Source organism: Aureimonas frigidaquae (genome assembly GCF_001463905.1).
In the GTDB taxonomy this organism is placed as follows: domain Bacteria; phylum Pseudomonadota; class Alphaproteobacteria; order Rhizobiales; family Rhizobiaceae; genus Aureimonas; species Aureimonas frigidaquae.
The window spans coordinates 53418-110503 of sequence record NZ_BBWR01000008.1 but is presented as its reverse complement, the minus strand read 5'-3'; the positions used below and the strand labels follow the sequence as shown (position 1 = coordinate 110503).

Genomic DNA, 57086 nt, shown 5'->3' with positions numbered 1-57086 from the left:
TGCAGCGCGAAGATCGCCAGATCCACGGCGGGGCCGGGATGGCCCGTCGTCGACAGCGGCGGATAGAGCGTCCAGCCGGTGCCCGCGCCCGTCGAGCCCGGGGCGCCTTCGACGAAGAGCGACAGGAGCAGGAGCAGGAAGGACGGCACCAGGAGCCAGAAGGCGATGTTGTTGACGCGCGGGAAGGCAGTGTCCGGCGCACCGATCATGATCGGCACGAAGTAGTTGCCGAAGCCGCCGATCACCGCCGGCATGACCACGAAGAACACCATGATCAGCCCGTGGGCCGTGGTGAAGACGTTGAACAGGGCCGGATCGCCGAAGATCTGCAGGCCGGGCTGCTGCAGCTCGGCCCGGATGGCGATCGACAGCGAACCGCCGATGATGCCCGCAATGATCGAGAATACGAGATAGAGTATCCCGATATCCTTGTGATTGGTCGAGTTGACCCAGCGCACCCACCCTGTCGGGATCTTGTGCTCGTGGGCTTCGTGGGAGGAGGCGTTCGCCATGTCTGTCTCCGTTGAACGCTTTGTCACTTCAATCAACGCGCCGCGACGGACTGGCCGGCGGCGGCCTCGATCTCGGCGTTCAACTGTTGGTTTGCATCTTCAAGATTGGTCGCGGCTGCCGCGAGCCAGTTCTGGAACTGCTCCTGGCTGACCACGCGCACGGCGATCGGCATGAAGGCATGATCGCGGCCGCAAAGTTCGGAGCACTGGCCGTAGAGGATGCCCTCACGCGTGGCCTCGAACCAGTATTCGTTGATGCGGCCGGGGACCGAATCGACCTTCACGCCCAGCGACGGAACGGCGAAGGAGTGGATCACGTCGCCCGACGTGGTGAGCAGGCGGATGACCGTGTTGACCGGGACGACCATCTCGTTGTCGACGGCCAGGAGGCGCGGATAGACGTTCATGTCTTCCTTGCCGGAGCCTGCCCGGTCGTCTTCCCGCAGGAGGTAGGACAGGTAGGAGATCGGCTCGGGCGCCTCTTCCGCACCCGCCGCGGCGGCATCGCCGCCGGCCGCGGCCGGTTCGGTCTGCGCCGGCTGATATTCATAGCCCCAGTACCACTGATACCCGGTGGCCTTCACGGTGAGCTCGGGCTCACGCGGCGGGTTGTACTGCGCCGTCAGGAGCTGGAAGGACGGAATGGCCAGGCACAGGAGGATGAGCACCGGCGCCAGCGTCCAGATGACCTCGATCGTGGTGTTGTGGCTGGTGCGCGACGCGGTCGGATTGCGCGTGGCGCTGTAGCGCACGATCACCCAGGCGAGCAGGCCGGCCACGAGGATCACGACCGGGACAAGGAACCAGAGCGTATAGTTGCTGAACCAGTGGATCTGCGCCTCGATCGGCGAGAGCGCTTCCTGCAGCCCCATCTGCCAAGGATGCGGCTGGCCGGGAATCCTGGCTGCCTCCTGCGCGGTCGCGATCGCCGGCGTCGCGGCAGACATCGCAGCTGCAATGAGTGTCTTCTTCACGAATGCTCTCCCCGCGAGGAACGTCCCTGTGGCCGCCCGCCATACGACAGGGCCGGATCGCACGGGACGGCCTCGTAAATTTGAATGCCGCCAATGTGCAATTGGCCGGTCCGCTTAAAACCACGAAACCGCCCTCTTCGCAACATGATCCGCTCTGACCATGGGTCACGATAGACCATGCCGCTCGCCGGCATCCGCCACCGGCCCGTCTGGAGCCAGTCTAGACCTTCGGCGGTGACCTTGCGAGTGTTTCCTATCGACGCAGCATTTGCCGCGCCGGTGGCGGCTGCGATAACCAGAAGCCTGTCCGGATGGGCCGGACGCGTGATTCGGAACGAAGACGAACGATGCACCCTTTGAACGCCACCGCTGCCGCCGCGCTCGTTTCCCTGGCCCTGTCCGGCACCGCGCTCGCCCAGGAAACGCCAGCCGCCACGCCCACGGCCCCCGCCGCCGAGGCACAGGCCCCCGCCACCGACACACCGGCACCGCCGCCCGCCGCGGCGCCGGCATCCCCGGCCGTGCCCGCATCCGGCGCCACGGGGTCGGTCCGCTCGACGCATGGCGCATGGTCCGTGGTCTGCGAGAGCGCCCCGGGCGCCCCGCGTGAGCAATGCGCCCTCCTGCAGAATGTGGTGGCCGACGACCGGCCCGAGGTCGGGCTGACGGTGATCGCCCTCAAGACGGCGGATGGCCAGACCGAGATCCTGCGCGTGCTGGCGCCGCTCGGCGTGCTCCTTCCCAACGGGCTCGGCCTGTACGTGGACGGGCAGGATATCGGCAAGGCGCAGTTCATGCGCTGCTTCGAGGATGGCTGCTACGCCGAGGTCATCCTGGATCCCAACCTCCACAAGACGCTGGCGGACGGCACCTCGGCCACCTTCATCGTGTTCCAGACCCCCGAACAGGGCATCGGCATTCCGGTGGAGCTGGAAGGGTTCGGCGAAGGCTTTGCCGCCCTGCCCTGAGCATCGAGGGCTGACATCGCACTCAAGCGCGCCTATCTCCCGCAGCATGACACACCCAACCCAGCCCGAGTGAGCCATGTCGGATTTTCTGATCGACCGCTTCGACATTTCCCGCGAAAGCGTCGAGGCGCGGCTCGCCGCGGCGCTGCACGGCGCCGATGACGGGGAACTCTTCCTGGAGTATCGCGAACAGGAATCCCTCGTCTTCGACAATGGCCGCCTGAAGAGCGGCAACTTCTCGACCGACCAGGGCTTTGGAATGCGCAGCGTTGCCGGCGAGGCGGTGGGTTATGCCCATTCCGGCGAGTTCACGGCCGCCGCGCTGGATCGGGCGGCGGATGCGACGGGCACCGTCAAGGCCGGCCACACGCCCATCGTGGCCGCCGGGCCCTCAGGAACCAACCGCCGCCTCTACGGCGAGGGGAACCCCATCCCCGAACCGTCCTTCGAGGCCAAGATCCGCCTCCTGGCTGAGATCGACGCTTATTTGCGTGCGCGCGATCCGGCCGTGCGCCAGGTTTCGGTCACGCTCGGTGCGCAATGGCAGCGGGTAGAGATATTGCGGGCGGACGGGCAACTCCTGCGCGATACGCGGCCTCTGGTGCGGATCAATATCAGCGTCGTCGCCGAGCGCGGCGGCCGGCAGGAAAGCGGCTCCTTCGGCGGCGGCGGCCGGATCGGCTTCGATTCCTATGTCGAAGCCGCCAACTGGCAGGCCATGGCCGACACGGCGCTGCGCCAGGCCCTGACCAATCTGGAAGCCGCCCCGGCACCGGCCGGAACCTTCGACATCGTCCTCGGGGCGGGCTGGCCCGGGGTCATGCTGCACGAGGCCGTCGGCCACGGCCTGGAGGGCGATTTCAACCGCAAGAAGACATCCGCCTTTGCCGGGTTGATGGGGCAGCGGGTGGCCTCGCCCGGGGTAACCGTCGTCGACGACGGCTCCATTGCCGAGCGGCGCGGCTCGCTCACCATCGACGACGAGGGCACCCCCTCCGCCCGCAACGTCCTGATCGAGGATGGGGTGCTCGTCGGCTATATGCAGGATCGGCAGAATGCGCGCCTCATGGGCATGGCGCCGACCGGCAACGGGCGGCGGCAGTCCTATGCCTATGTCCCCATGCCGCGCATGACCAACACCATGATGCTGGCGGGCCAGCACAGCCCGGAAGAGATCATCGAATCGGTCGCAGACGGCATTTATGCCGTTTCCTTCGGCGGCGGGCAGGTCGACATCACCTCCGGCAAGTTCGTCTTTGCCTGCACCGAGGCCTACCGCATCCGCGCCGGCAGGGTGGCCGAGCCGATCAAGGGCGCCATGCTGATCGGCAACGGGCCGGATGCGATGCAGCGCGTGTCGATGATCGGCAACGACCTGGCGCTCGATACCGGGATCGGCATGTGCGGCAAGAGCGGCCAGGGAGTGCCGGTAGGCGTCGGCCAGCCGCACCTGCGCATGGACCGCATGACGGTGGGCGGGACGCAAACCGACTGACCCGGCCCATGCCGTTCCGGCGAAGGCCCGTTCAGGGGTAGAGCCGTTCCACGGTCCAGGCGTGTTCAAGCGCCGGGCGGCTGAACCGGAAGCGATCGTGCAGCCGGAAGGCGCCATCCTGCCAGAACTCGATGGCCAGCGGCCGGACGCGAAAGCCCGACCAGCGCTCCGGACGCGGCAGCGGGCCGCTCTCCGGATGCTGCGCTTCCAGGCTGGCGACGCGCTCTTCCAGGATGGCGCGGTCAGCCAGCGGACGTGACTGGTCCGAAGCCCAGGCGCCGATGCGGCTCCGATAGGGGCGGCTTTCGTAATAGAGGTCGGCCTCTGCCGCGGTGACGGCTTCCACCAGCCCGCGCACCCGCACCTGGCGGCGCTGGCTCTTCCAGTGGAAGCACAGCGCGGCGCGCGGCTGGCGCAGGAGCTGCTCCCCCTTGGCGCTTTCGAAATTCGTATAGAAGACGAAGCCGTCGCCATCGAGCCCCTTCAAAAGCACCATGCGCAGGTCGGGCATGCCGTCTTCGTCGACGCTCGCCAGCCCCATGGCGTTCGGATCGTTCACCTCCGTTTCCGTCGCCGCCTTTAACCATGTCGAAAAGGTCGCAAGCGGATCCTGGCCCACTTCATCCAATGTTAATGTCGCGCGATTCATGGTTTGCGTCAGTCTCCAGTAGCCATCCGGGTATCTGATAAAGAGGATCGTCGCATTGGGCAAAGACTTCAGCCCCCAACGGGTTCGGCGCGTATCCTTCGGCGTGGCTCCGTTGGCCGTGGCGGCTCTTTGCCTTGGCGGCTGCACCCTTTCGGGCGGCGGCCTCGAAGATATGGTGGACCGGTCGATCGTGACCAACTCTATCGCCCCGGGCGCCGTGCCCCCCACCCCGGCCGCAAGCCCCGTCGCCGATCCGGACCGGCTGAGCGACGGCCGCACGGTGCGCAACGCCGTCTCGGCCGCCAGCATCGCCAATGGCGTATCCCCCCTGCCCTGGGCCAACGCCGAGACGGGAGCCTCCGGCACCATCACGGCCATCAGCGAACGCCGCGACGGACCCATCGTGTGCCGCAGCTTCACCACATCGCGCCAGCGCTTCGACGGGGTGGCCATGTATGACGGCGAGGCCTGCAGCGCCGGCGCCGGCGAATGGATCCTGACGCGCTTTTCGCAGAACGGCTGAATTGTGGCGCATGGGCGCGGACGGGCCTTAACGGAACGTCGCGCCATTGCCATATAGGATACAAGGATCGGACGAACGCGCCGCCGGCGGGCATCTGCACGCCGGTGGCATCGCAATGCAGAAAAGGATCACAAGAGGATGCGGGACCCCTACACCGTACTCGGTGTCGCCAAGACGGCCACAGCCGGCGAGATCAAGTCGGCCTTCCGCAAATTGGCCAAGGCCTATCACCCCGATGCCAACCAGGGCGACGCTGCCGCCCCCGGTCGGTTCAACGAAGTGAACCAGGCCTATGAAATCCTGGGCGACACGGAAAAGCGCGGCCAGTTCGACCGCGGAGAGATCGACGCCGAAGGCAAGCCGCGCTTCCAGGGCTTCCCCGGTCAGGGTCCCTTCGGCGAGGGCGGCGGCTTCAACCCGCGTGGCGGAGATCCTTTCGGCGGCCAGGGCGGCGGCTTCGACTTCCGCGGCGGCGGCGGCGATGCGTCGGGCTTTGCCGACTTTTTCGAACATGCCTTTGGCGGGCGCGCGCAGCGCGGCGCCGGCGGTACCCGGCGCTCCGCCCCGATGAAGGGAGAGGATATCCGCGCCACGCTGAAAGTCGCGCTCGAAGACATCGTCTCGGGCGAGAAGGTCGAGGCCATCTTCCCGACCGGCAAGCGCCTGGCGATCCGCCTGCCCGAGGGCGTGGAGGACGGGCAGACGATTCGCCTGCGCGGACAGGGCCAGCCGGCGCCGACGGAAGGCGGTCGCGCGGGCGACGCGCTCATCACCATCGCCTTTGCCGAACATCCACGCTTCAAGGTCCGCGGCCGGGACCTCACCCTGCGCGAGGCGCTGCCGCTGGAAACCGCGATCCTGGGCGGTCGGCTCACCATCGATACGCTGGACGGGCGCGTGGCAGCCAAGATCGCGCCCTGGACGACATCCGGCCGTACGCTGCGCCTGCGCGGCAAGGGCCTGACCCAGAAAGGCGGCGAGCGCGGCGATCTTCTGGTCACGCTCGAAATCGCCCTGCCGGAGGCCAGGGACGAGGAACTCGTCCACTTCCTCGAGGCGCGGCGCGATGCCAAGGCGGCCGAATAAGACGGGGCGCGCGGCGCGGCGTAACTTGTCGAGCGTGACGGCCTATGCCATACCGCCCGCGCACCGGAACTGATCACGAAGAGTGGAGGAGCGCGTCCATGGCGCAAACTGGCGGCCTGATGTCAGGCAAGCGCGGCCTTATCATGGGCGTTGCGAACAACCGTTCGATCGCCTGGGGCATTGCCAAGGCGCTTTCGGAGCAGGGTGCGGAGATTGCGCTGACCTGGCAGGGCGATGCCCTGAAGAAGCGCGTCGAACCGCTGGCTGCCGAGCTCGGCGCCGTCCTGGCCGGCCATTGCGACGTGTCCGACGCCGCGAGCATTGATGCCGTCTTCCAGACGCTGGAGCAGACATGGGGCAAGCTCGACTTCGTCGTCCATGCCATCGGCTTCAGCGACAAGGATGAACTGACCGGCCGCTACGTCGACACGACGGAAGGCAATTTCACCAAGACCATGCTGATCTCGGTCTATTCGCTGACCGCCGTCGCCCAGCGCGCCGAAAAGCTGATGACCGAGGGCGGGTCCATCCTGACGCTGACCTATTACGGCGCCGAAAAGGTCATGCCGCACTACAATGTCATGGGTGTCGCTAAGGCCGCGCTGGAAGCCTCGGTGCGCTACCTGGCCGTCGATCTCGGCAAGAAGGCGATCCGCGTGAACGCCATTTCCGCCGGGCCGATCAAGACCCTCGCCGCCTCCGGCATCGGGGATTTCCGCTACATTCTGAAGTGGAACGAGTACAACTCCCCGCTCAAGCGCACCGTCACCATCGACGAGGTCGGCCAATCGGCGCTTTACCTCCTGTCGGACATGTCGACGGCCGTGACCGGCGAAGTGCACCATGTCGATTCCGGCTATCATACGGTCGGCATGAAGGCCGTGGACGCGCCCGACATTTCCGTCATCAAGGACTGAGCCCGCCGTGTCCGACAGCGCATCGGCGGTGCTGCCGCTCCTGTATCTGTGCCGCCACGGTCAGACCGACTTCAATGCCGAGGGCCGTATCCAGGGCCAGCTCGACACGCCGCTGAATGCGCTGGGCCGCGTCCAGGCCAAGCGCAACGGGCGCTATCTGCGCCTGATGCTGGGGGACCGGCTGGCTGAGTTCGACTTCATCGCCAGCCCCCTCGCCCGCACGCAGGAGACGATGCGCATCCTGCGGCGCGAATGCCGGCTTGCGCCGGACGACTATGCGACCGACGCGCGGCTGGTCGAGTTGAATTTCGGGGACTGGCAGGGGCACACCCTGGCCGAGATTTCCGCCTCCGACGCGACGGTCCTTGCGCGGCGCGATGCCGCCAAATGGACCTTCCGCCCGGAGGGCGCGGCGGCGGAATCCTACGCCATGCTGGCCGAACGCGCGGCTCCGGTCTTCCTGGAACTTGAGCGCCCGTCGATCATCGTCGCGCATGGCGGCATCACGCGCGCCTTCCTGAACCTCTTCGGCGGCATGGCGCCGGATGCGGCCGCCCATGCGCGCATTTTCCAGGATCGGATCCTGCGCGCCGACAAGGGCGCCACCGAATGGGTCTGAGCCGGTCGGCTCAGATCACCGTGCGGGTTCAGGCCACATAGAGAAGATGGATTTCCATGCCCGGCCGCAGCGGCGTTGCATCGAAGCTGGCCGGCAAGACGTAGCTGGTCCCATCCCGCAGCGTCAGCCGGCTCCTGGCGCCGTCGATGGCATCGACGACGCCGTCTGCCTCCTGCGCGCGGGCGGGGATGGTGGTCGAAACGGCCAGTACCGTGCTGGCGATGATGGCGATGGCTCGGCGGTCCATGATGTCCATAATATGCAGCCCTGCGATTCCCGACGGGGAGGCGATGTGCTTGAGGCTCACCCCTCTTTATGGTTTTTTCACGCTGCAGCGCACGCCCGCGTGTCGTCGCACACGAATAGAATTTGACCCTGTGCTTAAGCCTGTCTTAAACCCCGGGGCCCGGCAGAGGGCGTGAACAGGCCCCAGGAATCGTCATGTCGCATAACAGTTTCGGCCATCTCTTCCGCGTCACGACCTTCGGGGAAAGCCATGGCGTGGCCATCGGCTGCATCGTGGACGGCACGCCCCCCGGCCTGCGCTTCCGGCTTGAGGACATCCAGGCTGAGCTCGACCTGCGGCGCCCCGGCCAGTCCCGCTACACGACCCAGCGCCAGGAGCCCGACCAGGTCGAGGTTCTGTCCGGCGTGATGCAGGAGGCGGATGGCTCGCTCATTGCCACCGGCACGCCCATCGCCATGGAAATCCGCAACGTCGACCAGCGGTCCAAGGACTATTCCGATATTGCCCGGCGCTATCGGCCCGGCCATGCCGACTATGCCTACGACGTCAAATACGGCATCCGCGACTATCGGGGCGGCGGCCGCTCCTCGGCGCGGGAGACCGCCACGCGCGTGGCCGCCGGCGCGATTGCCCGGCGCATCGTGCCGGGGCTCGTGGTGCGTGGGGCGCTGGTTCAGATCGGCGCCCGCGCCGTGGACCGCAGCCGCTGGGACTGGGCCACCCTGCGCGACAACCCCTTCTTCTGTCCGGACCCGCAGACGGCCGCGCTCTGGGCGCAGGATCTCGACGCCGTGCGCAAGGCGGGCTCTTCCATCGGTGCGGTGATTGAAGTGGTGGCCGAAGGCGTGCCGGCAGGCCTCGGCGCCCCGCTCTACGGCAAGCTCGACCAGGACATCGCCTCCAACCTCATGTCCATCAACGCCGTGAAGGGTGTGGAAATCGGTGAAGGCTTCGCCGCAGCGACGCTGAGCGGCGAAGAGAACGCCGACGAGATGCGCATGGGGCCGGACGGCAAGCCCGTCTTCCTGAGCAACCATGCCGGCGGCATACTGGGTGGCATCTCCACCGGCCAGGCCATCATCGCCCGCTTCGCTGTCAAGCCGACATCCTCCATCCTGACGGAGCGCCGCTCGGTGGATGCCGATGGGCAGGAGGTGGACGTCATGACCAAGGGCCGGCACGATCCGTGCGTCGGCATACGCGCCGTTCCCATCGGCGAGGCGATGGTCGCCTGCGCCATTGCCGATCATTATCTGCGCCATCGCGGCCAGACGGGCCGCGGATGAGAACGCGCCTTTACCACCATCCCATCTTCGCCGAGCACCTGACGGGGCCCGGCCATCCCGAGCGGCCCGACCGCATCCGCGCCGTGGAAGCGGCCCTGGAGGCCGAGACGTTCCAACTCCTGCAACGCTGCGAAGCGCCCGAAGGACGGTTGCAGGACGTCTATCTCTGCCATCCGGAAGACTATGTGCGCCGCGTCGCGCAGGCGACGCCGGCCGAGGGGCTGGTGCGCATCGATGGCGATACGGTCGTCAGCCCCCGCAGTTTCACCGCGGCGCTGCACGGCGTGGGCGGCGCCTGCCTGGCGGTGGACGATGTCGTGTCCGGCGCCATCTCCAACGCCTTCGTAGCCGCCCGTCCGCCCGGGCACCATGCCGAACGGGCCACGGCCATGGGCTTCTGCCTGTTCAACCAGGCCGCCATCGCCGCCCGCCATGCGCAGGAGGCGCACGGTCTGTCGCGCATCGCCATCATCGACTGGGACGTGCATCACGGCAACGGCACGCAGGATATCTTCTGGAGCGATCCGACGGTGCTCTACGCGTCCCTGCACCAGATGCCGCTCTATCCCGGCACCGGCAGCGTGACGGAGACCGGCGCCGGCAACATCGTCAACGCGCCACTCAAGGCGGGCGATGGCGGCAACGCGTTCCGGGAGGCGTTCCTGGCGCGGGTCACACCGGCAGTCACCGAGTTCCGTCCCGACCTCATCATCCTGTCCGCCGGCTTCGACATGCATTACCGCGACCCGCTCGCGGAGATCGAGCTGACCGAGGAGGATTTCGACTGGGCGACCGGCCAGGTGATGACTTTGGCCGACCGCTTCTGTAACGGTCGGCTGGTTTCCGTGCTGGAGGGTGGCTACGACCTGACCGGCCTCGGTCGTTCCGTCGCCACCCATGTCCAGCGGCTGATGACCGGTTGATCCGCAAGGAGTGACGATGCCCGCAACGCCCCCAGCCGTCGAAGACGACGACATCGCAGCCCTCAGCTTCGAAGCGGCCCTGCAGGCCCTGGAGCGAATCGTCTCCGATCTGGAGCGTGGCGACGTGCCGCTCGAAGCGGCGATCCGGACCTATGAGCGTGGCGAGAGACTGAAGGCCCATTGCGAGCGCCTGCTGACCGCTGCCGAAGACAAGGTCGAGCGGATCAAGAGCCAACGCGGGCGGGCCACGGGAACGGAGCCGCTCGACCCGGCCTGAACCGCACACGGATTGTGTCCGGTCCGCGCAAAGCGTGAAACCACGGCCATAACTTTCCCGCGGCAAGGCGCCATCTGATAGATATCGTCTTGAAATGGTTCCAGGGAAGCGCAACTTCCCGTGCGACTGCATTGAAGTTTCGTGAACATAGGGTAACGCCGAACGTGTCGGACAATCTGAAGTTTCCGCTGCTCGACAAGATCGGTTCGCCCGCCGACCTGCGCGCATTGCCCGAATCCAGCCTTCGCCAGGTCGCGGACGAGGTGCGCAGCGACCTGATCGACGCCGTGTCGCGGACGGGCGGGCACCTGGGCGCCGGGCTCGGCGTCGTGGAGCTGACCGTCGCCCTGCACTATGTCTTCGATACGCCGCAGGACCGGCTGATTTGGGATGTCGGCCACCAGGCCTATCCGCACAAGATCCTGACCGGTCGGCGCGAAGGCATGCGCACGATCCGGCAGGAAAACGGCCTGTCGGGCTTCGCCAAGCGCTCTGAAAGCGTCTACGACCCCTTCGGGGCGGGCCATTCCTCCACCTCGATCTCGGCCGGCCTTGGCATGGCGATGGCGAGCGAACTGGCCGGCAAACGCAACAATGTGATCGCCGTCATCGGCGATGGGGCCATGTCGGCGGGCATGGCCTACGAGGCCATGAACAATGCCGGCGCGCTCGATGCGCGGCTCATCGTCATCCTGAACGATAACGACATGTCCATCGCGCCGCCCACCGGCGCCATGAGCGCCTATCTGGCAAGGCTCGTCTCCGGCAAGACGTACCGCACGCTGCGCAACCGCGCCAAGCAGATCACCGACCACCTGCCCGAATTCGTGCGCGAAGGCGCGCGCCGGACGGAAGAGTTCACGCGGGGCTTCTTCACCGGCGGCACCATGTTCGAGGAGCTCGGCTTCTATTATGTCGGCCCGATCGACGGGCACGATCTGGACCACCTCCTGCCCGTTTTGAAAAACGTGCGCGATGCCGGCGAAGGCCCGATCCTCGTTCATGTCGTCACGCAGAAGGGCAAGGGTTACGGCCCGGCCGAAAGCTCGGCCGACAAGTATCACGGCGTCTCCAAGTTCGACGTGGTGACGGGCAAGCAAGCCAAGGCTAAGGCGAATGCGCCGAGCTATACCCGCGTCTTTGCGGAAAGCCTGATCCAGGAAGCGCAGGACGACGAGCGTATCGTGGCGATCAACGCCGCCATGCCGAACGGAACCGGGCTCGATCTCTTCGGCGAGGCCTTCCCCAAGCGCACCTTCGATGTCGGCATTGCCGAGCAGCACGCCGTCACCTTCGCGGCGGGACTGGCGAGCGAAGGCTACAAGCCCTTCTGCGCCATCTACTCCACCTTCCTGCAGCGGGCTTATGACCAGATCGTCCATGATGTGGCGATCCAGCACCTGCCCGTGCGCTTCGCCATCGATCGGGCCGGCTTCGTCGGCGCCGACGGGCCGACCCACGCCGGCAGCTTCGACACGGGTTTCCTGGCGCCCCTGCCCGGCATGGTCGTCATGGCCGCGGCCGACGAGGCGGAGCTGCGCCATATGGTCCGCACGGCCGCGCTCTACGACGATGGGCCGATCTCCTTCCGCTATCCGCGTGGCAACGGTGTCGGCGTCGAGATGCCGGCACGCGGACAGGAGCTGACCATCGGCAAGGGCCGGATCCTGCGCGAGGGGACGAAGGTCGCCATCCTGTCCTTCGGCTCGCGCCTGGCCGATGCTCTGGCTGCCGCCGACGAGCTCGAAACCTTCGGCCTGTCGTCCACCGTGGCCGACGCCCGCTTCGCCAAGCCGCTCGATGCCGAGCTGATCCGCCGCCTGGCGCAGAACCACGAGGTGCTCATCCTCCTGGAAGAAGGCGCGAGTGGTGGCTTCGCGGCCCAGGTGCTGGAGCACATGGCGCGCAACGGCCTGCTGGAGCATGGGCTCAAGGTCCGGCCGCTGACAATGCCCGACCGCTTCGTGGACCATGCATCGCCCGAGGCCATGATCGAACAGTCCGGGCTCGGTCGGGCCGGCATCGTGGATGCCGTCTTCCGCGCGCTCGGCAATTCGGCGCACCGCGTCCTTCAGGCGTGAGCGACAGGACACGGCTGGATCAGGCGCTTGCCGATCGCGGCCTGTGCGAGAGCCGCGCACGGGCCCGCGATGCAATTCTGCGCGGGCATGTGACGATCGACGGCCAGCTCTGCCTGAAGCCCGGCCAGCGCATAGCGGACACTGCCGTGCTGGCCCTGAACGACCCGGCGGCGGCCTATGTATCGCGTGCGGCGCTCAAGCTGGAGGCCGCGCTGGATGGCTTCGCGCTCGACATTGCCGGGCGCGTGGCGTTGGACGTGGGGGCCTCTACGGGCGGCTTCACGCAAGTGGCCCTGGCGCGCGGCGCACGCCATGTCGTCGCCCTGGATGTCGGTCACGACCAGTTGCACAAGCGCCTGGCGAAGGATCCGCGCGTCACGCGGATCGACGGGCTGAATGCCCGGGCCCTCGAGGAACGGCATCTGGCCGGCCATGCGATCGATCTGGTCCTGTCCGATGTCAGCTTTATCTCGCTGACGCTCGCTTTGCCGCCGGCCTTGGCCCTGGCGGAGCCCGGGGCGCTCGGGATCTTCCTGGTCAAGCCGCAGTTCGAGGCGGGCCGGGAGGCGATCGGCAAGGGGGGCATCGTGCGGGATGCGGCGGTCGGCCCGCGCATCGCGCAGGGGCTTGCGGAATGGCTCGACGGCCAACCCGGCTGGCGATCCATCGGCATTCTCCCCTCGCCCATCGCGGGCGGTGACGGCAATCAGGAATTCCTGCTGGCAGGACGAAAGACGTGAACGACACGATCCAGATCGACCATCTTGGCATCAAGGCCGACGGCATCGGGCGCGACAGCATCGGCACGACGGTCTATGTGCCCTTTACGCTGCCGGGCGAGCGTGTCCGCGTGGCGCGGGACGGGGCACGCGGCCAGCTTCAGGAGGTGCTGCAGGCATCCGCCGAGCGGCGCGAGGCACCCTGCCCGCATTATGGCGCCTGCGGGGGCTGCGACCTGCAGCACGTCTCCGACACATTCTACCGGGATTTCAAGCGCGACACGGTTGTGGAAGCGTTCCGGCGCGTGGGCCTCGAACCGAACGTCGAGCCGCTGGTCGGCTGCGCTCCGGCCACCCGGCGGCGTGCCGTCTTCAGCGCCACGCGCGCGGGGCCGCGCGTCCTTCTGGGGTTCCATGCGGCGCTGAGCCAGCGCATCGTCGCCTTGCAGCGCTGCCTCGTCGTGCTGCCGGAGATCGAGGCGGCGCTGCCCATGCTGCGGCGGATTGCCGAACGGGTGGTGCCGCGCAAGGGAGAGGCGCGGCTGACCGTGACGAGCAGCGGAACGGGGCTCGACATCGCCATCGAGGGCGGTGCGCCGGCCAATGAACGCCTGCGCCGCGACCTCGTGACCGAGGCGCTCGGCTCCGGCCTGGCACGGCTGAGCCTTGGCGGGGAAATCCTGGTCGAGGCCGGCAAGCCGATGATCCTGGCGGGCGATATACCCATCGCCCTGCCGCCGGGCGCCTTCGTGCAGGCGGTCGCCAGCGCGGAGGCCGAGATGGCGCGCCACGCGCTGGACCATTTCGGCGGGTTGAAGGCGGTGGCGGACCTGTTCTGCGGGGTGGGCACGTTCAGCTTCCGCCTGGCGCGGCGGCATGCCACCCACGCGGTGGAAAGCGATGCGGCCGCCCTGTCCGTGCTGCAGGCCGCGACGCGGAGCGCATCCGGGCTGAAGCCTCTGACCGTCGAGCGCCGGGACCTGTTCCGCCGCCCCGTGACCGCCAAGGAGCTCGGACGCTTCGACGGCGTCCTGTTCGATCCGCCACGGGCGGGCGCGGAAGCGCAGTGCCGCCAGCTTGCAGAATCGACCGTGCGCCGGGTCGCCGCCGTGTCCTGCAATCCGCTCACCCTTGCGCGTGATGCGCGCATCCTGGTGGATGGCGGCTACGAACTCCTGAGCGTCACACCCATCGACCAGTTCCTATGGTCGCATCATGTCGAGGCGGTGGCCCTGTTCGCGCGGCGCGGCTGACCCTATTGTGGGCGCGAACCCGCGGGAAGGATGCGAGCGCCGATGCATGAGGTCATGGAATTCCTGCATGCCTATGGCGCTGGGGTCATCCTCGTCGTCATCTTCCTGGAATCCACGGGACTGCCCTTGCCGGGCGAAAGCCTGCTCATCGCCTCAGGCCTTCTGGCGGGCCGGGGCGAACTCGATATCACGACGGTCTTCCTGGCCGCCTGGGTGGGCGGCGTCATGGGGGACAATCTCGGCTACATCATCGGCAAGACGGTCGGCCGGCCCATCATCACGCGCTATGGCGCGCATGTGGGCCTGACCGAGCCGCGCTTTGCGGCCGTCGAGGCGCAGTTCCTGAAGCACGGGGCCTGGGTGGTCGTCTTTGCCCGCTTCTTCGTTCTGCTGCGCCAGTTGAACGGATTGGTGGCCGGCATCACCGGCATGCACTGGCTGACATTCTTCATCGCCAATGCGGTCGGCGCCGCGCTCTGGGCCGGCGCCTGGACGCTGGCCGCCTATTATTTCGGGACGGCGCTGGAGCATTACCTGCATTTCGGCCGCCGGTTCTTCGTGATCGGCGGCATCGTCGGGGCGATCGCAGCGGTCTATATCGTCACGCGCATCATCCGGCGGGCTAAGACGAGCGCGCCATGAAGGCGGCGAAGGCCTCCCGCGCCTCGCGAGAGCGCAGCCTTTCCTCGAACAGTGCCAGCTCCTGCGTAATGCGGGCCTGCAGCGCGGCCGGATCGCCGCGCAGGAGCCGGCGGGCGATGGCAAGGGCTTCCGGGGGCTTGGCCGCCAGCCGCTCGGCGGCCTGACGTGCCGTGGCTTCCAGCGCGTCCTCGCCCACCACGCGGGAGATGAGGCCCGTCCGCTCCGCTGCCGCCGCGTCGAAAGCCGCTCCGGCCACCAGGAGGTCAAAGGCGTTCCGCTGGCCCATATGGAGCGGCGCCAGGAGGCTCGACCCGGCCTCCGGCACGACGCCGAGGTCCAGGAAGGGCGTGCGGAATACCGAGCGCGGCGTGGCGAAGGCCAAGTCACAATGGAACATGAGCGTCGCCCCGATGCCGATGGCAAGCCCGTCCACCGCCGCCACGATCGGCGTGTCGAGAGCGCCAAGCGCCGTCATGAAGGCGAATGTATCCTCCAGCCCTTCGCCGGTCTGCGCGTAGCGCAGGAAATCGCCGATGTCGTTGCCGGCACAGAAGGCCCCCGGCGCGCCGCTCAGGAGGATCACCCGGATGGACGGCGCCGCAGCCTCCGTCAGCGCCTGCGTGAGCGCGCGGTACATGGGCTGGTCGAGGGCGTTCTTCTTGTCGGGACGATCCAGCCGCACGGACAGGATCGCACCGTCGAGATGGGTGTGGACATGGCCCGTGGTCGCGCCGCCGCTCATGTGAGCGCGGCTCCGGAGCCGGCCAGGGCATTCCCCGCCGCGCGCACCCGGGCCGACAGGGCGGCCGCCTCCGGCAGGATGGCGATGTGCAGGAAGCGCGCCGTTGCGACCCGCCCCTCCGCTGCTGGATCGGCCAGGGCGCCCCGCGCCATCAGGGATGCGCCGAGCACCAGCGCGAAGAGGCGCTGATAGGCCGTCGCGCCGGCCAGGGCATCGGCCGGTGCGGCGCCCTGCAAATGCTGCGTTGCCGCCGTGAGTGCATCCAGGCCCTGCCGCAGCGCAGGTGCCATCCCGTCAAAGGCGGCATGATCGGTGGCGGCGAGCGCGTCGACCACGCCGCCGATCTCCTCGAACAGGCGGCGCACGGCATCCCCTTGCGCCAAGGGGAGCTTACGGGTGACGAGGTCGATGGCCTGAATGCCGTTCGTGCCTTCGTAGATGGGGGCGATCCGCGCGTCGCGCAGCAGCCGCGCCGCCCCCGTTTCCTCGATATAGCCCATGCCGCCATGAACCTGGATGCCGAGCGAGGCGACCTCGACCCCGATATCGGTGGCAAAGGACTTGGCCAGCGGCGTCAGCAGGCTCGCGCGGTCCTGCCAGGCGGCGGCGTCCGCATCCGTGCCGTGCGCCATATCGATGGCAAAGGCGCAGGCATAGCAGATGCTGCGCGCCGCCGCCGTCAGCGCCTTCATGGTCATCAGCATCTGGCGGATATCGGGATGCTCCAGGATCGGCACCATGTCGGCCCCGCCGCCCGGGCTGCGGCCCTGCCGGCGCTCCCGCGCATAGGCGAGCGCCCGCTGGGTTGCCGCCTCTGCCACGCCCAGGCCCTGAATCCCGACATAGAGGCGCGCCGCGTTCATCATGGTGAACATGCAGGCGAGCCCGCGATTTTCTTCGCCCACCAGCCAGGCGACGGCACCCGGCTCGCCCGTGTCTCCAACATTGTCGCCATAGACCATGGTACAGGTGGGCGAGGCATGGATGCCCATCTTGTGCTCCATGCCGGCGGCATGCACATCGTTGCGCACGCCCGGCCGCCCCTCTGCATCCGGGATGAACTTGGGCGCCAGGAACAGGGATATGCCCTTGACCCCGGGCGGCGCGTCCGGCAGGCGCGCCAGGATCAGGTGGACGATATTGTCCGTCATGTCATGCTCACCGAAGGTGATGTAGATCTTCTGGCCGAAGATCCGGTAGGTGCCGTCCGCCCGGCGCTCCGCGCGTGTGCGCAGGGCCGACAGGTCCGAGCCGCATTGCGGTTCGGTCAGCTGCATCGTCCCCGTCCAGCGCCCATCGGTCAGCTTTTCCAGATAGGTCGCCTTCAGCGCTTCGCTGCCATGGCGGTGCAGCGCCTCGACCGCACCGATGGTCAGCGTCGGCCCGATGCCGAAGGCCATGGAGGCGCTGTTCCACATTTCCGTCACCGCGGCCGACAGGACCGTGGGCAGCCCCTGGCCGCCTGCCTCCACAGGGCCGCTCAGCCCGTTCCACCCGGCGGCGCACCATTCGCGGTAAAGATCCGCCCAGCCCGGCGGCATGGTCACGCGGCCGTCCTGATACTGCGCGCCGACCCTGTCACCGATCGCGGCCAGCGGTTCGGCTCGGGTGGAGGCGAAACGCCCGGCTTCGTCCAGAATGGCGTCGATCAGGTCTTCCGACAGATCGCCGAAGCGCCCCGCCTGCAACGCGTCCGAAACACCGACGATCTGCTTCAAGGTAAAGCCGATCTCGTCGAGTGGCGCTTGATACATGGGTCTGCCCTCCCCGGCACACGAACCATCCGACCCAGCGCTACGCGCGATTGACGCTTACGTCAATCGACACGCTGCGACAGTTCGGCCCAACCCGGATCGGGCGCGAAACGCGGTCCGAGGCGGGCTTCCAATGCGCGCAGGCGTTCGACGATCTCGTCGATCCCGCGCGCGCGCGCATAGTGCATCGGGCCGCCGCGGAAGGGCGGGAACCCCGTCCCGAAGATCATCGCCCCATTGGCGATATCCTCGTTTTCGACCACGCCTTCGCGCAGGCAGGCCACGACGGCGTTCAGCATGGGCAGGATCAGCCGGTCTTCGAGGTCCGGATCGTCCTTGGCGCCGTCGGGAATGGCGTCGACATGGATCTTCCTGGGCTTGCCGTCGACGTAATCGTACAGGCCGCCGCCCGTCTTGATGCCGAGCCGTCCCTCGCGCACCATCTGGGCGAGCCAGGGGGGCGTCTGCGGAAACTGCGTGCCGAGCCGCTCGGCGAGCGAGGCCGACACGTCGAGCGCAATATCGAGCCCGACGCGGTCGGCCAGTTCGACGGGCCCCATGGGCATGCCGAAGCCTTGAGCCCGCGCGTCGATCCGCTCCTTGGGAATGCCCTCCCCGACCATCAGCAGCGCTTCGGCTATATACGGGGTCAAGGCGCGGTTGACGAGGAAGCCCGGCGCCGAACGCACGGGCGCCGGCAGCCGCGAGAGCTCGACCGCGAAGGCGGTGGCGCGGCGGGCCGTTTCCGAGCCGACGACCGGATGCGAGACGATTTCCACCAGCTGCATGCGGGAGACCGGGTTGAAGAAATGCAGCCCGACGAAGCGGCTCTTATCCGCCAGCCCTTCCGCCAGTTGCTCCAATGGCAAAGCGGAGGTGTTGGACGACAGGAGCGCACCCGGCTTCAGCCTTGGCTCCACCTGCGCATAGATGCTCCTCTTGAGCTCCAGCTTTTCCGGCGCCGCCTCGATGACGAGGTCCGCATGGGCAATGCCGATCCCGTCCGGGTCCGGGATGAGCCGGTCGGCCGCGTCACGGACTTTCAACGGATCCTTCAAGGTGGCCGCGAACATGGCGTTGGCGGCTTTGACGGCGCGGCCGATGGGCTTCAGGTCGATATCCTGCAGCGTCACGACAAAGCCCTGGCGCGCGGCCCAGGCGGCGATGTCTCCGCCCATGGCTCCGGCCCCGATCACGTGGACGCGGCGGATGTCGGACCGGCCGGACTTTGCCCCGCGCATCGCTTCTCGCAGGAAGAAGGTCCGCACCAGATTACGTGAGGTGGGCGTTTCGACCAGTTCGGCGAAACTGTCGAGTTCCGCCCGGCGCATGGCGGACGCGCTGCCGCCATGCTGCTCCCACATGTCGATCAGCCGGAAGGGCGCCGGGTAGTGGGCTGGGCTTGCCTGCTCGGCCGCCTTCTTGCGCATCTGGCGTGCGGCAAGGCTGCGCGCCGGGCGCAGGCCGAAGGCGCGCTGACGCAAGCCCGCCTCACGCGCCGGCATTTCGCCGGTGCGGATGGCCGTAACCGCATTGCCGACATGGCGCTCTTCCAGCACCGTATCGACAAGGCCCATGCGGCGCGCCTTGCGCGCATCGGCCGGCTTGCCGGTCAGCATCATGGTCATGGCTTCGATCGGATCGGCGATTTCGAGCGAACGGAACGTGCCGCCGAGGCCGGGATGCAGGCCCAGCATAACCTCCGGGAAGCCGAGCGATGCACCCGCGACAGCGAGCCGGAAACGGCATGCAAGTGCAAGTTCCAGGCCCGCGCCCAGGCAGTGGCCGTGGATCACCGCGATGGTCGGCATGGCCAGATGCTCCAGCCGGTCGAGCACGATATGACCCTGTCCGAGCATGGCGCGGATATCGTCGGTCGACGCGCCGACGAACTGGTTGATGTCGGCGCCGGCGGCAAAGCCGGCGGGCTTGGCCGACCGCAGGACGACGGCCGCCGGCCGTTCCGCCTCGATCCGGTCGATCAGCGCGTTCAACTCTTCCAAGACCTGGCGATCGATCACATTGACCGACTTGCCCGGCCTGTCGAGAACCAGCCACATGACCCGGTCGGCATCGGTTGCGGCGCGCCAGTTGCCGCCGGCCGTCATGTCGGCGGCGGGACCAAGTTCCATGGCGCGGGGTCGCAGCGTTTCGAGCATGGTGTCCATCATTGTGTCTCCGCTCAGGCCGCTTCCAGGAGCATGGCGCCACCCTGGCCGCCGCCAATGCATTCGGTGGCGATGCCGTTGGCGGCACCGCGTTGGCGCATAGCATTGGCCAGATGCAGGGTGATGCGCGTGCCGCTCGTACCCACCGGATGGCCGAGCGAAATGGCGCCGCCATCGACATTCAGCCTCTCGCGGGGGATCGTTCCGGCCGCACCTGGCAAGCCGAGCACCTGGCGGCAGACCTCCTCGTCCTCGAAGGCGGCAAGGCAGGCCAGGACCTGCGTCGCGAAGGCTTCGTTCAGCTCCACCAGCCCGACATCGGACAAAGACAGTCGGTTGCGCTGCAGGATCGGCCCCGTGGCCATGACTGGACCGAGCCCCATGATGGAGGGGTCGAGGGCGCCCCAATGCGAATCCACGATACGGGCGAGCGGCTCGAGCCCGTGCCGGCGCACGGCGTCCTCGCTGGCCAGGATGGTCCAGGCCGCGCCATCGGTAATCTGCGAGGAGTTGCCGGCCGTCACGTTGCCGAAGGGCTTCTCGAAGACCGGCTTCAGCCCGGCCAGGCTTTTGACGGTCGAATCCGGGCGCACGCCGTCATCGTGGTCGTAGACGTTGCCGTCCCGGTCGATGGCGGGGATGAGTTCTCCCTTCAGCCGCCCTTCCGCCTGCGCGGCGGCCAGGCGCTGGTGGCTCTGCGCGGCATAGGCATCCGCATCACGGCGGCCGATCTTGAACAGATGGCCGATCTTTTCCGCCGTCTGCCCCATGCCGAGATCGGTGATCGGGTCGGTCAGGCCCCGCTCCAGCCCGATTTCCGGCTTCAGGAAGCCAGGCTTCAACCCGGACAGGGCCTTGAGGCGGTCCGTCGTGGAGCGGGCGGCGTTCAACCGCGCGAACCAGTCGACGGCCTCGCGCCGCAGCACCAGCGGTGAATGGCTGAGCGCCTCCGTGCCGCCGGCGAGCACGATGTCCGCATGCCCGCCCTCGATGGTGCGGAAGGCGGTGTCCATGGACTGCATGCCCGATCCGCAATTGATCTGTACGGTGAAGGCCGGGACGGATTCGGGAAGGCCGAGCCGCAGGCCGGCCACGCGGGCCGGGTTCATCTCGTCGGCGATCACGTTCACGCAGCCCAGGATGACGAGGTCGATGTCGGCGGGCGAAAAGCCCTGCCGCATCAGGAGCGGCCGTCCGCATTGCACCGCCAGATCGACCGGCGTGAACGGGCCGGGCTTGCCGCGCGCCTTCAGGAAGGGCGTGCGCGCCCCGTCGACCAGATAGACGGCCCTCGTCATTCGGCGGCCTCCGCATTCAGGCTCGGGCGGTCGGCCGCCCGGGGTGCGATCATGTCGGCCGGGAAGGCATCCACGGCGATCACGCCGCGCGTGGCGGCCTGCGCCTCTGCCAGAAGCGCATGTTCCTGCGCGTCGATCACCCCGTCGGCGAGCGCCTTGTCCATATCTCTCACCCTGGCCTCCTTCATCTTGCGATAGGCGGGTTCCGCCCGGGTGACGAGGTCGAGCGCGACGTCGAGTTCGGCGATGGCGTAGTCGTCCCTGCCGCCGCCGAGATAGAGCCCGGCCGTCAACCTGTCGCGCTGGGATGTGGGGCGCATCAGCATTTCGGCCACCTCGGTCACCAATTCGTCACGCAGCGGCGCGTACGGCACGCCGGCCGGGAAGGCGATGATGCGGATGGCCAGCGCGGCGGGGCGTGAGGGCAGATTGGCAAGGATGCCGTCGAAGGGAGCGCCGATGCGGTTGAGGCCACGCCGCATGATGTAGTCGATCAGCGGCTTGTCGGCCTCGGGCCGGCCCTCCGTCTCGAAGCGCTTCAGGACGGCGGCGAGCATGTAGAGCTCGCTCAATATATCGCCCAGGCGGCCCGACAGCATCTCCTTGCGCTTGAGCGCGCCGCCGAGCGTCAGAAGCGCCATGTCGGCCGTCAGCGCAAAGGCCGAGGACAGGCGCGAAAGCTGGCGCCAATGGCCGGTCAGGTCGGCCCGGTCGGGCGCCGGCGCCACGATGCCGCCCGTCCAGCCCCGCAGGAAGGCGCGTGCGGCATTGCGCGCCGAATGGCCGACATGGGCCCAGAAATGCGTGTCGAATTCGTCCAGCCCGGCCTCCCGGTCCGGGTTGGACAGGGCCTTCATCTCCTTCAGCATGTAGGGGTGGGCGCGGATTGCCCCCTGGCCGAAGATCATCAGGCTGCGCGTCAGGATGTTGGCGCCTTCCACCGTGATGCCGATGGGGACGGAGCGGTATTGCGGCGCCATGTAATTTCGCGGCCCCTCCACGATGGCCTTGCCACCGTGAATGTCCATGGCATGGGAAACGGATTGGCGCATACGCTCCGTCGCATTGGCCTTCATGATGGCCGACAGGACCGAAGGCCGGTGCCCCTGGTCGAGCGCGGCGAGCGTCAGGCGCCGTGCCGCATCGACCTGATAGGCATTGGCGGCGATCTCCGCGAGCGGCTCCTGGATGCCTTCGAAGCGGCCAATGGGCAGGTTGAACTGGTGGCGCACCCGCGCATAGGCGCCGGAAACACGCGCCGCCATGGCGCAGGCCGCTGCCGACTGGGAGGGCAGCGAAATGCTGCGCCCGGCGGCCAGGGCCGTCATCAGCATGGTCCAGCCCTCGCCGATCTGCGCCGGCCCGCCGAGGATCCAGTCCAGCGGAATGAAGACGTCCTTGCCGTGCAGCGGACCGTTCTGGAAATAGGTCGACAGCGGCACATGGCGCTCGCCATAGGAAACGCCCGGCGTGGCCGTCGGCAGCAGCGCCACGGTGATGCCGAGTTCGGTGCCGCGGCCGAGAAGGTTGTCCGGATCCCGCATCTTGAAAGCCAGGCCCATGACGGTCGCGACGGGCCCGAGCGTAATGTAGCGCTTGTCGAAGTTCAGCCGGATGCCGAGCACCCGCTCGCCCTTATGCTCGCCATATTCGACGATGCCGGTATCCTGCATGGCGGCGGCATCGGAACCTGCATCGGGTGAGGTCAGGCCGAAGCAGGGAATCTCGCGTCCGTCGGCCAGGCGCGGCAGCCAGTGGTTCTTCTGCTCTTCCGTGCCGAAATGCAGCATCAATTCGCCCGGCCCGAGCGAGTTGGGCACCATGACCGTGACGCCCGCGACGACGCTGACGGACGAGACCTTGCGCACGACTTCCGAATGCGCCGTGTTGGAAAAGCCGAGGCCGCCATAGGCCTTGGGAATGATCATGCCGAAGAACTTCTCGCGGCGCAGGAACTCCCACACTTCGGGCGGCAGGTCATGATCGGTGACGGTGATCTTCCAGTCGTCCACCATGGCGCAGAGCTGCTCGACCGGCCCGTCCATGAAGGCCTGTTCCTCCGCCGACAGGGCCGCCGGGGCCATGGCGACCAGCGCGTCCCAGTCGGGAGATCCGGAAAACAGCTCCCCGTCCCACCAGACCGTGCCGGCGTCGATGGCCTTGGCTTCCGTTTCCGAAATCGCCGGCATCGCCTTCTGCGCCCAGCGGAAGATGGGCCGCGTCAGCTTGTCCCGTCGAAAAGAACCTCTTGCCATGTCACGGCCTCCCGTCAGCAGATCATTGAGCTAGGGCACCACCCGGACGAAGCCAGGAAGCGCCATAACTCTTACGCTAACGTAAGATGCCAGAAAAGTGCATCAAGATCATGGCGGGGGTTTTGCCCTGTCAAAAACGCGTCAGCGTGCCCGGTGCGCGATGTCCGTGCGATAGAATCCCTCCGGCCAGTCCACCGCGTGGACCAGCGCATAGGCCCGGTCGGCGGCCTCGGCCACGCTCGACCCCGTGGCCGTGACGTTGAGGACGCGGCCGCCCTCGGCCACCAGGCGGCCATCGGACAGTCCCGTGCCGGCATGGAAGATCGCCTCCTGCGGGCCCGTCTCGGGCAGGCTGGCGATGGTCGTGCCCTTGCGGTAGCTGCCGGGGTAGCCCTTGCTCGCCATGACCACGGTGACGGCCGGGTCGTCGCGCCAGCGCGGCGTAACCCGTGACAGATCCCCGGCCGCGGCTGCCCGTAGGATGGGCAGGAGATCGCTCTCCAGCCGCATCATCAGGACCTGGCATTCGGGATCGCCGAAGCGCACATTGTACTCGATGAGCCGGGGCCCCGTGTCGGTCAGCATCAGGCCGGCATAGAGCACGCCCTTGAAGGGCGTCCCTGCCTCTGCCATGCCCTTCAGGGTCGGCTCCACGATCTCGGCCATGACCTGTCGGATGACATCGGGCGTCATCAGCGTTGATGGCGAATAGGCGCCCATGCCCCCGGTGTTCGGGCCCGCATCCCCGTCATAGGCTCGCTTGTGATCTTCTGCCGTGCCGAAGGGCACGGCGCGTACGCCATCGCACAGGCAGAAGAAGCTCGCCTCCGGCCCGGTCATGCATTCTTCCACCACGACTTCGGCGCCGGGCTCGGCAAAGCAGGCGCGCAGCGCCTCCTCCGCCTCATCGAGCGTGGCAGCCACCGTCACGCCCTTGCCGGCGGCCAGTCCGTCCGCCTTGACGACGATGGGCGCGCCTTCCGCCCGTACATAGGCGAGCGCCGGGTCCAGCGCGTCGAAGCGCCGGAAGGCCGCGGTCGGGATGTGCATCCGGGCGCAGAGTTCCTTGGTGAAGCCCTTCGAACCCTCGAGCGCGGCAGCGGCCTGGCTCGGCCCGAAGACGAGGATGCCGCCGGCCTCCAGCGCATCGGCAAGCCCGGCCACGAGCGGCACTTCCGGCCCGACCACGACGAGACCGATCCGCTCGGCACGGCAGAAGGCAAGGACGGCGGCATGGTCGGCCGGATCGACATCCACGCAGCGCGCATGCTGCGCAATGCCGGGATTGCCGGGCGCGGCGAAGAATGTTCCGAGTTCGGGAGACTGCGCCAGCTTGGCCGCAAGCGCATGCTCGCGGCCGCCGGAGCCGATCAGAAGGACATTGGTGCTCATGGGCCCTTGATACTTCACTGACAAGCCGATGCGGCGCCGAAGGCAGCGTGCCGCGCGAAGCCCTCCTGTAGATCATTTTCCCGCCCGGTGGAAAGCCGTGCGCCGCCCCGCGCAGAGGGCGGCTGGCCAGGCGATTGCCGGGGAAACGGGCCTGTACCCCCGCAAAAGCGCTTGACGCCGCCGTGTTTCACGGCATTCCTCCGCGCCATGCAGAACGACAGGAAAGATACGGGGATGGATCAGGGCCGCGTCGCCGATGCCCCGTCGGACAATTTCGTCTATCGCTGGCTGCCATCACCGCTCTGGCCCTTCGCGCAGCTTGCCCGCTGGGACCGGCCGATCGGCTGGCAGCTTCTGATGTGGCCCTGCTGGTGGAGCGCGGCGCTGGCCCCGCAATCGGCCGCGCCCTCGGCCGTCCATACCGGCCTGCCCAGTGTCGCCCATCTTCTGCTCTTCGTCATCGGCGCCATCGCGATGCGCGGGGCCGGCTGCACCTATAACGACCTGGTGGACCAGGAGATCGACGGCCGTGTCGCCCGGACACGCTCCCGCCCCCTGCCCTCCGGACGCGTCAGCCGCTTGCAGGCCAAGCTCTTCCTCCTCGTGCAGACGCTGGTGGGCTTTGTCGTGCTTCTGCAGTTCAACGATTTCGCCATCGTCACCGGCATCGCCTCGCTCGGCGTCGTCGCCGTCTACCCCTTCCTGAAGCGCGTGACCGATTGGCCGCAGCTTGGGCTGGGCCTGGCCTTTTCCTGGGGTGCGCTGATGGGCTGGGCCGGATACTGGGCCAGCCTGTCGGCCGCGCCGCTCCTGCTCTATGCCGGCGCGGTCCTGTGGACCATCGGCTACGATACGATCTACGCCCACCAGGATCGGGAGGACGATGCCCTCGTCGGCGTGCGGTCGACAGCGCGTCTGTTCGGGCAGCGGACGCGGCAGGCGCTCGTCATCCTGTATGGCGGGGCAATCCTGTGCTTCCTGGCCGCCTATCTGGCGAGCGGTTCGGCTTCGGCCGGGCCGAGCTGGCCGGCCTATGCGGCGCTCGCCATCGGAGCCTGCCAGATGATCTGGCAGATCACCCGGATCGACATCGACGACGGAGAGGCATGCCTGGCGCTGTTCCGCTCCAACAATCTGTTCGGCTGGATCCTGTTCATTGGGCTTCTCGCCTCTGCGCTCTGGACCCTGTCCTTCCCCTTCGGGGCTTGAGCGCCACCCCTTCCGGTCAGCGGCGGGCGATGATCTCACGCCCGTCGATCACCATGCGGATGCCGACCCCGCCCGGCTTGCGGCGGACCAGGAAGCGCGGGCGGCGGCCCTTGTGGTAGCTGCGGCGGCGATCGGCCGGCGATGCGGCCTTGAGCATGCCGAGCGTTTCCTCCAGCGCGGTCACGCTGCCGTCGGCCTCTACCATCAGCATGGGAAGGTTGAAGAGGCTGGACCAGCTCCGCCAGTCGGCCGCCACGTCGAACAGATCGCTCGCCACCAGAAGCGGCACGCTCAGGCGCGGATCCTCGTGCATGAGTTCGAGCGTGACCGTGACCCGGCCGCCCGGCTCTTCCATGGCCCGTGCCGCCACACCGCGGAAGGCGCAGGGCGCCAGCGGAATGGACACGGGAACGTCCGAACCCTCATACAGGCGGCGGACCATCGCGCCGCGCCGGTCGACCCGGTAGGAGACGCGCTCATCGCCATCCATCATGTCGAAGCTGATGCGCCGGTCGGCGACCGCCGGATCCAGGCGGATCGGGTTCCGTGTCCAAGCGGGATGCACGGGAGCCTTTTCAGAAACGCTGCTCATCCTGGTGTCGCCTTCTGTTCTATCGACTGCCGGGCGGTGTCTGTCCCGCCCCTTGTTGCAGCCAATCTAGAAAGCCCCCGTTGCGAGCCTCTGAAGAAACGGGGTTAAGCGTTGGTAGCGAAAATCAGGGTTACAAAACCGTGGCCAACAGCCGGCAAAACCGGCCTTTCGAGGGCAGGTTTCGTCAACCCGCATCGCCCGCGCCGAGGCACCAACCTTCCAGGATCGCCACGCCGATCGACGATCCGACGCCATGGGGCGACGTTGCATAGGCCAGGAGTTCCCCACCCCCTTCCAGCGTGAGACGGAGAAGGTAGCGTTCGCCCTCGAAGATGCAGCCTGCAACGGTTGCCGGCATGCCCGGCGCATCCGCCACCACATGTTCCGGCCGCACCAGAACCGCCCGCAGCGCACCGCCATGGCCGCGCCTGACGAGCGCGGCGGCGATGCGCTCGCGCGGCCAGTGCCGCGCCGGATCGCCATCCTCGGCAAGGTCCAGGATCCGCCCCCGGCCGACGAGTTCGCCCACCAGGCGCCCCTGCGGCCGGGCGTAAAGCGCCTGCGGGGCGGCGACCTGCAACAGCCTCCCCTCGGCCATGACGGCCACATGCGAGGCCAGCGCCATGGCCTCGGACTGATCGTGGGTGACATAGATCATCGCCGCCCCGGAGCGCTCGTGGAATATGCGGAAATTCTCCTCCATCTCCTGGCGCAGGTGCCGGTCCAGATTGGCGAGCGGCTCGTCCAGAAGCACCACTGAAGGATCGGTCACCAGGCAGCGCGCCAGGGCCACACGCTGGCGCTGGCCGCCGGACAGCTCGGCCGGCCGGCGATCGGCCATGGCGTCGAGCCGCACCGCCGCCAGCGCTGCGCGCACCTTGCGGTCATAGGCATCGCGGCCGACGCCGCGCACCTTCAACGGATAGCCCGCATTGTCGGCAACGCTCATATGCGGCCAGAGGGCGTAAGACTGGAACACCATGGCCATGCCGCGGTGCTCCGGCGGGACCATGCCGCCGGCATCCGCAAGCCGCCGTTCCCCCAGGCGGATATCGCCGCCCGTCGGCTGCTCGAAGCCCGCCACCATGCGCAGCACCGTCGTCTTGCCGCAGCCGGACGGACCGAGCAACGCCATGAAGGCGCGTTCGGGCAGTTCCAGCGACAGATCGTCCACCGCCGGCTGCGCCGTGCCCTCGAAGCGCTTGGTCACATGGTTCAGGATCAGCTTTGCCATGGAACGGTTCCCCGGGGCAGGTAACGGCCACCAAGATGCAGGAGCAGCATCAAAAGGGCCACGATCAGGACGACGATCACCGAAAGGGCAGCCGCCAGGTTGAAGCTGCCGCTGTCGTCCAGATTGTAGATGACGACGCCGATCGTCTGTGTCCCGGCCGACCACAGGAGCGCCGACACGGTCAGCTCGTTGCAGGCGAAGAGGAAGACAAGCACCGCGCCGGCCAGTGCCGAGGGCGCCACGAGCGGCAGCAGGATATCGCGCATCCGCCGGGAAAAGCCCGCCCCCGCCATGCGTGCCGCCTCTTCCAAAACGGGGTCGAGCTGGCGGAAGGCACTGTCGACCGGCTTCAGCGCCACGGCCAGGAAAGACGACAGATAGGCCAGGAGGATGATCGAGAGTGTCCCGTAGAGCCGGATGCCGAGGAAGGGCACCGGTGCCGCGAAAAGCAGAAGAAAGGCGACGGAGATGACGATGCCGGGCAGCGCATAGGGAACGTCCGTCAGCGCCGACAGGACCCGCGCGAGCCGGCCGCGCCGGCGCGTCAACAGATAAGCCGTCATGAGCGACATGACGCCGAGGATGAGCGCCGCGGCCCCGGCCAGGAGGAAGGAATTGGAAAAGGCCGTGCGCGTCGCGCTCTGGCGGAACAGAACCTCGCGGAAGGCATCCAGCGTGGCGGTGTCCGGCGTCAGCCGCACGCCATAGGCAGGCGCGAGCGCCCCGGCCAGAAGCGCGGCGAAGGGCGCAAGGAGGATCACCCCGATCACCAGCCACAGCATCGCTTCAACCGGCCCGCGCCAACGCCCCAGCATGAAGCTGGCGGCAGCCCCGGAATGCCCGAGCACCCGGTAATCGCGCCCGGCCAGGGCGCGCTCCTGGATGAACAGACCGGCAAATGCGATGATGGCGATGAGCGCGGCCAGAAGCGCGATATCGCCGAATGTTCCCGCGCCGAAGGCGGTGAGCCGGCTGTAGATGAGCGTCGGCAGCGTCAGTTCGCCGGCCGGTATGCCCAGAATGGCCGCGATGCCGAAATTGCCGATCCCCGATACGAAGGCGATGGAGGCGCCGGCGACGAGGCCCGGCAGCGCCAGCGGCAGCACGATATCGGCAAGGGTGCGCCAGCGCCCCGCCCCGGCAAGGCGCGCGGCCTCGATCGCGTCGCGCGGCAGGGACAGGAGGCTGGCCCGCAGGGTCAGGTAGACGAGCGGCGCATGCTGGACGCCCATCAGCAGCGCGATGCCGCCGATCGAATAGAGCGGCTGCGGGCTGCCGAGCGACGGCGCGAGGCCGACTGCCTTCAACAGCGCGCTGGATGGTCCCGTCATGCCGATCCAGGCGAGCGCCGTGACCTGCGGCGGGATCATCATGGGCAGGATGAAGAGGATGCCGAGCGCCGAGCGGCGCCGGAGATCGGTCAGCGTCAGCGCGAGTGCGAAGACCATTCCCAGCACCACCGACAGGATCATGCCGAGGAGCGACGTGGTCAGGCTGTTCCTGAAGGCAGGCCAGAGCTGCGGATCGGCAAGAAGACCGGCGATCCCCTCGAAGCCCGCCGAACGCGCGCCGGTGATCGCCAGGCGCAGGAGCGGCAGCGCGCAAAGGAACAGAATGGTGCCGGTGACGGCGAGCGTCAGCCAGCGCGGCTCCTGGCGCGCTCGGGGCAGTGCCGACATGACGCCCTTACTGACCGGTCCCGAAAATCCCGTTGAAGGTGGACAGGTCCGCCGTGCTGGCCGCCAGCGCCGCCTGCGGATCGAAGGGGAGGAGCTTGATATCCGCCCGGGCCGGGAAGCCCTCCGGCAGGGCAACGCCCTCACGCGCCGGAATGTAGCCGAGCCTGGCCTGCAACTCCTGCCCCTTCTGCGACAGGAGATAGTCGACGAAAGCCTTGGCGGCATCTTTGTTGCGGGCGGTGGACAGGATGGCGACGGGCTCGGTCACGGCCGACACGCCCTCCTGCGGGAAGACGAAGCCGACCGGAGCGCCCTTGGCCGCTTCGCGGATCGGCATGTAGTCGACCACCATGCCATAGGCCTTCTCGCCCGAGGCGACGGATTTGAGGACGGCGCCGTTGCCGCCGGCCGCCACGGCGCCATTGTCCTTGAGGGCGCGGTAATAGTCCCAGCCGAGCCCGTCGACATTGGCGAGCGTCTGCGCGTGGATCAGCGCCGCGCCGGACGTGGCCGGGCTCGGCATGGCCACGAGCCCCTTGGCCTCGGCCCCCGCAAGGTCCTTCCAGTGCGCGGGCTTCATGCCGGCGGCCGTGTTGTAGACGATGCCGGTGGTGATCAGCTTGGTTGCATGGAAGGCGCCATCGGGATCGTGCAGCCCGGCAGGGTAGGCGGCCGCCTCCGGCGAGCGGTAGGGCAGAAGCTGGCCGGCTTCCTTCATGCGCTGCAGGGTGACGCTGTCGGCGATCAGGAGAACGTCCGGCGCGGGGCTCCCGGCCTCGATCTCGGCCATCAGCCGCGCGATGATCTTGGGCGTGCCGTCGCGCACCCATTCGACGTCGAGCCCGGTCGCTTCGCGGAACCCGTCGACGGTCGCCTGCGCATCCTCGTTCGGCTGGCTCGTATAGAGCACGAGGTCGGCTGCGGACGCCGCCGTCGACAGAAGGCAGGCGGCGAGTGCGGCAAGGATCGGCTTCATCGGTCTGGCACCTTGTAAATCGTTGTCGGAGCGCAACAACCACAGATGCATGACAGCAGGATAACAGGCGCGCAAGCCTCAGCGAAAGCGCGCCGGCAGCGCCAGGTCGCGGCTGATCTCCCGCCCGAAGCCTGCGATGCGAAGCTGCCCGTCGCCGATGGTGACGATGGCGTGGGCGCCGCTGTCGGGCGTGTCCACCATGCCGCGGAACGTCACGAAGTGGCGTCCGTCCACTATGCCGTAATGGCCCGCATGGTTGTGGCCGTTGAACCAGGCGAGCACATTGTCGCAGGACAGGACGAGGTCGAGAATCGCGTCACAGTCCCACAGATTGTGCTGATCCTGCGGAAAGATCGGATAGTGACAGCACAGGATGACCCCCTCGCCGGCCGCCACGGCCAAAGCAAGGCGCTCCTCCAGCCAGCGCCGCTGGACGGTGCCGATGGTGCCGTTCCACGCTTTCGCCTGGACCGCCCCCTGCCCTTGCAGCACCGCCAGCCGCGCAGCGGCTTCCTCATGCCGTGGATCGCCGGCGGGCGGCGCGAAGGTGCTGACATCGTTGCCGTCGAGGACGATGAAACGCAGCCCGCGCAGGGAAACATCGTACCAGGGTGCCAGCATGCCGAGCATGCCGGGGATGGCGGGCCGCTGGAGCGGTTTGACGGAAAAATCATGATTGCCGAGGACGAAGAGCGCCGGATGCTTGAGCCCTTCATAGACAGGCATGATGGCCGCCAGGCTTTCGACGTCGCGGTCGATCACGTCGCCGAGTGTCATGACGAGATCGAGCGGCGCTTCATTGAAGCAGCCGATCGCCTGGTCGAGCTTCCAGAGCGATTCCGCATAGTGCCTGTTCATGGCAAGGTTCGGTGCGCGTGCGGCATATTGCGGATCGGCCACGATGCCGATCCGAACCGGGTTCTGCCGAAAATCCAAACCGTCCGACATACGGATCCCTGCCCATGCGCGCGGCGTCACCCGCCGGCTTTAGCCCCGACCCATGACGCGGCGGTGACGGCGGCGCTCAGCGCGCCGCGGCGGCGGGCAGGACATCCTGATAGCCGAAGGCGTGCTGGCGCGTCGCCACGGGGAAGGGATCGGGCGGATTGTCGTAAGTCGGCGAAAGGTGCAGGAGCGGCAGGATGCGCTCGAAGATGCGGCCGCCGGCCGGCACGGCGTTCCAGCCCGAGGTGCGGAAGCCGTAGGTTTCCTTCGACCCCTTTGGTTCGTCCAGAATCACCAGCATCAGATATTTCGGATCGTTGGCCGGCAGGACGCCCATGAAGGATGTCATGACGCGCGTCTTGTCGTAGCGCCCGTTCACGACCTTCTCGGCCGTGCCCGTCTTGCCGCCGATGAAGTAGCCCGGCACGTTGGCCCGCTTGGCCGAGCCCCTGACCGCGTTCAGCCGCATCAGGTAACGCAGCGTCTCGCTCGTTTCGGGCGCGACGACATTGTCGGCGACGAGCCGGTCCGGCACGGGCGATCCCTTGATGAAGGTCGGCTTGATCAGATGCCCGCCATTGACGAGGCCGGCCACGCCCATCACCGCCTGCAGCGGCGTCACGGCAAGGCCGTGGCCGAAGGCGATGGTGGCGGTATTCACATCCGACCAGTGCCGCGGCACGATCGGCGCCGCGCTTTCCGGCAGTTCGGTCTTCAGACGCGTCGTCTCGCCCATCTTGGCCAGGAAGGCCTTGTGCCCTTCCACGCCGACGGCCAGCGCCATCTTGCCGAAGGCGATGTTGGACGACACCAGGAAGGCTTCCGGCAGGTTCAACGGCCGGTACTCGCCGCGATAGTCGCGAATGGCGAAGCGCCCGAAGCTCAGGGGCTTCGACGCGTCGATGACCGAACGCAGGTTGAACAGGCCGCTTTCCACCGCCATGGCCGTGGTCAGCGCCTTGAAGGTCGAGCCCATTTCGTAGACGCCGACATTGATCCGGTTGATATGCTCCTTCTTCAAGGCCTGCGTCGGATCGTTCGGATCGAAGTCGGGCAGCGATACGAGCGACAGGACCTCGCCATTGGTCACGTCCATCAAAAGCCCGGCGCCGCCGATCGCGTCGAAATGCTCCACTTCCTTGGCCAGTTGATCGGCGAAGGCGTGCTGTACATAGAGGTCGATCGAAAGCTGGACGGGGTCGAGATCGGCCCGCTCGTAGCGCATGCCATTGGTGCGCAGCGCGCCGAGTCCGGACGTGTCGATCCACTTCTCGATGCCAGCGATGCCGATATTGTCGACATTCACCGCGCCGAGCACCTGGGCTGCCGCCGGCCCGTTCGGGTAGAGGCGCTTGACCTCTTCGCGGAAGCCGATGCCCGGAATGCCGAGGTTCAGGATCTCCTGCTGCTTGGCCGGGGTGATGGACCGCTTGATCCAGGTGAAGCCGGACTTGCCGCTGAGACGGTTGTAGAGCGACTTGGCGTCGAGCTCCGGCATGGCGGTGACGAGCTTCTCGACCGCCTCGTCGGCATCGACCACACGGCGCGGCTCGGCAAAGACGGAGAAGGTCGCGATGTCACGCGCCAGGATGTTGCCGTTGCGGTCCAGAATGTCGGGCCGCGCCGTGGAGGGTGCGGAACCGGCATAGGTGATGGGCGGCGGTTCGCTATAGGCGAAATCCACCAGCCGCGCGAGGATCGCGACATGCGCGGCGATGAAGATGCCGAGGACGAGATTGACCCGAACCCGGCTCTTGCCGGTTTCCATCCGGTGCAGAGGCATTGGCGGCTCACACTGTGGCGCGGGCTGACGGCCCGCCAATGCGCATAATGGGCCCCGCCGATTGAGAATCGGTTAACCTTGATCAACTCTTATCACGTCGGCTTGCAGGAGCTTGCCGGGATTGAGGATGCCCGAAGGATCGAACAGGGCCTTGATGCCGTGCATCAGGGACATCTCCAGCCCCGCCTTGCTGCGCGCCAGCTCGTCGCGCTTGAGCTGGCCGATCCCGTGCTCGGCCGAGAAACTGCCGCCGAGCTCCGCCACGATGCCGTGGACGATGGCGTTCATCTCTCCCCACCGCGCCAGGAAGGCGGCCTTGTCGGCGCCCACCGGTTGCGAAATGTTGTAGTGAATGTTCCCATCGCCCATATGGCCGAAGGAGACGATCCGCGCGCCCGGCATGGCCGCAAGAACGGCCGCCCCGGCGCGGTCGAGGAATGTCGGCACCAGCGCGACGGGTACCGACACGTCATGCTTGATGGAGCCGCCCTCCGGCTTCTGGGCCCAGCTCATCTCTTCGCGCATGCGCCAGAAATCGGCGGCGTCGCTCAAGGACTGCGCGATGGCGGCGTCTTCGACATCGCCGGCCTCGAAGGCGTCCGCCAGGATTTCCTCCAGCGTCGTGCGCGCATCCTCTGCCGACCGGGCGGACGATATCTCGATCAGCACATACCATTCATGCGGCTGCGAGAGCGGATCGCGCGCGCCGGTCGTATGGCGGATGGTGAACTCCATGCCGATGCGCGGCATCAGCTCGAAGGCGGTCAACTGCGTGCCGGCGCGCCCTTCCGCAAGCTTGAGCAGCCGCAGCGCCGCCTGCGGCGAGGACAGGCCGACATAGGCGACCTCCCGCCCCGCAGGGCGCGGAAAGAGGCGCAGGACCGCCGCCGTAATCACCGCCAGCGTGCCTTCCGAGCCGATCAGGAGGTCTTTCAGATCGTAACCGCGATTGTCCTTCTTCAGGCGGCGGAGCCCATGATAGATGCCCCCGCCCGGCAGGACGGCCTCGATGCCGAGGCACAATTCGCGCGTGTTGCCATAGGCCAGGACGTTTGTCCCGCCGGCATTGGACGCCAGGTTGCCGCCGATCTGGCAGGAGCCCTCCGCCCCGAGGGACAGCGGGAAGAGAAAGCCGGCCTCATCCGCCGCGCGCTGCGCCGCCGACAGGACGACGCCGGCCTCCACGACCATGGTCCGGCCGGCCGGATCGACATCCCGGATCCGGTTCAACCTCGAAAGCGACAGGACGACTTCCGCCTCCGAACGGGGGGATTGCCCGCCGACAAGGCCCGTATTGCCACCCTGCGGCACGATGGGCGTGCGCGTTTCCTGCGCCAGCGCCATGATGGCGGAGACTTCCTCCACCGAGCCCGGCCGCAGCACGAGCAGGGTGCGCCCCGCATACAGATCCCGTTCCTCGCGCACATAGGGGGCGATCAGCTCGGGATCGGTCAGGGCATGGGCGGGACCGACGATCGCCGACAGGCGGGCGATGATATCCTTAGAAATTGCGGTCGCAGGCAGGGGCGTATCCATGGGGCTCTCCTCAGCGCGGCGCGGCGGCACGGCGCAGTCTGTCGTTGATGGCCCGGCCAAGGCCCGTCTGCGGGATCGGCGCCACCGCGATCCGGTCGATCCGCGGGTCGTCGAGGGCGGTCAGCGCGCTGAAGAGCTGCGCGGCCGCTTCCCGCAGATCGCCCGCCGGGCTCAGATTGACGATACCGGCGGCCCGGTCCTGCCCAGGCAGGGCCGTCGGGCCGAAGGCGATCAGGTGCTCGCCGGGCTCCACCTGCCGCGCATTCAGCCGCACCGCGCCGGCCGGCGCGTAGTGGGATTGCAGTTGGCCGGGCGCCTCGATGTCCGGCCCATCGGCCACCACCACCGGCAAGCCCAGCGCGGCCTCCACCTCCTCCGCCGGCAGCCCACCCGGCCGCAACAGGGCGATATGGTCCCCCATCGGTTTCAGGATGGTGCTTTCCAGCCCCACATCGGTCGGCCCGGAATCCAGGATCAGCGGCACGCCGGCGCCCAGGCTGCGCGCCACATGGGCGGCCCTGGTGGGCGAAACGCGCCCGGAACGGTTGGCGCTCGGCGCCGCCAGCGGCCGGCCGAACTGCGTGATGACATCGGCCATCACCCCGCGCGGCATGCGCAGCGCCACGGTCTTCAGCCCGGCGGTGACGAGCGGATGCACGGGCGAGCCGTCGGCCAGCGGCAGGACGAGCGTCATTGGTCCCGGCCAGAAGCGCGCCGCGAGGCGCTCGGCCAAAGGGTCGAGCCGGGCCAGCCGATGCGCCATGTCCAGCCCGTCCACATGGGCGATCAGGGGGTTGAAGCTGGGCCGTCCCTTGGCGGCGTAGATGCCGGCCACCGCTGCGCCATCGGTTGCGTCGGCCGCCAGCCCATAGACCGTTTCCGTCGGCACGGCGACAAGCCCGCCCTCGGACAGGATGCGCACGGCTTGCGCAAGCGCCGCCGCGTCGGCATGCCTGATCTGTCCGGCCATCGACCCACTCCTGTTTGGGAGGGGTTTAACCAAACTCCACCACGTTGGAAATCGCCTTATTGCGTCAGGGCGAAGGCGTCGGCCACCCGGCCGCCCGATTGCGCCATGGCTTCCAGCGCCGTTGCCGCGCCGCTCGGCCGTCCGCCGCGTTCGCGGCCGGTGTCGGCCAGCGCCAGCGCACCATCCAGCGCCGCGGCGGCGGCGCCGTCCTGGCCGGTCGCGCCGTTGACGGCGCGGGACTTTTCCATCTGCTCGATGATGAAGGACCGCGCCTCGGTGGGAATGCGGGGCGCTGCCACGGGCGTGACCGCGCCATCCTTCGTCGGATGGCGGAACGCGCCGCGCATGGGAACGAGAGCCGGCTCATCGTCCTCGGACAGAACTTCCACGACGCGCTGCATCTTGCGGCCGAGCTGGGCGAAGCTCTTGGCGATGGCGGAAACAGGGTCGGTGACGTGCCCGTCGCCCGGCATGTCGGGATCCACCTTCGGCGCCCGGGTCAGGGAGGACAGGACCGGCTGGCGGGGCTGGCCGGCATGTTCCTGCCGCGCCACTTCCGTGAGCATGGCGAGCGGGTCGCGGTGCTGCGGCTGGCCGGAGGGTCCGAAGGCGTTGACCATCAGCCCCTCGCCTGCGGTGCCCCGCGCCGCGGTCAGCGTGCCGGCATCGGCCGGCAGTTCGCGCACCAGCTCCCGGAAGGGCCAGGCCGCGCGCAGCTCGGCCACGGACAGGGGCGAGACATTGACGTCGATGTCTGTCTGCGCACCCTTGACGCGGTAGGGGCAGGAGCGCTCGGAGCAATTGTGCATGGACGAGAACTGCCAGAGCGCATATTGCGGCCAGCTCGTTTCCGGGAACAGGCCGGTAATGTCGTCACGATAGCGGGCATACCAGAGCGGCAGGCGGGACAGGAGCGGATAGGCATCCGCGTTCTTGTCGATATAGGCGGCCGTGTTGCCGTTGGTGTAGAGGACCGGGTAGCGGCCGGTGCGGATGCGGATCTGCTCGGCGAAGATCTCGGCATCCGACAGGGACATCCATTCCGGCGAGATATCCTCGATATCGAGGGCGATCAGATCGTCGTCGCTCGGCTCGGCGAAGTCGAGGAAATGGTCTGCCTGCTCGCGCGGATTGCCCGGCCGGGCCAGATGGTAGGCGCCCCATTTGAGGCCCAGTTGCTTGGCCATGGCGCGGCGCGTCTGGTACAGTTCCCGGGTGACGGAATACTTCCACCAGCGGTTCTTGCAGAGATTGGCGTCGTCGCCGGACAGGCCGCGGCAGGACCAGGCGGGGGGCATGCCGTCCGACGCCTTGTTGATGAAGCCGGCGATGCGCTTGTCGCTCGTCAGTTCGGCCCAGTCGATCGGATTGAACTCGTAGGCATCGATGACCAGGGCCCGGTCCTCGCTCTTCCAAGGCTGGTTCCAGGCTGCCGATGCCGGCACCGCGGATGCCACCATCAGGCTGGCCGCAACAGCCGCAGTCCAACGCATGGCGGCCTTGAGCGCCGCACCGGGCTTTCGCATCGTCAAACGTCCCCTCACGCCCCCAACCGCGGCATCGCACGCGCTTGAGGGTCTTCCAGGTGTCGAAGTCAAGGGGCGTCTGCCGGGTCTTAAACCTGCCCCCAACGGCGATTTCGCCGTTGTTTCAGCCCCTTGTGCCAGCGCATTCTGGCGAGTTAGGGGCAGGATAGGCGGGAAAACGTGATTTTTTCCTTAACGCTTTATTGCCGGAGCCGGCCCGCTTGTAACGAAACCGGCACCAGGCGAACGCCCGACCGAGCGACCGTCAGCCGGCGATGCGCGAAAAATCGGCTACCTCTTCGGTGGCGCTGCGAATGCGCGACAGGAGCGCCAGCCGGTTGGCGCGCAGGGCCGGATCGTCGGCATTGACGAGCACCGTCTCGAAGAAGGCGTCGGCCGGCGCCCGCAGGCTGGCGAGCGCAGCCGCGGCAGCGGCATAATCTTCTGCCGCCAGCGCGCGGGACAAGGCGGCTTGCGCGTTGTCCACCGCGCTCGAAAGGGCACGTTCCTCCGCCTCCACGAAGCGGGACGGGTCCACCGCCGCCGCAGCCGGTGCGCCGTCCTTGCGCTCTTCGGCCGCCAGGATATTGGCGGCGCGGCGGTAGGCCGCCACGAGGTTGCGCCCATCCTCGGTATCGAGCAGCGCGCCGAGCGCCGCAACGCGGCGGGCAATGTCGACGACATCGTCCTTGGCCGCACCATCCCGCCCGCCCGACAGGACCGCATCCACCAGATCGGGCCGGGCCCCGCTGTCACGCATCTGGACCTTCAACCGGTCATGGAAGAAGCTCAGGAGATCACCCGCCGGCAGGAAGCCGCCGAGGCGCAGGCGAATGTCGTTTTCCAGAAGAATGCGGATCACGCCGAGCGCGGCGCGCCGCAGGGCATAGGGATCCTTGGAGCCGGTGGGCTTTTCGTCGATGGACCAGAAGCCGGCCAGCATGTCGAGCTTGTCGGCCAGGGCCACCGCGATGGCCACCCGGTCGGTCGGCACGCGATCGGTCGGGCCGAGCGGCTTGTAATGGTCCTCGATGGCGGCCTGGACGGAGGCGTCCTCGCCCTGCAGCGCCGCATAGGTCCGCCCCATCAGGCCCTGGAGTTCGGGGAACTCGCCGACCGCTTCGGTCGTCAGGTCCGCCTTGGCCAGGAGCGCCGCGCGGCGCGCCGCGCGCGGATCGGCTCCGACCAGCGGGGCCAGCGCTTGCGCCAGATCGGCAATGCGGCGCACGCGTGCGCCCTGCGTGCCGAGCTTGGCATGGAAGGTCACGTCCAGCGCGTCGAGCTTGGCGAGCCGCTGGTCCAGCGGGCGGCCAAGATCGAGCCCCAGATTCTCGGCAGAGTGCTGCAGGCCGCCGAGGTCCGGCAGGTCCTGCTGGTCCGTGTTCCAGAAATAGAGCGCATCCGACAGACGCGCGCGCACGACCTTGCCGTTGCCGCGCATGATCTCGGCCCCGCCATCGGCGGCCTCTATATTGGCCACGAGCAGGAACCGGTCGGCCAGCCCGCTTTCGCCCCGCCGGCGGGTGACGAAGCATTTCTGATTGGTCCGGATGGTCAGCTGGATCATCTCGGGCGGGATGGCCAGGAAGGCGGCATCGAAGGCGCCCATCAGAACCACGGGCCACTCCACCAGACCGGAGACTTCCTCCAGAAGGCCTTCATCCTCCACGACCTCGAGCCCCTGGGCGAAGGCCAGCGTCTGCGCATCCGTTCGGATGATGTCCTTGCGGCGCTCGGCGTCCAGGATGACGCGGGCCTTTTCCAGCTTGGCGGCGTAGTCCTCGAAGCGGCGCACGGTGATGGGTTCGGGCGCATGGAAGCGGTGGCCGACCGTCCGGTTGCCGGAGGCGATGCCCGACACCTCGAAGGGCACGACGACGGTTTCCCCCTGCTCCGGCCCGAAGACGCACAGGATGGATTGCAGCGGCCGCACCCAGCGCAGGCTGCCCGCCTCCCTGGAGGCGGAGCCCCAGCGCATGGATTTGGGCCATGGGAAATCCCGGATGATGCCGGGCATCACATCGGCGACGATCTCCTCGGCGGGGCGTCCGGGCGTCTGAATGACGGCAACGTAGAAATCGCCCTTCTTCTCGTCCCGGCGGATTTCGGCCTCGTCCACCGACGACAGTCCGGCGCCGCGCAGGAACCCCTCGATCGCCTTTTGCGGCGCATCGGTGCGCGGGCCCTTGCGCTCCTCCCGCACATCGCGCGAGCGGGCATCCACGCCGCGAATGTCGAGCGTCAGCCGGCGCGGCGTCCAGTATTCGCGCGCGCCCTCATAGGTCAGGCCCGCGGCCACGAGGGCGTCGGTGACGAGCTTCTTCAGATCGCCGGCCGCCTTGCGCTGCATGCGGGCGGGAATTTCCTCGGAACGAAGTTCAAGAAGCAGATCGGGCATGACTCGTCTTTCCACGCCCTCCATGGCGGAGGGACCGGCCGGGACCGTACGGTGAGCATTCGCAGTTTCGCTGCGGCTCCTTCCGACACATGCCCGTGACTGTCAAGGCGGGGCGCATGGCGCCCCGCCGGCCGGATCCGTTCAGATCCGCCCCTGGAACGTATCGCAGGCCGCGACATCGCCGCCTTCATAGCCCCGCTTGAACCACTCCTGGCGCTGAGCCGACGTGCCATGGGTGAAGCTGTCGGGCACGACGGTGCCCTGGCTGCGGCGCTGGAGCGTATCGTCGCCGATCTGCGAGGCTGCATTCAGCGCTTCGTCGATATCGCCCGGTTCCAGATAGCCCGCCTCGTAGGTATCGTGCGCCCAGATGCCGGCATAGCAATCGGCCTGGAGTTCGACGAGCACCGAAATGGCATTGGCGTCGGCCTCGGACATGCGCTGGCGCATCTCTGTCGTGCGCGGCAGGATGCCCGTCACGTTCTGGACGTGGTGGCCCACCTCATGCGCGATGACATAGGCCTGCGCGAAATCGCCCGGCGCCCCGAGCTGCCGGTCGAGCTGCTGGAAGAAGGACAGATCGATATATACCTGCTGGTCGCGCGGGCAGTAGAACGGCCCCATGGCGGCGGAAGCCTGGCCGCAGGCCGAGTTCACCGAACCGGTGAAGAGGACGAGTTTGGGTTCGGGATAGGTCTCTCCGGCCGCCTGGAAGCGGCGGCCCCAGACGTCCTCCGTATCGGCCAGCACCGTGGCGACGAAATCGTCGGTTTCATCCGCGGTGCCCTGCGGGCCGGGGCCCTGCGCCGTGCGCGTCGGCTGGCCGCCACCTTGGTCGAGCCCGAGCAGGCTGAGCGGATTGATCCCGAAACCCAACCACAGGATGGCAATGATGATGAGGAAGCCAATCCCCCCGCCGCCGCCGGCGCGGATGGGGATGCGCATCGGCCCGCCGCCGCCGAAGCCACCGCCCCCACGGCCCCGCTGGTCCGATACATTGTTGCTTTGCCGCCGGCCTCGCCACTCCATCGCGCGCTCCATCGCCATCCGAGATGGCAACCGTAGATAGAGCGTCGTGTCGTTTCGTCACCAAGCCGTGAAGCGCTTGTGCGCTCGCCGCGATCAGGCGGCGCGGGCGCCGCCGGCATCGGTCAGAAGGAAGGCTTCGCCGCAGGCTTTCGCCAGCGTGCGCACCCGCAGGATGTAGCTCTGGCGCTCGGTCACCGAGATGACGCCCCGCGCGTCCAGAAGGTTGAAGACATGGCTGGCCTTGATGGCCTGGTCATAGGCCGGCAGGACGCAGCGGTGCAGCGTGCCCGGCGCATCGGGCGCCCCAGCCGCCAGGAGGGCCGCGCATTCGGCTTCGGCATCCTCGAAATGGCGCAGCAGCATCCGCGTGTCGGCATATTCGAAATTGTAGCGGGAATATTCCTGCTCGGCCTGCAGGAAGACATCGCCATAGGTGACCTTCTCATCGCCCTCGCGGCCGTTGAAGTTCAGATCATAGACGTTGTCGACATTCTGCACATACATGGCGAGCCGCTCAAGCCCGTAGGTGAGCTCTCCGGCGACGGGCGCGCATTCGATGCCGCAGACCTGCTGGAAGTACGTGAACTGCGACACCTCCATCCCGTCGCACCAGCACTCCCAGCCCAGCCCCCAGGCGCCGAGCGTCGGGCTTTCCCAATCATCCTCCACGAAGCGGATATCGTGGACGAGCGGATCGAGGCCGATGGCGCGCAGCGAGCCGAGGTAAAGCTCCTGCAGGTTGGCCGGATTGGGCTTCAGTAGCACCTGGTACTGGTAATAATGCTGCAGACGATTGGGGTTTTCGCCGTAGCGGCCATCCTTCGGCCGGCGCGACGGCTGGACATAGGCCGCATTCCAGCTTCGGGGCCCGAGCGCACGCAGTGTGGTCGCCGGATGGAAGGTCCCGGCCCCCACTTCCATATCGTAGGGCTGCAGCACCACGCAGCCATAATCCGCCCAGTAGCGATGCAGCGCCAGGATCAGGCCCTGGAACGAGCGTTCGGGGCGCATGTGCAAAGCAGTTTCGGACATCGGCTCAACCGTGATTGGGGCATCTGCCGCGCGACGAGGGGCCGCGCGGGAAGGCCGTCACTGGCACGCCGCAGCCGGCCCGGTCAAGAGAGAGCGCCGGAACGGACAGGCGTCGCCGTGTCCGCACCCGCAGCCCGATCGATAGGATCGATACCGGCCAATTGGCAGTCAATCGGCCGCTGATTGGGAATGGACATCGCGCAATCCGCGAGAGTGACGGGCCCGGCTGGTTCCATCCATCGCCACATCCCGGTTTGCCGTGAGCCGCCCGCCAGAACCGGAGCGTTCAGTCCCGCTCGATGCGGTAGACGCCGTCCTCGCCGCGCACCAGCGTGCCATGGGCCCGGTTGCGGGCCTCCATTTCGGCGCGGCGGTTGCGGGTGGTCACGCGCTGGGCGTCCTTCTTCATCTGCTGCACGCCCAGATAGGCGGCCGCGCCGAGAAGACCGAGGAGAATAAGTGGCGGCATCAGGCTGACCATCATTCCTATCGCAAAGCCGTGGGAACTCTAATGTGCCCTGAAGATGAGCGAAAGCAAGGCGGAACGCCTCACAAACCGTAGCGCGCCCACAGGCTGCGATCCTCGACCGCAGAGACGAGCCCGCTCGCCAGGGCAGCCGAAGCACCGCCCCCGAAGGACAGACGACCGCCGAGAAGCCCGCGGCGCCGTGCGATGCGCTCGATCTCGACATCGTCGCCGTAGCGCTGGTGCAGAACCTCGTCCAGGGTTCCGAGCTGGTCCACGAGGCCGAGCTCGACGCCGCGCCGGCCAGACCAGAACAGCCCGGTGAACAGGTCGGGATCGTCGGACAGAGCCAGCCCGCGCCGCTCCCGGACGAGTTCGATGAAGGTCTCGTGCACCTCGAGCTGCAGGCGCTTCAGATGCTCGACATCCTCTGCCTTTTCGGGCTGGAACGGATCGAGCGTCGCCTTGTTGCGCCCGGCCGTATAGACGCGCCGCTCCACGCCGATCTTGTGGATCAGATCGACGAAGCCGAAGCCGCCGGCGACCACGCCGATCGAGCCGACGATGCTCGACGGATCGGCGAAGATCTCATCCCCCGCGCAGGCGATCATATAGCCGCCCGACGCGGCGACATCCTCGCAGAAGACCAGGACCGGCTTGCCCTTGCGCCTGGACAGGTCCCGGATATGGCGGTGGATCAACCGCGACTGGACAGGCGAGCCGCCCGGCGAGTTGATCTCGATTGCAACCACCGGTGCCGCCTTGTTGGCGAAGGCCCTTTCGAGCAGCGGCACGGCAGAGGCCATGGACAGGCTGCGACGGCCGAAGCCGCCCGACTCGGCGCTGATCGTACCTTCCAGTCGGACGACGGGGACGACGGTCCGGCTCTTGCGGAAACGGCGGGGGATGAACTTCTGGATCGTCTTGGCCACGCGGCTCTCTCATCTTCGAACGGGCCGTGCCGGGCCCGGTGCGAGCTCAGATAGGCATCCACCCTGCCCTCCGCCAAGACCCGGCAGCTGCAAGGCGCTACAAGACAAGGTGAAGACTGCCCTCGTTCAACGCGGCCAGGCCATCGGACCCGTCCGACAGATCGAGGCCAGGCAGGATGCGCAGCGGCCCGCGTGATCCGCGCCGGGCCGCAAGCAGCATCCGGCAGGCGGCGGCATCGCGGCGCGTATGGACCGGCCGCAGGCTCACATCGCCGAAGCGCCCCTCCAGGGCGGCGAGGAACAGGCCGAGCCCTGCCGGCGGCAGGATCGTGACGAGCCGCCCCCCGTGGCGCGACAGGGCGCTTGCGACGGTAAACCAGCGCGCCAGGAAATCCGGCCCGGGTACGGTGAGCGCCTGCCGCCGCAGAGGATCGGGGCTTGCGCGATGATCCGGCGGATAGAAGGGCGGATTGGTGAGGATAAGGTCGAAGGCGCCATCGCAAAGGCCGCATGCCTCCCGCGCGGGGCGCGGCGCCGTGGCATCGGCACAGACGACGCGGATGCGCGGCGAAAGGGCGGCGTTTTGCGGCAGGTTAAGGGCGCGGCGGGCGCAGTCGGCCATCTCCGGCACCTGCTCGACGAGCGTGACGGCAAGGCCCGGCGCGCGCGTCGCCGCCGCCAGTCCGATGGCGCCGGCGCCGGCGCCGAGATCGAGGCAATGGCCGGTCGCGTCCTGCGGCACCGCAGAGGCGACCAGCAGCGCATCGAGCCCGGAGCGGTAGCCGGCGCGCGGCAATTGCAGGAGCGTGAACGCCCCGCGCCAGAAACTGTCGGCCCGCAATTGCGAGGGGGCGGTGCCGTCAGGAGAGTTCATGGCCGAGTTCGGCCTCGCGCAGGAGGCGGCGCGCCGCCTCCGCCTCATCGGAATCGACCATGATGCGGCGGGGCAGGACGCCGATGGAGCCATCGAGGATGCTCATATGCGCATCGGCCACGAAATGGCCGATTCCGGCCTGCCGGAGCAGCGATTCCACGAAGGAGATGAGGACGGCGTCGTTGGAGCGGATGAGTTCCTGCATAGGGTGAGCATGCGCATGAAACGGCGTCGGATCGCAAGCCTTGCCGCCATAATTCGCAAAGTGGGTTCACATTGGGGCCGTATGGCCCATGTTCCACCTTGCCGCTGAGGCCGACGGTGTTTATTCCCGGCGTGTCAAACGGAGTGACATCGTGAGCGTTGCAAATTCCGTCAGCGAGATTTCGCCACGGCCGTCGATCGAGGGGATCGTGGAGATCACCCGCGCGGACATGGACCGTGTGAACGCCCTGATCCTGTCCATGGCCGGTTCCAACGTCGAACTGATCCCGCAGATCGCCGAGCACCTGATCTCGTCCGGCGGCAAGCGGCTGCGGCCCATGCTGACGCTCGCATCCGCCCGCGCCTTCGACTATTCGGGCGAAGGTCATGTGAAGCTGGCGGCGAGCGTGGAGTTCCTCCACACCGCGACGCTCCTGCACGACGACGTCGTCGACGAAAGCGCGCTTCGGCGCGGTCGCACCACGGCCCGGATGATCTGGGGCAACCAAGCCAGCGTGCTGGTCGGGGACTATCTTCTTGGCCAGGCCTTCAAGATGATGGTCGAGGTGGGGTCCATGCGGGCGCTCGCCATTCTGTCCAACGCCTCGGCCGTGATTGCCGAAGGCGAGGTCTGGCAGCTTTCGGCCGCCAAGAAGATGTCCACCGAAGAATCCGATTACATGGCCGTCATCGAAGCCAAGACGGCGGCGCTCTTTGCCGCGGCCGCGGAAGTGGGCCCCGTCATCGCCGAGGCGGGCGAGCCGGCGATCGCCGCCATGCGGCGCTATGGCATGGCGCTCGGCCTTGCCTTCCAGCTCGTCGACGACGTGCTCGATTACGGCGGGTCGGCCGATGCGCTCGGCAAGAATGTCGGGGACGACTTCCGGGAGGGCAAGATCACCCTGCCCGTGATCCTTGCCCATCGCCACGCCGATGCCGCCGAGCAGCAGTTCTGGCGCGAGGCGATGGAAGGGGGCAGCAACGACGACGAAGCGCTCGCCCGTGCCATGGAACTGATGGCCCGCCACGGCGCGCTGGACGAGACCAAGCACCGTGCCCGTGCCTTCGGGGCGCAGGCCCTGGAAGCGCTGGATGCCCTTGCCGACACGCCGGTCCGCAGCGCTCTGGCCGATGTGGTGGATTTCTGCATCGACCGCATCAATTGAGATCGGCCGTAAAAACGTCATGCTGGTCCGAAAGGGTCGGATGACTGTGCCCGGACCGCTTTGCCCGGACCGGAAGCCGACACGCCGCGAGAGGACGCAACACGTGCAGAAATACGGCAGCCGCAAACTCCTGCTTGCCACCGCACTGGCCAGCCTGACGCTCCTGTTCCACCCCGCATTGGCGGCGCAGGAACCTGGAACGCTGGTGCGCTCCCAGCCGGACGTGAACGTCCAGAGCCTTTCGGGCGCCTATCTGGCCGCCAAGTCGGCGCAATCGGCCGGCGCGCTTTCGGTGGCGAGCGACTATTACGAAAAAGCGCTCCTGATCGATCCCACCGCGATCCAGCTCCAGCGCGAGGCCATGTTCACCTTCCTGGCGGATGGCCGGTTCGACAGGGGCGTGGAACTGGCGGCCAAGCTGCGTGACGATGACGATGCCGGCAAGGTCGCGCGGATCGCGCTCGGCATCGAGGGCCTGCGCGACGGCGATTACGACGCCGCGCTCGCCAATCTCGACATGTCGGATTCGAGCGATCTGGACACGCTCCTGCTCGGCCAGCTCTCCGCCTGGGCCGATGCCGGCAAGGGCGATCCGGAAGCCGCTGTCCGCAGGATCGACGAGATCGCGGGGCCGCCCTGGTTCTCGATTTTCAACCTGTACCAGAAGGGCCTCATCTATGCGCAGGCCGGCAATGTCGACGAAGCCCGGCGCGTCCTGACCGTCCTCCTGGACGACAAGGCCTCCGTCCAGACCTCGCCGGACGCCTATCTGGCGGCCGTGGATGCCCTGACGCGGATCGAGTTGCAGGCCGGCAACCGCGATGGGGCCGAGAAGGCCCTGGCCTACGGGATCGAGATTGCCCCGACCTTCGATCCCCTTCTGCATCTGGAACGCGCCTTCGAGGCGAATGAAACCGTGGCGCCGGCCATCGGCTCGGTGCGCAACGGCGCGGCCGAGGTGCTCTACACGCTCGGACAGGCCATCAATCGCGGCGATGGCCGCGATGTCGCCCTTCTCTATTTCGAGCTGGCCGAAGCCTTGAGCGAGCATCCGGCCGACAAGCTCCTGACCGCGCTTGCGGGCGTGGCCGAGCAGGGCGAACGGGTCGACCAGGCGCTGGCCTATTATGAGCGGATCCCGGCCGATTCCCCCTATCGCCGCACGGCCGATCTGCAGATGGGCCTCGATCTCTGGTTCGCCGACCGCAAGGACGAGGCCAAGGCGCGGCTGGAACAGGCTGTCGCGGCCTATCCGGACGATCTCCAGGCGCATCTGGCCTATTCCGACATTCTGACCGCCGACAAGAATTACCGCCGCGCGGCGGAAATCCTCGACCGCGCTTTGGAACTGGCGCCGGAAAACGGGCCGCAGAACTGGAACATCTATTACCAGCGCGGCATCGCCTATGAGCGGCTGCAGGAGTGGGACAAGGCCGAGCCGAACTTCCGCAAGGCGCTGGAGCTTTCGCCCGATCAGCCGCAGGTTCTCAACTATCTCGGCTATTCCTGGGTCGATATGAACCGCAATCTCGACGAAGGCCTGGACCTGATCCGCAAGGCCGTCGAACTGCGGCCCAATGACGGCTACATCATCGATTCGCTCGGCTGGGCCTATTACCGGCTGGGTCGCTTCGACGATGCGGTGAAGGAACTGGAGCGCGCGGTCCTGATCACTCCCGCCGAGCCGACGGTCAACGACCATCTGGGCGATGCCTATTGGCGTGTCGGCCGCGAGCGCGAGGCGCGCTTCCAGTGGCAGCGCTCGCTGGAGGGGGACCCGGCGCCGGCTGAGGACATGGTGGAAAAGATCAAGGTCAAGCTGGAGAAGGGTCTTCCCTCCGTGGCGGATGATCCCGAGCTTCAGCACCCGGCTGCCGATCCGGCGCCGGCGGACCGCGCCGATGTGGATGGCGGCGCCCAACCGCAGAACTGATGGCAGCGTCAAGCATGGCGCGAAGCGTTCCTGCGGCACCGGCACCGTTCCGCGCCACCGCGCCCGCCAAGCTGAACCTGGCGTTGCACGTGACCGGACAGCGCGCCGACGGGTACCATCTCCTCGACATGCTGGTCGCCTTCACGGCCGAGGGTGACGAACTCCGCGTCACCCCGGCGGCACAGGACCGGCTCGTCGTCGATGGGCCCTTCGCACCGGCCCTGAGCGGCCACGCCAACAGCCTCGACGCCGCCCTGGCGCTGGCCCGGGCCGAAGCGGCAGCGGCCGGCGCGCCGATCGGCCCCCTTGATATTTTACTCACCAAGAACCTGCCCGTGGCGGCAGGGATCGGCGGCGGCTCGGCCGACGCCGCCGCTCTTCTCAGCGCCCTCGCCCGGCACTTGCCGCCCCATGCGGCTTCGGCGCTGGCCCGCCGCAGCGTCGAACTGGGTGCCGATGTTCCCATGTGTCTTGCCGGCGTGCCGTCCATGGCCCGTGGCATCGGCGAGGTGCTGAGTCCGCTTCCCGCCTTCCCACGCGTTCCGGTGGTTCTGATGAATCCCGGTCATCCGGTATCGACGCCGCAGGTCTTCCGCCATCTGGAGGATCGGAACCAGCCGCCGCTGCCGCTGCCGCCGCCGCAGGGCTTTTCGGATTTCGCCGCGCTTCTTGGCTACCTGCGCGCAGCGCGCAACGACCTGCAGCCGGCCGCCTCCGCGCTTCTGCCCGCCATCGCGGACGGGCTGGCGGCGCTGGACCGGCATGGCGCGGCCCTGTCCCGCATGTCGGGATCGGGCGCCACGGTCTTCGGATTGTTCGTGGACGATGGGGGCGCGGAGGCCGCCGCCGCCGCGCTGGCGCGCGCACTTCCCGGCTGGTGGGTCCGCGCCACCCATATACGGCCCGCGACGGAGGAACCATCGGCATGAGCGGCTCAGAACGCAGCTTCATCCCCCTGTCCATCGCCGTTCTGACCGTGTCGGACACGCGAAGCCTTGCGGACGACCGATCGGGGCAGACCCTTTCCGACCGGCTGACACAGGCCGGCCATCGCCTGGCGGATCGCGCTGTCGAACCCGACGATGCTGGCCTGATCCGCACCCGCGTCAAGGACTGGGCCGCCGATCCGGGGATTGACGTCATCCTCACGACGGGGGGCACCGGCTTTACCGGGCGGGACGTGACGCCGGAGGCGATCGAGCCGCTCTTCGACAAGCGGATGGACGGGTTCTCCGCCGTGTTCCACCGGCTGTCGCAGGACAAGATCGGCATGTCGACCATCCAATCCCGCGCCACGGCAGGGTTGATCGGCACGACCTTCGTCTTCGTGCTGCCGGGATCTCCCGGCGCGTGCCGCGATGCCTGGGACGGCATCATCGGGCAGCAGCTCGACTATCGGACGCGCCCCTGCAACTTCGTGGAAATCATGCCCCGCCTGGACGAGCATCTGCGCCGCGAAGGCCGCAGCCTCTGAAGGGTCAGCGGCGGACGGGCTCCCCTTCCGGGGGGCGCGGGCGCATATCCGCCTTCAGGACGATGGGCCGTGCCGCCTTGACGAGCGCGGACAGGGAGCCCCTGGCCGCTGGCGCCAGCGCCACGGCAGAGGACTTCTGAAGGATAAGCCCGCCGGCCATCAGGCTGCGGCGCAGGAACAGGCCCTGCACCAGACGTGGCCGGTCCTGCACGGCGATCCGCAGCCGCGCCGCGGTGCCGCGCGCCCGGCCATCGGCCACATCGGCCATGAAGCCGGAAACCTCCTCGATCCAGCCGGGCATGGGCCGGGCGCCCGCCTCCAGAAGGAGGATCCATTGCGTGCGCGCGGCGGACAGGCAGGCTTCGAGCGGTTCGGCGCGGACACGGCATCCCGCATGCTCGGCAACGCGGATCGCCTCCGCGCCCATGCCCCGATCCATCAGCGAGACGTCGGCCACGAGCCCCTCCACCGCGCCGGGCACGAGGGCCGCCAGGGTGGATGCAATCAGGAGCGGCTCCTCGCGAGCCTCGATCAGGACCGACAACATGGCCCAGGGATAATACGTTCGGACGCAAAGGGAAACAGGCCCCTCGCACGGGTGCGGCAATATTTGTTCTTGATTTGTTCCGAGCTGGTCCTTACCTCTTTGCTTCAAGCATGAGGGAGAAGCGCCATGCAGGAGATTTCGGCAGCAGACCACGCGGCATTCGGTGCCGGCGGCGTCGATATGGCCGATCACCTGGTCCGCCAGTCCGGGTTGCGGGTGGAGTTCGAGCGGCGGCGCGGGCGTGGCGCCGGGCTCAATCCTTCGGGACGCTTCGAGCCCTTCTCCCGCGCCGCTTTCGACGATGGGTGGAGCACGGTCGAGGATCTGCCCCCGTTCCGGACCGATGTCCAGGTGGAACGCCCCAAGACCATCATCACCCGCAATTCATCTCCCGATATCTCGTTCGACCGGTCGATCAACCCCTATCGCGGCTGTGAGCATGGCTGCGTCTACTGCTTTGCGCGGCCGACCCACGCCTATATGGGCCTGTCGCCCGGGCTGGATTTCGAGTCTCGCCTCTTTGCCAAGCCCAATGCCGCGGCCCTTCTGGAAGCTGAATTGTCCCGGCCGGGCTACGAGGTCCGCTCCATCGCCATCGGCACCAATACGGACCCCTACCAGCCGGTGGAAAGGGAATGGGGCATCATGCGCCAGATCCTGGAAGTGCTGGAGGCAGCCAACCATCCGGTCGGCATCGTAACCAAATCGGCCCTCGTCACGCGGGACATCGACATCCTGTCGCGCATGGCGGCCAAGGGGCTGGCGAAGGTCGCCCTGTCGATCACCACGCTGGACAGGAAGCTCGCCCGCACCATGGAGCCCCGCGCCGCCACGCCGTCGCGGCGGCTTGACGCGGTGCGCAAGCTCAGCGCGGCGGGGATTCCCACCATGGTCATGACGGCGCCGATCATTCCGGGCCTGACCGACAGCGAGATCGAGCGCCTGCTCGATGCCGCCGCTGCCGCCGGCGCGCGGGAGGTCGGCTATGTTCTCCTGCGCCTGCCGCTCGAAGTCTCGCCCATCTTCAAGGACTGGCTGCTGCGGCACTATCCGGACCGCTACCGCCACGTCATCTCGCTCATGCGCTCCATGCGGGACGGCAAGGATTACGATGCCGAATGGGGCAAGCGCATGCGCGGCACGGGCCCCTATGCCATGCAGATCCGCCGCCGCTTCGAACTGGCGGCCCGTCGCCTGAACCTGAACGAGGAGCGCACGCGGCTGCGGACCGATCTGTTCACGCCGCCACGCGGAGCGGGGGTGCAACTCTCGCTGCTCTAGCGCCACCGGAACCGCTGCCCCGCCGGCAGCGGCGCCTCCCCGCGACCCCGATGCGGGTGGGCCCGCGGAGGATCGGAGAGCCACAGGACCGCCCCCGACCGGTCCCGTCCTTCGATCCTCCGCACACGCATGATCGTGCATAAACGTGTATCTTTGTGCATTACGATTGACAGTATCGCATGTTTTTGCGTATTTACCCGTCGTCGGGCCTGTCCGGCGGGAACGGGGCGCCATCATGTCCGAAGCTGAAACACCATCCGCACGCCGCGAGGCCATCGGCCATCGGCTGGATGAGGGCCACGCAGTTTCGGCTGCGCGCCTTGCCTCCGAGTTCGGCGTGTCGGAAGATGCCGTGCGGCGCGATCTGCGGGCGCTGGCCGCGCAGGGCCGCTGCCGCCGCGTCTATGGCGGCGCGCTCCCCCTCGTCCCGGCCACCACTCCGATGACCGTCCGTCTGGACCAGCAACCCGACCGCAAGGGGGCCCTGGCAGCTGCGGCCGCCCGGACTGTTCAGCCGGGCGAATTCCTGTTCCTCGACAGTTCCAGCACCAATCTGGCCCTGGTGCCGCTTCTGGCGGAGGATGCGGATTTGACGCTCGTCACCAATTCGGTCCCCATCGCAGCCGCGGTGCTGGAACGGCAGGATATTCAGCTGGTCATGATCGGCGGCACGGTCGATCTCCTGGTCGGCGGGTGTGTCGATGCCTCCGCCGCCGCGCAGATCGCCACCATGCGCTTCGACCGGTTGTTCCTCGGCGCCTGCGCCCTTTCGGTCGAGGATGGGATCACCGTTCACGGCTATGCCGACGCCGGCTTCAAACGCAGCCTCCTTGGCCGCAGCCGCAACACGGTGGTGCTTCTGACCAACGACAAGCTGGGCCAGGTGACGCACCATCGCATCGCCGGGCTGGATGAGATTTCGACCTTTATTCTGGAGGCCGACGCGCCCCGACAGATGGCGGATGCCATCGCCCAGGCGGGTGGCACGGTGATCCATGGGCAAAGCCGTCCGGCCGTTGCCGCCTGACACTTTCTTTTATCCGGAGCCTACCATCATGATCTCCGCCAACCGGCCGGAAACACGGCTTGCCACGCGTCTGTCCTTCCTGGTGGCCGGGTTCGGCATCGCCGCCTGGGCGCCGCTGGTTCCCTTCGCCAAGGACCGCCTGGCAATCGACGACGGCACGCTGGGGCTTCTGCTCCTGTGCATCGGCATCGGCTCCATCGCGGCCATGATGGCGACGGGTCCGCTCAGCACGCGCTATGGAAGCCGTCCGATCATCCTGTTCGGCGGGTTCGGCCTGGCCCTGCTGCTGCCCTTCCTGGCCATTGCGGATTCGACCCTGTCCCTCGGGCTCGCGCTGCTCGGCTTCGGCGCCGCGCTGGGATCCATCGACGTGGCCATGAACATCCACGCCGTCGATGTGGAGAAGGCATCGTCCAAACCGCTCATGTCGGGTTTTCACGCCCTTTTCAGCATTGGCGGCTTCCTCGGGGCGACGGTGATGACATTTCTTCTGTCGCTGTCCGTCGGCGCGCTGGAAGCCACGCTGGTCGTGTCCGCCGCCATGATCTTGGCCATGCTGATCGCCGGCCCGCGCCTTTTGCGGGCGACCAACGTCCATTCGGGCCCGATTTTCGCGCTGCCCCGCGGCATCGTCCTGATGCTGGCGGCGCTCGCGGCCATCACCTTTCTGGTCGAAGGGGCCATTCTGGACTGGAGCGCGCTCCTGATCAGCGATCTCGGCCTCGTCGAGCGTGCGCAGGGGGGCCTGGCCTACATGTTCTTCGCCATCGCCATGACGGTGGGGCGGCTCGTCGGCGACCGTGTGACGCAATGGCTGGGCGACAGGCGGACCATGCGCTTCGGCGGCATCCTCGCGGTATCCGGCTTCGCTCTGGCGCTGCTTGCTCCCGTCGCCCCCCTGGCACTGACCGGCTTCGTGCTGATCGGCCTTGGCGCCTCCAACATCGTGCCGATCCTGTTCCGGCTTGCCGGTGCGCAGACCGTCATGCCGACAGGCCTTGCCGTGGCGGCCATTACCACCGTCGGCTATGCCGGCATCCTGGTCGGCCCGGCCGGGATCGGCGCTGTCGCCCACGTCCTTGGCCTGCCGGCTTCCTTCTGGATTCTGGCGGCGCTCCTGGCCATTGTGCCGTTCTGCGCGCGGGCTGCCACCGCCGTCGAGCGGCGTTGACGCAAACGGACCCGGCAGGCCTGGCCTGCCGGGTCCTGACGAGAGATGCCGTGGATGGATCAGCCGATGAAGTCGATCAGGTCGCGGTTCAACCGGTCCGGAGCGGTGGCGAAGAGGCCATGCGGCTCACCGTCATATTCGATCAGCGTCGCGCCCGGTATGCCGGCGGCGGCGGCCCGTCCGGCCGGGTCGATCGGGACCGTCGCATCCGACGTGCCGTGAATGATCAGCGTCGGCACGGTGAAAGCCGAAAGATCCGGCCGGAAATCGGTCTTGCCGAAGGCGTCGACGCAGTCGATCGTCGCCTTCGGGCTGGCCATGACGCCCAGGACGAAGGACCAGTCGAGAATGCCCTGGCTGACGGGCTGGGAGATCAGGCCGACGCCGTAGAAGGTCTTGGCGAAGCTTTGCAGGAAGGCGAAGCGATCGGTCCGGATCTGCTCTTTCATATCCTCGAAGACCTGGCCGTCCACGCCGTCCGGATTGGACCCGTCCTTCAGGAGGTAGGGCACCACCGATGCGACGAGTGCCACCTTGGCCACGCGCGCGGCGCCATGCCGGCCGAGATAGCGTGCGATTTCGCCCCCGCCCATCGAGAAGCCGACGAGCGATACGTCGCGCAGATCCAGCGCCTCGAGGATGGATGCCAGATCGTCGGCGAAGACATCGTAGTTGTAGCCGCCCGCCGGGTGCCCGGACTGCCCGAAGCCGCGGCGATCATAGGTGATGACGCGGTAGCCGGCTTCCAGCAGCGCGAGCGTCTGATACTCGAACATGTCGCCGGTCAGCGGCCAACCATGGATGAGGAGGACCGGACGGCCCTGCCCCATATCCTTTACGTGAAGCTGCACGCCATCCTTGGCTGCGATATATGCCATTTTGCGGTGATCCTCTGCGTTGGGGGAATGGAAGCGGGGAACGCGCGCGCACCCGCTTTTGTTTCCTGGCAGGGACCCTGCGCCGTCAGGCCAGTGTCAGCGCCACGTCCACATTGCCGCGGGTGGCGTTGGAATAGGGGCAGACTTCATGCGCGGCCGCGATCAGCTTTTCGCCGTCCGCCCGCTCGACGCCGGGCATGGAGACAGACAGGGCTGCGGTGATCCCATAGCCGCCTTCCGAACGCGGCCCGAAGCCGATCTCGGCGGTGACCGTGGCGTCCGCCGGCACCTTCACGCCGACCTTGCCGCTGACGGCGCGCATCGCCCCCAGGAAACAGGCCGAATAACCCGCCGCAAAGAGCTTCTCCGGATTGGCGCCGGGCCCGCCCGGGCCGCCCATCTCACGCGGGACGACCAGCTTCACGTCGACCGATCCATCCTCCGAACGCGCCGATCCATCACGGCCGCCGCCGCTGGCGGTCGCCTTCGTCTTGTAGATGACATCCACGGACATATCACTCTCCTATCGAAACTTATGGCGGACTTATTTACCGCGATAAATTTCTACCCATCCTGGATACGCTTGTCCAGAACATATTTATCGTGATAATCTTTATCGATGGATTGGATGATGGCATGACCCGGCTCTCTGCGCCCCCGCCCCTCGACGACCAGCTCTGTTTTGCGCTGTACCAGGCCTCGATGGAGGTCGGCCGGCTGTACAAGCCGCTGCTCGACCGGCTTGGCATCACCTATCCGCAGTATCTCGTCCTGAACGCCCTGTGGGAGCGAGACGCCCAGACCGTGGGCGCCATTGCCGACCGCCTGTCGCTGGAAGCCAGTACCCTTACTCCGCTTCTCAAGCGGCTCGACGCTGCCGGCCTGGTCGAGCGCCGACGCAACCCCGCCGATGAGCGCCAGGTCGTCGTGAGCCTGACTGCGCAAGGGCTGGCGCTGCGCAGCGGTTCGGCCTGCCTTGGCCAAAGCCTCATGCGGGCCTGCGGCATGTCGGCAGCTGCGCTGACGCAGTTGCAAAACGAGGTGCGCGCGCTCGCCGATACGCTCCGTGCGCTCGACGCGCCATCGCACACCGTGCGGACAGGGGCTGAAAGCAGCGCCTGACGGCGCCTGAGCGCTTGCGAAGCATCCGCTTTTGCGCAAGACTATGCAGCCATGGCCTCGATGACGCTCGAATCGACACGGCCCGGCATGCTGGCGGCAGGGCCGGACTACACGCTGGAACAGGAGCGCCTGGCCCGCGGGGCCCGTGCGGTTGCCGGCATCGACGAAGCCGGCCGCGGCCCGCTGGCCGGCCCCGTTGTCGCGGCGGCCGTGATCCTGGATATACGCAACATTCCTGACGGGCTGAACGATTCCAAGCAACTCGAACCCGAGGAGCGTGACCGCCTCTACAGGGAGATCATGCGGTTTTCCACGGTCTGCGTCGCGTCCGCCAGCGCCGCGGAGATCGACCGCATCAACATCCGCCAGGCGACACTTCTGGCCATGCGGCGCGCTTTCGACGGGTTGGCGCGGTCGGCATGCCACGCGCTCGTCGATGGGCGCGACGTTCCGCCGAGCTTCGCGCTGCGCGGAACGGCGGTCGTGCAGGGCGATGCGCGGTGCCTGTCCATCGCGGCCGCATCGATCATCGCCAAGGTCACGCGGGACCGGATGATGCAGCGTCTCTGCCGCTCCTATCCGCTCTACGGGTTCAGCCGGCACATGGGCTACGCCACACCCGTCCATCTGGCGGCCCTTTCCGATCACGGTCCCTGCCCCTTTCACCGCATGAGTTTCCGCCCCATCCGCGCAGAAGAGCCGACACTCTTCTGAACGTACCGGGGCGGCAGTAGCTCTTCCGGGATTGAACTGTAAAACGATCGCTTTACATGCCTCGCATGACCAAGCGTGACGAGATGATCGCCGGCGCCATGCGCCTGTTCCAGACAGAAGGGTTCCGAGGCATCGGCGTGGACGCGATCCTTGCGCCGTCCGGAGCCTCCACCCGCACCCTCTACAAGCACTTCGCCTCACGCGAGGGGCTGGTCGCCGCCGTTCTGGAGGAACGGCACCGCGCTTTCATGGAAGCGCTGCGCAGCCGCGACGCGGCCAACCCGCTGGGTGCCCTCTTCGATACGCTGGACGATTGGGCGCATCGGCATGCCTCCCCCGGCTGCATGCTGCTGCGCGCCCGCAGCGAATATATCAGCGCGAATCCGCAGATCGCCCGGCTGGTGGAGCGCCAGAAGGCGGAGTACCGGCAGGATATCGCCGCCCGCGTCGCCGCCATGCTCGGCCGGGAGGACGCCGCTTTGTCCACGCAGGTCTGGATGCTGGTCGAGGGGTTCAACGCCATCGGCGGCCTTGCCGGGGACAACGCCCTCGCTTTGGCGCGTGAGGCCGCCTTCACGCTCCTTGCTGCCGCTGGGCGGCAGGCGCCGTGACGGCGCGGGCCCGGCTCGTCGCTGCCGGCTTTGCCCTGACCGCGCTGACCTACGGTCTGGCGCGGTTTGCCTATGGGCTCCTCCTGCCGGACATCCGGGCCGAACTCGGCCTCTCGGCGCAGGCAGCCGGCAGCATTGGCGGGCTTGCCTTCGCTGCCTATTGTCTTGGCGTCCTGGCGGCGTTCTATCTGCGGGCCTGCCTGTCCGACCGCAGCATCGCCATCTCAGCGGCGCTGATCGGCTGCGCGGGGCTCGCCGGAACCGGCCTTGCCTACGGTGTGCCGACACTTGGGCTTTCGACGGTCTTGTGCGGGCTGAGCACTGGGCTGACATCGCCGGCCCTCGCCTCCCTTGTCGGGCAGCTCGTCGCAGCGCCGGAGCGCACCCGTTCCAACGGGGCAATCAATGCCGGGACCGCAGCCGGCATCATTCTGTCCGCGGCTTCGGCCAGCCTGTTGGCGGATAGCTGGAGGATCCTCTACGCGTTCTATGCCGCGCTCGGCGCCGCTGTCACGCTCTGGCTCAAGATCGCGATACCCGACAGCCGGGCCGAGCGGCCGGGGGTCGGACCGCCAGCCCTCAGCCGGCCACCGGCCGCTGCGCTTCTGCCACTGTGCGCCTCCGCTTTTCTTATGGGGTGCGGCAGCACGGCCATCTGGACCTTCGGCGCCAGCATCTTGCGGGAGGCGGCGGGGCTATCGGACGGCCGCATCGCCCTTGCCTGGGGCACGCTCGGCCTGGCGGGGCTTTTCGGCGCGGCGGCGGGCGCGCTCACGGACCGGTTCGGGATTGCGCCGGTGCATCGTGCTGCGCTCGCCATCATGGCGGCCGGCATCGCGGCGCTCAACCTTGTGCCAGGCCTGCCGGGGCTCGACCTGATCATCATGGGCGCTTTCGGCCTTGCCTATATTCTGTCGAGCGGGTCGCTGCTTCTATGGGGCATCGCTCTGTTTCAACAGCGGCCCGATCATGGGCTCGGCATCGCCTTCCTGGCCAT

At 67.7% G+C, this 57086-nt stretch carries 54 protein-coding genes (2 of these 54 cut by a window edge); 25 read left to right on the top strand and 29 right to left on the bottom strand.

The window, feature by feature from the left end:
* Both ctaD and coxB read right to left on the bottom strand, forming a co-directional pair.
* A protein-coding gene (gene ctaD, locus AUL30_RS08735; RefSeq protein ID WP_062227491.1) for a cytochrome c oxidase subunit I crosses the window boundary here: on the bottom strand, nt 1-512 show its start. 1090 nt of this gene lie to the left of the window's left edge; the window shows 512 of its 1602 coding nt (coding positions 1-512); its start codon is at nt 510-512; the stop codon falls past the left edge of the window.
* Nucleotides 513-544: 32 nt separating this feature from the next.
* A complete protein-coding gene (gene coxB / locus AUL30_RS08730) occupies nt 545-1459 on the bottom strand; it encodes a cytochrome c oxidase subunit II (RefSeq protein WP_062227490.1) in 915 nt (304 codons plus the stop codon).
* A gap of 374 nt (nt 1460-1833) precedes the next feature.
* Here coxB and AUL30_RS08725 point away from each other — a divergent pair, with 374 nt between their 5' ends.
* Complete coding sequence (locus AUL30_RS08725) at nt 1834-2454, top strand: invasion associated locus B family protein (protein ID WP_083507787.1); 621 nt, start codon at nt 1834-1836, stop codon at nt 2452-2454.
* Nucleotides 2455-2530: 76 nt separating this feature from the next.
* The gene (gene tldD, locus AUL30_RS08720) at nt 2531-3949 is read left to right on the top strand and encodes a metalloprotease TldD (protein ID WP_062227489.1); all 1419 of its coding nucleotides are present in this window, start codon (nt 2531-2533) and stop codon (nt 3947-3949) included.
* A gap of 31 nt (nt 3950-3980) precedes the next feature.
* Here tldD and pdxH read toward each other — a convergent pair whose 3' ends face one another.
* Nucleotides 3981-4598 carry a pyridoxamine 5'-phosphate oxidase gene (pdxH, locus tag AUL30_RS08715; RefSeq protein ID WP_062227488.1) on the bottom strand — a complete coding sequence of 206 codons (618 nt, stop codon included), beginning with the start codon at nt 4596-4598 and terminating at the stop codon, nt 3981-3983.
* A gap of 55 nt (nt 4599-4653) precedes the next feature.
* Here pdxH and AUL30_RS08710 point away from each other — a divergent pair, with 55 nt between their 5' ends.
* From AUL30_RS08710 to AUL30_RS08695, 4 genes are all read left to right on the top strand, one after another.
* On the top strand, nt 4654-5121 hold the full coding sequence (locus AUL30_RS08710; protein WP_062227487.1) for an RT0821/Lpp0805 family surface protein: 468 nt from the start codon (nt 4654-4656) through the stop codon (nt 5119-5121).
* A 138-nt stretch (nt 5122-5259) separates the two neighbouring features.
* Nucleotides 5260-6207 (top strand): DnaJ C-terminal domain-containing protein, encoded by a 948-nt coding sequence (locus AUL30_RS08705; protein ID WP_062227486.1) that lies wholly within the window; start codon nt 5260-5262, stop codon nt 6205-6207.
* 98 nt (nt 6208-6305) lie between these two features.
* Entirely contained in the window at nt 6306-7124 is an 819-nt protein-coding gene (fabI, locus tag AUL30_RS08700) for an enoyl-ACP reductase FabI (RefSeq protein ID WP_062227485.1), read from the top strand.
* Between the two features lie 7 nt (nt 7125-7131).
* Nucleotides 7132-7743: a histidine phosphatase family protein gene (locus AUL30_RS08695; RefSeq protein ID WP_244490761.1), complete on the top strand. Its 612-nt coding sequence runs from the start codon at nt 7132-7134 to the stop codon at nt 7741-7743.
* A gap of 28 nt (nt 7744-7771) precedes the next feature.
* Here AUL30_RS08695 and AUL30_RS08690 read toward each other — a convergent pair whose 3' ends face one another.
* A complete protein-coding gene (locus AUL30_RS08690) occupies nt 7772-7990 on the bottom strand; it encodes a DUF1344 domain-containing protein (RefSeq protein ID WP_192843037.1) in 219 nt (72 codons plus the stop codon).
* A 194-nt stretch (nt 7991-8184) separates the two neighbouring features.
* Between AUL30_RS08690 and aroC the strand changes: the two genes are divergently transcribed.
* The 7 genes from aroC (at nt 8185) to AUL30_RS08655 (ending at nt 15171) form a co-directional block, all read left to right on the top strand.
* Nucleotides 8185-9276, top strand: a complete 1092-nt coding sequence (gene aroC / locus AUL30_RS08685; RefSeq protein ID WP_062227483.1) for a chorismate synthase — start codon at nt 8185-8187, stop codon at nt 9274-9276.
* Complete coding sequence (locus tag AUL30_RS08680) at nt 9273-10199, top strand: histone deacetylase family protein (protein ID WP_062227482.1); 927 nt, start codon at nt 9273-9275, stop codon at nt 10197-10199. The genes aroC and AUL30_RS08680 overlap by 4 nt, the downstream gene beginning before the upstream one ends.
* 16 nt (nt 10200-10215) lie before the next feature.
* Nucleotides 10216-10476: an exodeoxyribonuclease VII small subunit gene (locus AUL30_RS08675; RefSeq protein WP_062227481.1), complete on the top strand. Its 261-nt coding sequence runs from the start codon at nt 10216-10218 to the stop codon at nt 10474-10476.
* Between the two features lie 164 nt (nt 10477-10640).
* Complete coding sequence (gene dxs / locus AUL30_RS08670) at nt 10641-12557, top strand: 1-deoxy-D-xylulose-5-phosphate synthase (RefSeq protein WP_062227480.1); 1917 nt, start codon at nt 10641-10643, stop codon at nt 12555-12557.
* Complete coding sequence (locus AUL30_RS08665; RefSeq protein ID WP_062227479.1) at nt 12554-13297, top strand: TlyA family RNA methyltransferase; 744 nt, start codon at nt 12554-12556, stop codon at nt 13295-13297. Before dxs ends, AUL30_RS08665 begins: the two co-directional genes overlap by 4 nt.
* Nucleotides 13294-14529 carry a class I SAM-dependent RNA methyltransferase gene (locus tag AUL30_RS08660; protein ID WP_062227478.1) on the top strand — a complete coding sequence of 412 codons (1236 nt, stop codon included), beginning with the start codon at nt 13294-13296 and terminating at the stop codon, nt 14527-14529. Before AUL30_RS08665 ends, AUL30_RS08660 begins: the two co-directional genes overlap by 4 nt.
* 42 nt (nt 14530-14571) lie before the next feature.
* Nucleotides 14572-15171 carry a DedA family protein gene (locus tag AUL30_RS08655; protein ID WP_244490760.1) on the top strand — a complete coding sequence of 200 codons (600 nt, stop codon included), beginning with the start codon at nt 14572-14574 and terminating at the stop codon, nt 15169-15171.
* On the opposite strand, the gene AUL30_RS08650 is transcribed toward AUL30_RS08655, so the two are convergent.
* The 6 genes from AUL30_RS08650 to purD form a co-directional block, all read right to left on the bottom strand.
* Entirely contained in the window at nt 15152-15913 is a 762-nt protein-coding gene (locus tag AUL30_RS08650) for a crotonase/enoyl-CoA hydratase family protein (protein ID WP_062227477.1), read from the bottom strand. The genes AUL30_RS08655 and AUL30_RS08650 overlap by 20 nt on opposite strands.
* A complete protein-coding gene (locus tag AUL30_RS08645; RefSeq protein ID WP_062227476.1) occupies nt 15910-17667 on the bottom strand; it encodes an acyl-CoA dehydrogenase in 1758 nt (585 codons plus the stop codon). The genes AUL30_RS08650 and AUL30_RS08645 overlap by 4 nt, the downstream gene beginning before the upstream one ends.
* A gap of 62 nt (nt 17668-17729) precedes the next feature.
* Nucleotides 17730-19835: a 3-hydroxyacyl-CoA dehydrogenase NAD-binding domain-containing protein gene (locus AUL30_RS08640; protein ID WP_062227720.1), complete on the bottom strand. Its 2106-nt coding sequence runs from the start codon at nt 19833-19835 to the stop codon at nt 17730-17732.
* A gap of 14 nt (nt 19836-19849) precedes the next feature.
* The gene (locus tag AUL30_RS08635) at nt 19850-21133 is read right to left on the bottom strand and encodes an acetyl-CoA C-acetyltransferase (protein ID WP_062227475.1); all 1284 of its coding nucleotides are present in this window, start codon (nt 21131-21133) and stop codon (nt 19850-19852) included.
* Nucleotides 21130-23388 carry an acyl-CoA dehydrogenase gene (locus tag AUL30_RS08630; RefSeq protein WP_062227474.1) on the bottom strand — a complete coding sequence of 753 codons (2259 nt, stop codon included), beginning with the start codon at nt 23386-23388 and terminating at the stop codon, nt 21130-21132. The genes AUL30_RS08635 and AUL30_RS08630 overlap by 4 nt, the downstream gene beginning before the upstream one ends.
* 141 nt (nt 23389-23529) lie before the next feature.
* The gene (gene purD, locus AUL30_RS08625; RefSeq protein ID WP_062227473.1) at nt 23530-24780 is read right to left on the bottom strand and encodes a phosphoribosylamine--glycine ligase; all 1251 of its coding nucleotides are present in this window, start codon (nt 24778-24780) and stop codon (nt 23530-23532) included.
* A gap of 234 nt (nt 24781-25014) precedes the next feature.
* Between purD and ubiA the strand changes: the two genes are divergently transcribed.
* Entirely contained in the window at nt 25015-25989 is a 975-nt protein-coding gene (ubiA, locus tag AUL30_RS08620; protein ID WP_244490759.1) for a 4-hydroxybenzoate octaprenyltransferase, read from the top strand.
* A gap of 16 nt (nt 25990-26005) precedes the next feature.
* On the opposite strand, the gene AUL30_RS08615 is transcribed toward ubiA, so the two are convergent.
* The 16 genes from AUL30_RS08615 to AUL30_RS08540 form a co-directional block, all read right to left on the bottom strand.
* Entirely contained in the window at nt 26006-26581 is a 576-nt protein-coding gene (locus AUL30_RS08615) for a DUF6101 family protein (RefSeq protein ID WP_062227472.1), read from the bottom strand.
* A 184-nt stretch (nt 26582-26765) separates the two neighbouring features.
* Nucleotides 26766-27815, bottom strand: a complete 1050-nt coding sequence (locus AUL30_RS08610; RefSeq protein WP_062227471.1) for an ABC transporter ATP-binding protein — start codon at nt 27813-27815, stop codon at nt 26766-26768.
* Nucleotides 27803-29494, bottom strand: a complete 1692-nt coding sequence (locus tag AUL30_RS08605) for an ABC transporter permease (protein ID WP_062227470.1) — start codon at nt 29492-29494, stop codon at nt 27803-27805. The genes AUL30_RS08610 and AUL30_RS08605 overlap by 13 nt, the downstream gene beginning before the upstream one ends.
* 7 nt (nt 29495-29501) lie before the next feature.
* Nucleotides 29502-30470: an ABC transporter substrate-binding protein gene (locus AUL30_RS08600; protein ID WP_062227469.1), complete on the bottom strand. Its 969-nt coding sequence runs from the start codon at nt 30468-30470 to the stop codon at nt 29502-29504.
* Between the two features lie 78 nt (nt 30471-30548).
* On the bottom strand, nt 30549-31418 hold the full coding sequence (locus AUL30_RS08595; RefSeq protein ID WP_062227468.1) for a metallophosphoesterase: 870 nt from the start codon (nt 31416-31418) through the stop codon (nt 30549-30551).
* Between the two features lie 76 nt (nt 31419-31494).
* Entirely contained in the window at nt 31495-33198 is a 1704-nt protein-coding gene (locus AUL30_RS08590) for a peptidoglycan D,D-transpeptidase FtsI family protein (protein ID WP_083507785.1), read from the bottom strand.
* 72 nt (nt 33199-33270) lie between these two features.
* Nucleotides 33271-34722, bottom strand: coding sequence for an FAD-binding oxidoreductase (locus tag AUL30_RS08585; RefSeq protein WP_407638275.1), 1452 nt, complete (start codon nt 34720-34722; stop codon nt 33271-33273).
* A 22-nt stretch (nt 34723-34744) separates the two neighbouring features.
* On the bottom strand, nt 34745-35704 hold the full coding sequence (locus AUL30_RS08580) for an L-threonylcarbamoyladenylate synthase (RefSeq protein WP_062227465.1): 960 nt from the start codon (nt 35702-35704) through the stop codon (nt 34745-34747).
* A 56-nt stretch (nt 35705-35760) separates the two neighbouring features.
* A complete protein-coding gene (locus tag AUL30_RS20240; protein ID WP_062227464.1) occupies nt 35761-37230 on the bottom strand; it encodes a glycoside hydrolase family 25 protein in 1470 nt (489 codons plus the stop codon).
* Nucleotides 37231-37495: 265 nt separating this feature from the next.
* Nucleotides 37496-39628, bottom strand: coding sequence for a glycine--tRNA ligase subunit beta (gene glyS, locus AUL30_RS08570; protein WP_062227463.1), 2133 nt, complete (start codon nt 39626-39628; stop codon nt 37496-37498).
* Nucleotides 39629-39769: 141 nt separating this feature from the next.
* A complete protein-coding gene (gene ypfJ, locus AUL30_RS08565; RefSeq protein WP_062227718.1) occupies nt 39770-40657 on the bottom strand; it encodes a KPN_02809 family neutral zinc metallopeptidase in 888 nt (295 codons plus the stop codon).
* A gap of 93 nt (nt 40658-40750) precedes the next feature.
* Nucleotides 40751-41689: a glycine--tRNA ligase subunit alpha gene (locus tag AUL30_RS08560; RefSeq protein WP_062227462.1), complete on the bottom strand. Its 939-nt coding sequence runs from the start codon at nt 41687-41689 to the stop codon at nt 40751-40753.
* A 286-nt stretch (nt 41690-41975) separates the two neighbouring features.
* Nucleotides 41976-42158: a hypothetical protein gene (locus AUL30_RS08555; RefSeq protein ID WP_062227717.1), complete on the bottom strand. Its 183-nt coding sequence runs from the start codon at nt 42156-42158 to the stop codon at nt 41976-41978.
* 80 nt (nt 42159-42238) lie between these two features.
* Nucleotides 42239-43087 carry a S49 family peptidase gene (locus AUL30_RS08550; RefSeq protein ID WP_062227461.1) on the bottom strand — a complete coding sequence of 283 codons (849 nt, stop codon included), beginning with the start codon at nt 43085-43087 and terminating at the stop codon, nt 42239-42241.
* 97 nt (nt 43088-43184) lie between these two features.
* Nucleotides 43185-43961: a tRNA1(Val) (adenine(37)-N6)-methyltransferase gene (locus tag AUL30_RS08545; RefSeq protein WP_192843036.1), complete on the bottom strand. Its 777-nt coding sequence runs from the start codon at nt 43959-43961 to the stop codon at nt 43185-43187.
* Nucleotides 43948-44166, bottom strand: coding sequence for a putative signal transducing protein (locus AUL30_RS08540; protein ID WP_062227459.1), 219 nt, complete (start codon nt 44164-44166; stop codon nt 43948-43950). The genes AUL30_RS08545 and AUL30_RS08540 overlap by 14 nt, the downstream gene beginning before the upstream one ends.
* Before the next feature lie 151 nt (nt 44167-44317).
* Between AUL30_RS08540 and AUL30_RS08535 the strand changes: the two genes are divergently transcribed.
* The 4 genes from AUL30_RS08535 (at nt 44318) to moaB (ending at nt 48738) form a co-directional block, all read left to right on the top strand.
* Complete coding sequence (locus AUL30_RS08535) at nt 44318-45331, top strand: polyprenyl synthetase family protein (RefSeq protein ID WP_407638273.1); 1014 nt, start codon at nt 44318-44320, stop codon at nt 45329-45331.
* A gap of 103 nt (nt 45332-45434) precedes the next feature.
* Entirely contained in the window at nt 45435-47264 is a 1830-nt protein-coding gene (locus AUL30_RS08530) for a tetratricopeptide repeat protein (RefSeq protein ID WP_062227457.1), read from the top strand.
* A gap of 14 nt (nt 47265-47278) precedes the next feature.
* Nucleotides 47279-48193, top strand: a complete 915-nt coding sequence (locus AUL30_RS08525; RefSeq protein WP_062227456.1) for a 4-(cytidine 5'-diphospho)-2-C-methyl-D-erythritol kinase — start codon at nt 47279-47281, stop codon at nt 48191-48193.
* Nucleotides 48190-48738 carry a molybdenum cofactor biosynthesis protein B gene (gene moaB, locus AUL30_RS08520; RefSeq protein ID WP_062227455.1) on the top strand — a complete coding sequence of 183 codons (549 nt, stop codon included), beginning with the start codon at nt 48190-48192 and terminating at the stop codon, nt 48736-48738. Before AUL30_RS08525 ends, moaB begins: the two co-directional genes overlap by 4 nt.
* Nucleotides 48739-48742: 4 nt before the next feature.
* Here moaB and AUL30_RS08515 read toward each other — a convergent pair whose 3' ends face one another.
* Nucleotides 48743-49285 carry a hypothetical protein gene (locus AUL30_RS08515; protein WP_062227454.1) on the bottom strand — a complete coding sequence of 181 codons (543 nt, stop codon included), beginning with the start codon at nt 49283-49285 and terminating at the stop codon, nt 48743-48745.
* 126 nt (nt 49286-49411) lie between these two features.
* On the opposite strand from AUL30_RS08515, the gene AUL30_RS08510 reads away from it, so the two are divergent.
* From AUL30_RS08510 to AUL30_RS08500, 3 genes are all read left to right on the top strand, one after another.
* Complete coding sequence (locus tag AUL30_RS08510) at nt 49412-50566, top strand: PA0069 family radical SAM protein (RefSeq protein ID WP_062227453.1); 1155 nt, start codon at nt 49412-49414, stop codon at nt 50564-50566.
* A gap of 235 nt (nt 50567-50801) precedes the next feature.
* Nucleotides 50802-51593, top strand: a complete 792-nt coding sequence (locus tag AUL30_RS08505; protein ID WP_062227452.1) for a DeoR/GlpR family DNA-binding transcription regulator — start codon at nt 50802-50804, stop codon at nt 51591-51593.
* 28 nt (nt 51594-51621) lie between these two features.
* Nucleotides 51622-52764 carry an MFS transporter gene (locus tag AUL30_RS08500; protein WP_083507823.1) on the top strand — a complete coding sequence of 381 codons (1143 nt, stop codon included), beginning with the start codon at nt 51622-51624 and terminating at the stop codon, nt 52762-52764.
* Between the two features lie 59 nt (nt 52765-52823).
* On the opposite strand, the gene AUL30_RS08495 is transcribed toward AUL30_RS08500, so the two are convergent.
* Entirely contained in the window at nt 52824-53642 is an 819-nt protein-coding gene (locus tag AUL30_RS08495; RefSeq protein ID WP_062227451.1) for an alpha/beta fold hydrolase, read from the bottom strand.
* 85 nt (nt 53643-53727) lie between these two features.
* Entirely contained in the window at nt 53728-54156 is a 429-nt protein-coding gene (locus AUL30_RS08490; RefSeq protein WP_062227450.1) for an organic hydroperoxide resistance protein, read from the bottom strand.
* A gap of 122 nt (nt 54157-54278) precedes the next feature.
* Between AUL30_RS08490 and AUL30_RS08485 the strand changes: the two genes are divergently transcribed.
* The 4 genes in view from AUL30_RS08485 to AUL30_RS08470 are tightly spaced (at most 56 nt apart) and all read left to right on the top strand, a layout consistent with a single transcriptional unit that may run on beyond the window.
* On the top strand, nt 54279-54764 hold the full coding sequence (locus tag AUL30_RS08485; RefSeq protein WP_062227449.1) for a MarR family winged helix-turn-helix transcriptional regulator: 486 nt from the start codon (nt 54279-54281) through the stop codon (nt 54762-54764).
* Nucleotides 54765-54815: 51 nt separating this feature from the next.
* Nucleotides 54816-55478: a ribonuclease HII gene (locus AUL30_RS08480; RefSeq protein WP_062227448.1), complete on the top strand. Its 663-nt coding sequence runs from the start codon at nt 54816-54818 to the stop codon at nt 55476-55478.
* A gap of 56 nt (nt 55479-55534) precedes the next feature.
* Entirely contained in the window at nt 55535-56089 is a 555-nt protein-coding gene (locus AUL30_RS08475) for a TetR/AcrR family transcriptional regulator (protein ID WP_157070003.1), read from the top strand.
* Nucleotides 56086-57086, top strand: partial view of an MFS transporter gene (locus AUL30_RS08470; protein ID WP_062227446.1) — the 5' portion only. It continues 157 nt past the right edge of the window; 1001 of the gene's 1158 nt are visible here — the first part of the coding sequence; its start codon is at nt 56086-56088; the stop codon falls past the right edge of the window. The genes AUL30_RS08475 and AUL30_RS08470 overlap by 4 nt, the downstream gene beginning before the upstream one ends.

Coding starts and splice junctions, on each gene's coding strand:
- coxB (WP_062227490.1), bottom strand. CDS start 1,459: ATGTCTGCCGCGACGCCGGCGATCGCGACCGCGCAGGAGGCAGCCAGG.
- AUL30_RS08725 (WP_083507787.1), top strand. CDS start 1,834: ATGCACCCTTTGAACGCCACCGCTGCCGCCGCGCTCGTTTCCCTGGCC.
- tldD (WP_062227489.1), top strand. CDS start 2,531: ATGTCGGATTTTCTGATCGACCGCTTCGACATTTCCCGCGAAAGCGTC.
- pdxH (WP_062227488.1), bottom strand. CDS start 4,598: ATGAATCGCGCGACATTAACATTGGATGAAGTGGGCCAGGATCCGCTT.
- AUL30_RS08705 (WP_062227486.1), top strand. CDS start 5,260: ATGCGGGACCCCTACACCGTACTCGGTGTCGCCAAGACGGCCACAGCC.
- fabI (WP_062227485.1), top strand. CDS start 6,306: ATGGCGCAAACTGGCGGCCTGATGTCAGGCAAGCGCGGCCTTATCATG.
- AUL30_RS08690 (WP_192843037.1), bottom strand. CDS start 7,990: ATGGACCGCCGAGCCATCGCCATCATCGCCAGCACGGTACTGGCCGTT.
- aroC (WP_062227483.1), top strand. CDS start 8,185: ATGTCGCATAACAGTTTCGGCCATCTCTTCCGCGTCACGACCTTCGGG.
- AUL30_RS08680 (WP_062227482.1), top strand. CDS start 9,273: ATGAGAACGCGCCTTTACCACCATCCCATCTTCGCCGAGCACCTGACG.
- AUL30_RS08675 (WP_062227481.1), top strand. CDS start 10,216: ATGCCCGCAACGCCCCCAGCCGTCGAAGACGACGACATCGCAGCCCTC.
- AUL30_RS08655 (WP_244490760.1), top strand. CDS start 14,572: ATGCATGAGGTCATGGAATTCCTGCATGCCTATGGCGCTGGGGTCATC.
- AUL30_RS08650 (WP_062227477.1), bottom strand. CDS start 15,913: ATGAGCGGCGGCGCGACCACGGGCCATGTCCACACCCATCTCGACGGT.
- AUL30_RS08645 (WP_062227476.1), bottom strand. CDS start 17,667: ATGTATCAAGCGCCACTCGACGAGATCGGCTTTACCTTGAAGCAGATC.
- AUL30_RS08640 (WP_062227720.1), bottom strand. CDS start 19,835: ATGGACACCATGCTCGAAACGCTGCGACCCCGCGCCATGGAACTTGGT.
- AUL30_RS08635 (WP_062227475.1), bottom strand. CDS start 21,133: ATGACGAGGGCCGTCTATCTGGTCGACGGGGCGCGCACGCCCTTCCTG.
- AUL30_RS08630 (WP_062227474.1), bottom strand. CDS start 23,388: ATGGCAAGAGGTTCTTTTCGACGGGACAAGCTGACGCGGCCCATCTTC.
- purD (WP_062227473.1), bottom strand. CDS start 24,780: ATGAGCACCAATGTCCTTCTGATCGGCTCCGGCGGCCGCGAGCATGCG.
- ubiA (WP_244490759.1), top strand. CDS start 25,015: ATGGATCAGGGCCGCGTCGCCGATGCCCCGTCGGACAATTTCGTCTAT.
- AUL30_RS08615 (WP_062227472.1), bottom strand. CDS start 26,581: ATGAGCAGCGTTTCTGAAAAGGCTCCCGTGCATCCCGCTTGGACACGG.
- AUL30_RS08610 (WP_062227471.1), bottom strand. CDS start 27,815: ATGGCAAAGCTGATCCTGAACCATGTGACCAAGCGCTTCGAGGGCACG.
- AUL30_RS08605 (WP_062227470.1), bottom strand. CDS start 29,494: ATGTCGGCACTGCCCCGAGCGCGCCAGGAGCCGCGCTGGCTGACGCTC.
- AUL30_RS08600 (WP_062227469.1), bottom strand. CDS start 30,470: ATGAAGCCGATCCTTGCCGCACTCGCCGCCTGCCTTCTGTCGACGGCG.
- AUL30_RS08595 (WP_062227468.1), bottom strand. CDS start 31,418: ATGTCGGACGGTTTGGATTTTCGGCAGAACCCGGTTCGGATCGGCATC.
- AUL30_RS08590 (WP_083507785.1), bottom strand. CDS start 33,198: ATGCCTCTGCACCGGATGGAAACCGGCAAGAGCCGGGTTCGGGTCAAT.
- AUL30_RS08580 (WP_062227465.1), bottom strand. CDS start 35,704: ATGGCCGGACAGATCAGGCATGCCGACGCGGCGGCGCTTGCGCAAGCC.
- AUL30_RS20240 (WP_062227464.1), bottom strand. CDS start 37,230: ATGCGAAAGCCCGGTGCGGCGCTCAAGGCCGCCATGCGTTGGACTGCG.
- glyS (WP_062227463.1), bottom strand. CDS start 39,628: ATGCCCGATCTGCTTCTTGAACTTCGTTCCGAGGAAATTCCCGCCCGC.
- ypfJ (WP_062227718.1), bottom strand. CDS start 40,657: ATGGAGTGGCGAGGCCGGCGGCAAAGCAACAATGTATCGGACCAGCGG.
- AUL30_RS08560 (WP_062227462.1), bottom strand. CDS start 41,689: ATGTCCGAAACTGCTTTGCACATGCGCCCCGAACGCTCGTTCCAGGGC.
- AUL30_RS08555 (WP_062227717.1), bottom strand. CDS start 42,158: ATGCCGCCACTTATTCTCCTCGGTCTTCTCGGCGCGGCCGCCTATCTG.
- AUL30_RS08545 (WP_192843036.1), bottom strand. CDS start 43,961: ATGAACTCTCCTGACGGCACCGCCCCCTCGCAATTGCGGGCCGACAGT.
- AUL30_RS08540 (WP_062227459.1), bottom strand. CDS start 44,166: ATGCAGGAACTCATCCGCTCCAACGACGCCGTCCTCATCTCCTTCGTG.
- AUL30_RS08525 (WP_062227456.1), top strand. CDS start 47,279: ATGGCGCGAAGCGTTCCTGCGGCACCGGCACCGTTCCGCGCCACCGCG.
- moaB (WP_062227455.1), top strand. CDS start 48,190: ATGAGCGGCTCAGAACGCAGCTTCATCCCCCTGTCCATCGCCGTTCTG.
- AUL30_RS08515 (WP_062227454.1), bottom strand. CDS start 49,285: ATGTTGTCGGTCCTGATCGAGGCTCGCGAGGAGCCGCTCCTGATTGCA.
- AUL30_RS08510 (WP_062227453.1), top strand. CDS start 49,412: ATGCAGGAGATTTCGGCAGCAGACCACGCGGCATTCGGTGCCGGCGGC.
- AUL30_RS08505 (WP_062227452.1), top strand. CDS start 50,802: ATGTCCGAAGCTGAAACACCATCCGCACGCCGCGAGGCCATCGGCCAT.
- AUL30_RS08500 (WP_083507823.1), top strand. CDS start 51,622: ATGATCTCCGCCAACCGGCCGGAAACACGGCTTGCCACGCGTCTGTCC.
- AUL30_RS08495 (WP_062227451.1), bottom strand. CDS start 53,642: ATGGCATATATCGCAGCCAAGGATGGCGTGCAGCTTCACGTAAAGGAT.
- AUL30_RS08490 (WP_062227450.1), bottom strand. CDS start 54,156: ATGTCCGTGGATGTCATCTACAAGACGAAGGCGACCGCCAGCGGCGGC.
- AUL30_RS08485 (WP_062227449.1), top strand. CDS start 54,279: ATGACCCGGCTCTCTGCGCCCCCGCCCCTCGACGACCAGCTCTGTTTT.
- AUL30_RS08480 (WP_062227448.1), top strand. CDS start 54,816: ATGGCCTCGATGACGCTCGAATCGACACGGCCCGGCATGCTGGCGGCA.
- AUL30_RS08475 (WP_157070003.1), top strand. CDS start 55,535: ATGCCTCGCATGACCAAGCGTGACGAGATGATCGCCGGCGCCATGCGC.